We start from the raw sequence: 57,671 nt of genomic DNA on the forward strand, positions 1-57,671 counted from the left end.
CATATAAAAAGAGGCGCACGTTTATTTACGTGCCGCCTCTTTTTATATGTAATATTCAATTCTAGAACAGCGACGGGTATGTAACTGGGTCAGCTTCATTCATGATAGCATAAACCGTTTCAAACACATCCTCTGCATTAGGCTTAGAAAAATAGTCTCCGTCAGTAGAATAGGAAGGCCGGTGGTCATGCGCCGACAGCGTTGCTGGTTTTGAGTCCAAGAAGCGCCAAGCCTCCTGCTCGTCCACTACTTTCTGCATCATAAAGCCCGTGGCACCACCAGAAACATCTTCATCTGTAAACAAAACTCTATTTGTTTTTCTGATAGAATCTGTGATGGTATGCTCCACGTCAAATGGCAGCAGCGTCTGTACATCAATCACCTCAACAGAGATACCTACTTGATCTAGCTGCTCGGCGGCATCCATTACTATGCGGCACATAGAACCGTATGTAACCACAGTTATGTCCGTTCCTTTTCTTAGTACTTCTGGCTGCCCTAGTGGCACGGTGAACTCACCTATGTTGGCAGGTAATTTTTCTTTTAAGCGGTAGCCGTTCAAACACTCCACTACCAATGCCGGCTCATCAGCCTTTAACAGGGTATTGTAGAAGCCTGCCGCTTGGGTCATGTTGCGTGGTACTAACACATGCATGCCTCTAAGGCTATGCAAGATCATACCCATGGGTGAGCCAGAGTGCCAAACCCCTTCTAAACGGTGACCACGCGTTCTTACAATAACTGGCGCTTTCTGTCCGCCTTTGGTGCGGTACTGCAAGCTGGCCAAATCATCACTAAGAATCTGAATGGCATATAAGAGATAATCTAAGTATTGTATTTCAGCAATAGGGCGTAAGCCTCTTAACGCAGCTCCTATTCCCTGCCCAATGATGGTACACTCCCTTATGCCGGCATCAGTTACCCGTAGCTCTCCGTATTTATCTTGTAATCCGGCAAAAGCTTGGTTCACGTCACCTATTTTACCAACATCTTCCCCCACTGCGAACAGGCGGGGCTCGCGTGCCAGAGCGGCGTCAAAGCATGCCTGCAGCACCTCGCGGCCGTCAACCAGTGGGCTGTCTTCATTGAATTCGGCTTTCACCTCTTCCACCATCATCACCGACTCGTCTGACTGGCTGTACAGATAAGAGTTAAAGCGCTCGGTATTTTCTCCCTGCACAGTCTCTAACCACTCTATCAACTCCCGCTTAGCTCTGCTCTTTTCCTGGCGCACGTATCGCAACGCTTTACGGGCAGCCCTGATGGAGTCTGAGCGTAAGGGATTCAAGGTTTTGCTTAACTCTTCTCTGATAGAGGCAATTTCAGACGAATTGTTGTCTACAGACTGAGCCAAGTTCTCTAATAAGGCAAGGCACTGGTTATGGTCTGCTAAGATCCCTTCATTGAAGGCTTTCCAGGCATTGGCTCTTGAAACTTTTACGGCTTCCTTGGCTTCTGCCTCTATATGGTTTAGCTCTTCATGAGTGGCATACTCATTGTCCAGCAGCCATTTCCGCATTTGCTTAATGCAGTCATACTCTTCTTCCCAAGCCAGGCGCTCCTTTGATTTATAACGCTCATGCGACCCTGAGGTGGAATGACCTTGGGGTTGCGTCATTTCCTCTACGTGAATTAATACCGGCACATGCTGCTCACGGCAGACCTGCGTTGCTTTGTGGTATACTTCGCACAGCCCCGCATAATCCCAACCCTTTACTTTAAAGATCTCGTAGCCCTGTTCTCCTGGCGCATCACGCTGGAAACCCGCCAGTATTTCTGAGATACTGCTCTTGGTGGTCTGGTATTTGGCAGGAACCGAAATGCCGTACCCATCATCCCACACAGAAACCAGCATAGGAACCTGCAGTACTCCGCCGGCATTGATGGTTTCAAAAAATACTCCTTCAGAGGTGGAGGCGTTACCAATAGTACCAAAGGCTATTTCGTTGCCCTTGATCGAAAAATCTTTGAACTGATGCAGCTCTGGGTTTTGGCGGTAAAGTTTAGAGGCATAAGCCAAGCCTAACAGGCGGGGCATCTGAGCTCCGGTAGGTGAAATATCAGCTGATGAGTTTTTGGCAGTTGTCTGAGGTTTCCATTTCCCTTCTTCGTCCAGCAAGCGGGTACCGAAGTGGCCGGTCATGCTACGCCCGGCAGTTGAGGGCTCCTGCTCCACATCGGCGTGGGCATATAATTGAGCGAAGAACTGTTGTACGGTCAGCTCCCCTATGGCCATCATAAATGTTTGGTCACGGTAATATCCCGAACGAAAATCGCCGTTGCGGAAGAACTTAGCCATGGCCAACTGCGCCACTTCTTTCCCATCACCGAATATCCCGAACTTGGCTTTCCCCATGAATACCTCCTTTCGGCCAGTAAGGCTGGCCTGCCGGCTTTCACAGGCTATACGGTAATCCTGCAACATTTCTTCTTTGGTAAGGGAAAGCTTGTTTGTCCGTTCAAGGGTTTGCATGCGTTATAGGATATGGTAGGTTCAGATTAGGATTTTTAAAGTCAAAACTACGCAGATTTTAGCCCATTTTCAAATGAAAATGCCCCTGCCTCCATGTTGCTACATATTTTTATGGCAACTCGAACTATTTTTATCTATTTTTGTTTTGGCCTTAGAAGGGCCTTTTAAAAAGGATTAAACCTTAAAAAGAATTATGAAAAAAATCTCTTTACTCCTGGTTTTGGCATTGGTAATGCTGACGCAGGGATTTGTCTCAGCCCAAGGGGTGCTAACCTTTGAGAAAGAAGTACATGATTTTGGTACTATACCCCAAGGTGTGCCTGCTACCTATGATTTTGTAGTGAAGAATACGGGAAATGAACCTGTTTTGATTTCTAATGTGCAAGCTTCTTGCGGCTGTACCACCCCTGAATGGTCTAAAGAGCCTATTTTACCTGGTAAAACTGCTGTGATTAAGGCTGGTTACAACGCTGCAGCCATGGGTCAGTTCAACAAAGCCTTGACCGTTACCTCCAACGGAACCCCAGATACTCAAATGCTGTTCATCAAAGGAACAGTGGTAGAGAAATCTGCCACTCCTGCCCCAACCAAAGCCCAATTGGAGAACTCGCCAAAAATTAATTTGGCCAGCTCTACCTATGATTTTGGTAAGGTGGAAAAAGGACAGAAAGTAACGGCTAAATTTTCCGTTAAAAATACGGGTAAAGAAGATTTAACGGTTTCTAAATTACAGTCATCATGCAACTGTGTGGTTTATAAAATGTCCCCTTCTGTAGTAAAGCCAGGGCAATCAGCTAAATTGGAACTAACTTATAATCCGCAGGTGTTAAGCAATAGAATTGAAACTGTAAACTTAGTTTCTAATGATATCACTGGTTCTCCGGCCACCATCACGCTTAAAGCTAACGTTGTTGAGAGCCTGGCAAAACAGAGTGCTGTTAAGGTGAACAAGGCCTCAGTGCCTTTCAAATAGTTTTTTCATAGTTTTATTTTGTACTAATGGCAGTAACTAAGTTACTGCCTTTTTTTATTTCCGGCTATTTCTGTTTTTGACCAGTTTTTAAAAAATAGGGCTAAAAACAATCAACTTTGGCAATTATTTACATAAATCTTTTAAAGGGTAATACTTTGATGGCAGGTTCATGTATATTTGCGCACTTTTTCACCAACACCTAAAAAAATCAGAAAATGATTATTGGTCTTCCTAAGGAGATAAAAAACAACGAGAACCGCGTAGCCATCACCCCGGGTGGCGTGGCCGAGTTTGTAAAAAACGGGCATACCGTTTTTGTTCAAACTACCGCCGGTGAAGGTAGTGGCTTCTCAGACGAAGAGTATGTAGCCGCTGGCGCCACTATTCTTCCTTCCATTGAAGAAGTGTACAACATCGCGGAGATGATTGTAAAGGTAAAAGAGCCGATTGAGCAGGAGTATAACCTTATCAAGGAAGGCCAGTTATTGTTCACTTATTTCCACTTTGCCTCATATGAGCCGCTAACGCATGCTATGATTGAGCGCAAAGCTATCTGCCTTGCTTACGAGACAGTTGAGTTGAAAGACCGCTCACTTCCGTTGCTGGTGCCAATGAGCGAGGTTGCCGGACGTATGGCTCCTCAGGAAGGTGCTAAATACCTGGAGAAGCCTTTAAAAGGCCGTGGTATTTTACTAGGAGGTGTACCAGGCGTTTCCCCAGCCAATGTATTGGTGTTAGGTGGTGGTATAGTAGGAACCCAGGCTGCTAAAATTGCGGCTGGTTTCGGTGCCAACGTGACCATAATGGACATTAGCCTAAAGCGTCTGCGCGAACTGGACGACTTTATGCCTGCCAACGTGAGAACCGTTATGTCTAACCACTACAATATTAAAGAAGCTATTAAAACAGCTGATTTGATCATTGGAGCAGTGTTGATTCCGGGTGCCAAAGCCCCTCACCTCATCACCCGCGACATGCTGAAAGACATGCGCCCAGGTACGGTGTTGGTAGACGTTGCCGTAGATCAGGGAGGTTGCATTGAAACTTGCAAGCCTACTACCCACGAAAACCCTACTTACATCATTGACGATGTAGTTCACTACTGCGTTGCCAACATGCCAGGCGCGGTTCCTTATACTTCTACCCTAGCCCTTACAAACGCTACTTTACCTTACGCTTTGCTTTTGGCAAACAAAGGCTGGAAGCAAGCTTGCCAGGAGCGTGAAGAGCTGAAATTAGGATTGAACGTGGTTGACGGTAAAGTTGTGTACCCAGGCGTTGCCCAGGCTTTCAACCTTCCATATGTTAACGTAGCCGAAGTTTTGGCTTAAATCTAATAATTACATTAAAATTATCGGCCTTCTGATTCTTCAGAAGGCGATTTTGTTTGTGGGTGATTCTCCTAATAATATTGGAGTAACAGATTTTGTAAAGACTGAAAGCCTTTTATAAAGCTTAATCTTACCTTTTGGGTTTGAAGGAATTAACAAGAGCCGATCATACAGGTCAAAAGTGATAATATATAGCTTTCATTCATGAATACAGACAAGCTTTATCATAAAAAACTCAGTGCAGGTTGATCTGCTCAAAGGTAGGTAACTCTTGTAGTGGCTCAAGAGAAACACCGTCTGAGGCAACCCGCCAACAAAAATGATGAATGCCGTTGGTCACCAAAAGGTAAGAAGCTTTTATGGTTTGATTGTACACCGCTGCCTGCTGAACCGTATTGTTGGTGATGCGTACATCAGGTGCTTTACATTCTATCAGCAACAAAGGAGTACCAGCTGAGCTGTAAACACAGATATCGGTTCGTTTCTGTAACTTATTGTAGGTGGTGCCTCGTTCCACGTTCATGAGTGAGAGCGGAAACCCAAGGAAGTTGTGCAGAAAGTGCACCATGTGTTGGCGAACCCACTCCTCAGGAGTCAGCACAAGCCATTTCCGGCGGATAACATCATGTATAAGAGTTTTCCCTTCAGATTCCTTAAGTTTGTAGGAAAATGACGGCAAAGAAAGCTGCTCCATCCCCCAAAGATAAGAAGTAACAAATGGCAGAGCCGTTTTACGGCCGTTTTTCTAAAATCAGATCAAAAACAAACTATGAAAACAAAACAGGAGATTGTAGAGAACTGGCTTCCGCGGTATACCGGGCGCCCGTTGAATGAATTTGGTGAATACATCTTGCTAACCAACTTCCTCAATTATGTGGTTATGTTCGCAGACCAGTTTGAGGTAGAAATAAAAGGCACCGACAAGCCTATGCAGACAGCCACCGCCGAGAACATTACCATCATCAACTTCGGAATGGGAAGTGCCATGGCCGCCACGGTAATGGATTTACTTTCTGCCATTAAACCCAAAGCGGCCTTGTTCCTTGGTAAATGCGGAGGACTGAAAAAATCTAAGCTGGGAGACCTGATTTTACCTATAGCGGCAATACGGGGCGAGGGAACCTCTGATGATTATCTTCCACCAGAAATTCCGGCGTTGCCTTCTTTCCGCTTGCAGCGTGCCGTGTCTTCCATGATCAAGAAGCACGAGATGGACTATTGGACAGGCACCGTCTACACCACCAACCGCCGTGTATGGGAGCATGACGAAGATTTCAAAGAATACCTTCGCTCCATCAGAGCCTTAGGTGTAGATATGGAAACTGCCACTATCTTTGTAGTGGGCTTCATGAATGACATACCGCATGGAGCTCTGCTTTTGGTGTCTGACAATCCCATGACCCCAGACGGTGTGAAAACTGCCGAAAGTGATGTGCGGGTAACCGCTGACTATGTAACCAAACACCTTCAAATAGGCATTGACTCCCTCCTGGAACTTCGCGACTCAGGAGAATCAGTGAAGCACTTACGCTATGATTAAAAGTTGGAGACAACTGGGAGCGGCCGCCCTATTGGGCCTGGCCCTTCTCTCCTCTTGCCAGAAAACTGAGCAGGCAGACCTTTTGGTATATAATGCCACCGTGTATACCGTGAACACAGCATTTGATAAAGCCCAGGCTTTTGCTGTGAAAGACGGCAAAATCATTGCCGTAGGTAGCACCTCTGACATAAAAGGAAAATATTCCGCCACTGAGGAAATAGATGCACAAGGCAAACCGGTATATCCAGGTTTGATTGATGCCCATGCCCATTACTATGGGTATGCTCTGGGTTTAAGAGAGGCGGACCTTGTGGGTTCAACCTCTTTTTCTGAGGTGGTACAACGGCTGCAGAAGCACAGAAAAGAATATCCAGACGCGGAATGGCTGACCGGGCGAGGTTGGGATCAAAATGATTGGGAAGTAAAGCAATTCCCCACTAAAGACACGCTGGACCAGCTGTTCCCCAATGTACCCGTTATTATAGAACGGATAGATGGGCATGCTGCGTTAGCCAACCAAAAAGCATTAGACCTGGCTGGTATCACGCCACAGTCTAAAATGCAAGGGGGCTTGGTAGAGGTGAAAGACGGCAAGCTCACTGGCATCCTCATTGATCTGGCCTCTTCACCTGTTTACGCCCAAATACCCAATCCATCGGCTCAGGAAATGACAGATGCTCTGAAAGACGCGGAGCAGAATCTGTTTGCTGTTGGCTTAACTACCGTGGTAGACGCAGGTTTACCAAAAAGCGCCATTGATCTGATTGATTCGCTTCAGAAAACTGGTGAATTGAAGATGCGGGTTTATGCAATGTTAAGCCCTACCCCAGAAAATAAGGCCCATTATTTTAAAAATGGTCCTTACACAACAGAAAGACTAAATGTGCGGTCTTTTAAAGTGTACGGTGATGGAGCGCTAGGCTCAAGAGGCGCTAGCTTGCTTCAGCCATACTCTGACCGACCCAATGAATCTGGGTTTCTGCTGCAGGCGGTACAGGAGTACAAAGACCTGGCGAAGGAATTATACGAGCACAACTTCCAGATGAACACCCATGCCATTGGTGATTCATCTAACCGCCTGATGCTTCAGATCTATGGTGATTTATTAAAAGGCAAAAACGACCGTCGGTGGCGAATTGAGCACGCGCAGGTGGTAAACCCTGAAGACGTGGCTCTTTTCGGCAAATACCAGATTTTGCCTTCTGTGCAGCCTACACATGCCACTTCTGATATGTACTGGGCCGGAGATAGATTGGGAAAAGAGCGAATCAAACACGCCTATACCTTCAAAACCTTGCTGCAACAGAATGGTATGCTACCTCTAGGATCTGATTTTCCGGTAGAGGACATTAATCCGTTGTATGGATTCCATGCCGCCATAGCCAGGCAAGATGCCAAGAACTACCCAGACGGTGGCTTTCAGAAAGATGAAGCCCTTACAAGAGAACAAGCCTTAAGAGGTACTACCATTTGGGCTGCCTACGCAAATTTTGAGGAAAAGCAGAAAGGAAGTATAGAAGTTGGAAAAGTAGCCGATTTCGTGATTTTGGATAAGGACATCATGACCATTCAACCAGAAGAAATAAGAGCTTTGAAAGTATTTAGCACCTACATTAACGGCGAAAAACTGTACAGCCAAAAATAGCGTTTTAGGCCTACTTTTCTGAAAACAAAACTAAAAACGGCAACCAATAATGGTTGCCGTTTTTAGTTTTAGTTGAAGCTATAAAGCTCACGAACTTAATAGTAAGTCACTAGCAAAACCGTACACTATTATCAACTACATCTTTAACAAACATAGATTAATAACAAGGAAATAAACTAGTTACAATAACAAAACACTAATCAGTAGTTGGAGCTAAACGTTTAGTACGAATAGAATACAGCACCACTAAGCCAATCACAAAGAACACCAACAGAGTCAGAATACTGTTTCGCATAGACCCAAATATCTGCTCCGTAATTCCAAAGGCAAGAGTACCTAACGCCAAACCCACCTTATCACAAATATCATAAAAGCTGAAGAAGGATGCGTGATCAGTAGTTTCAGGAAGCAACTTGCTGTATGTTGAACGCGACAAGGACTGTACTCCTCCCATCACTGCTCCCACCACAAAGGCCAATATGTAATACTGTGTTCCGGTATAGACAAAATACGCCCCAATGGTTATTCCCACCCACACCAGAACTGCCCAGGCTAGTGCCTTCGTGTTACCTATGCGGCCAGATAACCAAGCAAAAAAGTATGCGCCGCCAATAGCTACTCCCTGTATAATAAGCAGTACAGTTATTAGCGCCTGGGTTTCCAGCCCCAGTTCTTTTGACCCAAACAAAGAAGCCACATACATAACGGTTTGGACGCCCATGTTGTAAAAGAAGAAAGACAGCAAGAACCGCTTCAGTAAAGGCAGGTGTTTAAGCATTACAAAAACCCTTGCCAACTCTTTGAAGCCATTGAGCAAGTAGTTACCCTCTGCCTTTTTATGATAGGGGTTACTGGGCAGGTAAGCAAAAGAGTACTGAGAAAAGCCAAACCACCAGAGCCCGGTCATTAAAAAAGAGATTCTGGCCGGTAGAGCGTCATTCTCAATGCCAAACACCTCCGGGAACAACACCAGCGCCAGAGAAAGTATCAATAGAATCATACTGCCAATATAACCCAAGGAGAAACCACGGGCACTGAGCTTGTCAAACTGATCTTCCGTAGCAATTTCTGGCAGGTAAGCGTTATAAAAAACGATACTGCCGCTAAATCCAATGGCTGCTATCATAAAAAGAAGTACAGACACCGCAAATGTTTGCATAGTGAAGAAGAAAAGCCCCATGCAGGCAAGAGAACCCATATAGCAGAAAAAGCGCATAAACGCTTTCTTGTTACCACCGTAATCAGCAATAGCTGTAAGCAACGGACTCAGAAAGGCAATGGTCAAAAAAGCACCTGTAAGGGCATAACTGTAAAGCACCGAAGCCGAAATCTCCCAGCCAAAGAAGTTAACCATGTCTCCTTGGTCTGTTTTGGTGATGGCTACATAATAAATAGGGAAAATAGCAGTAGTAATCACCAGAGAATACACTGAATTAGCCCAGTCATAGAAACACCAGGCACGCAGCACCTTAGGGTCGTTTTTCAAAATTTCTTGCCTCATAGCAGATGTAGCACTGTGAACGTATTCTAACAAAAGTCATAGTTAAGCAAAAAATCGAAATATAAAGCCATTATCCCCTGATTTTAAGAAGAGGAATTAGGATGGTGAGAAGCTTCTTTTATCTTTGCATAACACTTAATATCAGTACCTATGGCTGCACTTCTACCAGCCCTTGAGCAGGACCTGCACGAACTGCTCAAAATCAATGAGGCCAAATTTATGGAGGCGCTGTTTAAACAGTACTATGGACTTCTTTGCCGTACCGCCGTGCGCTTCACCAAAGATACCGAGGCCGCAGAAGATCTAGTGCAGGAAGTCTTCTGTAAAATATGGCAGAACCGAGAGGTGCTGGAGGTAAGCACCTCCTACAAAGCCTATTTAGTGCGTTCTGTCACCAACCAGGCCCTGAACTACATTGAAAAACAAAAAAGGCTGGTTTTAACAGAAGACTCTTCCTCATTCGAAAATACATTCACCGCCAACACCACCATGGAACTGCTGGAAGGCTCGGAAATGGAGGAAAGAGTGCACCAGGCATTAGAGCAACTGCCCCCGCAATGCCGCATCATATTTGAAATGAGCAGGTTTGAAGAATTGACCTACAAAGAAATAGCTGAAACCTTGAACTTGTCCCCGAAAACGGTAGAAAACCAGATGGGAAAAGCACTTCGTATTCTGCGCGAGCGACTTTTATTATTGATCATAGGTGTTTCAATATCAAGTACTTTAGCAGAACTCAGCCAAACCAGCACATTACTTTAAGAAATAGTTAAAATAAGCGTAGGGGTAACACCCGTTTTACCTGTCTTATCGAGGACATGACACAAACAACATTAAACTCCCGCGAAAATCCAGAGTGGGTACTGATGGCTAAAGCCCTTAAGGGTGAGATGTCAGCACAAGAGCAAGAGGAATTCAACCTTTGGCTCAATGCTGACAGTAATCACGCTGAACAATGGGCTGAGGCCTTAGAAACCTGGGATGAAGTTGGCAGCATTCATGACAATTCTTTTGAACCAGATGCCCAGCTTGCCTGGGAAAAAGTCTGCAGCAAAGCCAACATTGCCCCTATTCATTCTGCACCTGAATCAACTCAGCAAGAAGCAGTTGTACGCCCTCTCTTCAACTGGAACCATGTGTACCGTTACGCTGCTGTTTTCATACTAGCTGCCGGGTTAGCTTGGGTAGGATATTTCAATTTTAATCAGTCTGCAGACTGGGCTCAGGTTGCCACTCTTTCCGGAGAGCGTAAAACTTTCTATCTGCCGGACAGCAGCCAGGTAATCTTGAATAGCAACTCAACCCTGCGCTACCAAACAGCTTTTAACGGCACAGAGAGAAAAGTTGAGTTAACCGGGGAAGGTTTCTTTGATATAAAGAAAAACCCTGATCAACCATTCATCATTGAAAGTGGTGACGCCAGAACCCAAGTGTTAGGTACTTCCTTCAATGTAAAGGCTCTTGAAAACTCTGACGAAGTAACAGTAGCAGTTGTCACCGGAAAAGTATCGCTTTCATCAGAAAGAAATGGAGAGGAAGTCATTCTGACCCCAGGTTACACCGGCACACTTCACGCTGACGGTAAGCTGGATAAAACAGAATCCGCTCTCCAATCTGCTAATTCTTGGAAAACACTTTCTTTTCAAGCAGCTACTGTTGAGGAAGTAACGCAGCAATTGTCAGCATTTTTTGGGGTAGCTGTAGAAACTTCTTCACCAGAACTACTAAAATGCACCTTCACTGGTACATTTGAAAATCCGAAACTGAGTGAAATACTACAGGTGTTAGCTATCTCCACTGACATGACTGTAAAACAAAAAGCTCCAAATACTTATTTTTTATCTGGCCAAGGCTGCCAATAATGGTTGGCTAAAGGTTTTTTTAACGTACCATGAAAGCTAGTCGCATAATTCTTTTGTTTTGGATGCTGGCTTCTCTCAGCTTTTTCTCTGCCTGCGACATTCTTGGCTCTGGCCCCTGTTTAAGAGGCAAAGGAAATAACGCAACAGAAAGACGAGACCTTACTACTTTTACTGGAATAGATATTCGTTTGCCTGGGATGGTGTTTGTGACTACTGGGCCGCAACACGAAGTGAAAGTAAAAACGTTTGCTAACCTACACCCAGAAATCATTACTGAAGTGGTAGGTAATACATTAGTTATTCGTTCTGAGTCTTGTTTGGAGTATTTTAACGATGAAGCCACTTTCTATATTTCTATACCTGAACTTGAAAATGTAGAATTAAAAAGCTCAGCAGAAATAAGCCTGCAAAGTGTCTACTCCAGCAAAAAGTTGAGATTAATATTATCAGGCTCAGGCGCTATAAAGTATACAGGCAGTACGCCAGAAGTAAATATTCTACACTCAGGTTCAGGAGATATTGTATTGGTAGGCGAAGCTAAAACGTTAGAGACTACCTTGAGTGGCTCAGGAAGAGTACAAGGTTTTTCACTGGCTGCTGAATCGGCAAAAATCATTTTGGCAGGTTCAGGATACCAGCAGGTGTGGGCAAAAGACAATCTAGACGCCACTATTACCGGCAGCGGGAACATCTATTACCGTGGTACCCCTACCATTACTAAGTACACCCCCAGCTCTGGTAAACTGATTGACAGCAACTAGCTCTACAACATTCCTTCTATTTACTTTAGCATAAATGCCCGCCCTGATCAAAAGGCGGGCATTTATGCTTTATAAGCCTATATAAAGCTTTTTGTGTCCTTAATCTTAAATACTAAAATTATTAAGCTGTAATTTCAAAAGTTACTGCCGTACTTCTGTTTTTGATCCACTTTTTGAAAATTAAGCTGAAAACAGGCCTCTCGCTTCCGACCATTTTTCTCCATAATTTAAGGTAAATTCATAGTTCTATCTAAAGTGGCAGCTAATTCTCTATGCTGATACATCAGTAGCAAGGGGCTTAAAATAAAGGGTAATTCTTTTGCTTTGGGCTTTATGTATAAGTCATTCAAAAATTATAATGTGCTGATTATTATAAATTTTAGATACATTTTTGTAATTATTCCTAATTTTCTGATCTTAGCGTAGTTAACCTCTGAAAGTCTGCCGTCTGGCATTGTATCTAATTCACATGGCCTTGCCAAAGACAGTAAAAGTATTCTTTTTCGCTATTGTCTTTTCGTTTTGCGGCGTTGGCTCATTTGCGCAACAGGCTCCAAAAGAGCAAACTCAAATCACCTTCAGTTACCAACATAGGCCTATCTCATTTATTCTGAAAGATCTGGAGCGGCGGTATTCTCTAAATTTTTCATACAGCAATGACAACCTTCCTTTAGCTAATAGAATCTCTTGCCGGGTTACGTCCGTTAGTCTCAGTAAAGCGCTTGAAAAGCTTTGTGAATGCTCTAATCTCAGTTACCAAATCGTAGGAGATCAAATAGTACTAAAGTCTAAAGAGCAAACCATTGTAGTCACGGCACATAAACCATATACTCAAACATTAAGAGGTGTGGTTTTAGATGCAGCTCTACAAACCCCACTGGTAGGCGCCACCGTCATTCTGTCTACTCAAGACCCCATGCAGGTAGTAAGCACAGGCATTGACGGGGCCTTTTCTTTTCACCAGATACCAATCGGGCGTCACTCCTTAAAAGTGACCTACTTAGGCTACCAAGAAACAGAAATAACCAATGTCATGGTAGTGGCAGGAAAAGAAATGGTACTCTCCATACCCATGGAAGAAAGCTTTATTCAACAATCTGAAGTAGTGGTTGTATCTGAGAGCGATAAATCATTACCACAGAACATGTTAATCGCCTCATCTGTACATACTTTACGCACAGATGAAATCAACCGGTTTGCCGGTTCAAGGCAAGACCCTAGCCGAATGGCCGCTAACTATGCGGGCGTACTAAGTGCTTCTGATCAAAGAAATGACTTGATAGTTCGTGGCAATTCTCCCTTGGGAGTTCTCTGGCGTCTGGAAGGGGTTGAAATTCCAAACCCTAACCACTTTACGTTTACTCCTAACAGCGGTGGCGCTTTTAGTCTACTGAACAATAACTTACTCGCTAACTCTGATTTTCTTACAGGTGCTTTCCCGGCCGAATATGGGAACAGAATAGGCGCAGTAATGGATGTGAAGTTAAGAACAGGAAACAATAAGAAAGTTGAGAACACCTTTCAATTAGGCTTGAATGGTTTAGAAGTTGTCACGGAGGGCCCTTTGGTGAAAAAGTGGGGAGGGTCTTTTTTGGGCAGTATGCGGCTTTTCAATTTCAGACCACTTGAAAAACTAGGAGTTGATTTCGGGTACGAAGGGCTGCCTCAATTTCAAGATGCTGCTTTCAAACTGGAGTTACCTACACCAAAAGCCGGTAAATTTTCTCTGTGGGGCATTGGAGGCAGCAGCCATATTACGGTGCATGATATTGATCAAGACACAACCACCTGGGGCAAAGTCAGGTTCAGATTGGAACCTACGCTTGAAAACCAAATGTACGCGTTCGGGTTTCAGCATGTGCTCCCCATTACCCCAAAATTAAACTCCCAATTCATTCTTTCTACTTCTGGAAGCCAGGTGGAGGCTACCAGTATAGCTACTTACCGAAACCAGACATCCCGCCTCTCCTACTATTTACGTAATTATGAGCAGCAACTTATTGCTCGATATAACCTTACCTTCAAGCCTTATAGTAACCTATTGCTGAAAGGTGGTGCCACTTGGCAGAAGATGTACTATAACAATCAGGAGATCATGTACCAAGACCAGCGTGATGTATATGAAATCCCATTAGATGCCCAAGGATCAGCAGCTTTGATTCAAAGTTATGCCCTGGCAAAATTAGCGGTTAATGCAAGGCTTGATGTTCAGGCGGGGGTGTATACGCAGCAATTTTCTATAGGAGGCAAATCGGCCGTAGAACCAAGGGTATCTGTTAACTATTACCTAACTGATGCTCAACGAATTTATCTGGCTGCCGGCATGCACAGCCAGACCCAACCATTGGTTTATTATGAATACCGCTTCTTTTCACAGGAGCACGCAGAATTCAGTCAGCCTTACAACAAGCTTGATTTCACCAGAAGTAAACAAGCCGTGTTAGGGTATAACTTTAATGTAAATTCTACTTGGCGCATGAAAGCCGAGACATATTACCAGCACCACTACCATGTACCCGTCAGCAAAAGGTCAGGTGAAGAAGCTTTTTCAATGCTTAACTTAGGCACTGACTATTCATTCACTACGGTAGACAGTGTAGTGAGTGAAGGAACGGGCCGAAACTATGGAATAGAGTTGACCGCTGAAAGATTTTTAAAAAATGGATTTTACGCGCTTGGCAACTTAAGTTTAATGCAATCTATGTTTACTGGTGGCGACGGTGTTGAACGGCCAACAGCATTCAGTGTGGGGTTTGTTTCAAACTTACTTCTGGGGAAAGAAATAGAACTGGACAATGAACGCCGTCATTTACTTTCGCTTGATTTAAGGATTAATTACTCAGGCGGCCGCAGAATTATTCCAATAGACGTGGAGAGAACGATTAACGAACCCACTGACAAAATTTATTACGACACGCGTAATGCTTACATTCCGCAACTTAAGAATTACTTCAGATCAGATATTCGCTTTTCATACCAGTTGAATACCCGCAAAACCACTCACTGGATATTTGCAGCCGCAGACAACTTCATCAACACCCGTAATGAGCTGTACTATGGGTGGGATCTGGAGGAAAACAAAGCAAAAACCTACTATCAATTAGGAATTTATCCTTACCTGGGCTACCGTATTCAGTTCTAAGAAATATAGAGTTTAAGAATAAATATGCTGAGGCGTTTTGGGTCTAATTTTTCGAAAACAGCACCACGCCTCAGCATATTTTAAACGCATCTATTATCTACCAGCTTTCTCGTTAGCTACACATTAAGCTTTTTCTCCTTTAGCCTTTGGATAATCAATTCCCAAAGATGCTCATAGGGTATGATTTCAATTTCAGCATAGGCATCACCGGGCGGTGAAATACGCTGTAACTTTTGAAATAGGTATTGCCCTTTCCTTTGCATGACCATAGGCTGAAAGTCATTTTGCACCATAAGCGCCAAAAGCTTGAAAAATGTGCGGCTACGCTCACTAAAGCTATCTTTGAAATGCTTGTGCGCATATTTCTTAAGAGCCTCCATCCGGTAAATCAAAGACTCCGTGTCTCCGCTGTACAGGTAGTACATTACCTGTAAAATTAATATTGCTACGTTGTACCCTTCTTTGTCATTGCTATAGCTTGGAAGGTTTCTAAGCAGGTAATTGAATTTAAAGGTCTGTCCTTCCTGAGGAGAGACAAAATGTAAATAAGCGTAAAACAGATGCCACCTTTCCTGCGCCAGCTTATTGATCTTATTGAAAAAGGTGTTTCCAAAAATCTTCTGAAGCACCGTGTGCGCCACAAGATATTCTTTGGCATGCATAGCCAGCAGATAGTAGTTCTCCATATAGGCAAACCAGTTATTGCTGGTAGGGTTGAATGCTGTTTCGTTTATACTCGCCAGCTTAAGACCCTCTTCTAATTTTTTGGCTCTTAAATGGGCATAAACTTGTATGTACTTATTGTATCTATGGTCAAAGAACTCAGAGTTGATGCTGTATTCTTTTAACAGTCTCTCAGAGTTTTCAGTTAGTTCTATTATTTGTTCAAAGTTCCCTTTAAGCTCCTGAGCCCAAATTGAGAGCTGATAATAATACCTAAAAGAGTTGAATGACTGCGCTTTACGCCACAGCTGTTCCATTCTTTCTAGAACATCGTCAACATTTGCCAAATATTGTTTTCTGGCTTTCACGCTTTGCCCCAACTGCACTTTAGACTCTAAATACAACTGCTCCACTTCATGGTCAGCGGCAAATAACTCTTGAAACTCCTGTATCTTCTGCTGGGTTTTATAGAAAAGGTTCTTTTCTCCCAAGTTCGTGTATACAAGCAACAAGGTTTTTAAAGAGAAGAGCACCACATCATAGAAGCTAATCTGTTTGCCAAGGCTGATTACTTCTTTCAATACAGGTTCAGCTAAATCATAAGCCCCTAAATTCAGCAACACCCTTGCCTGATAAATTTTAGCAATACAAGCATGCTCCACTGAATGTGAAAGATTGTTGCCCGGACTAGAAAAGTCTAGAAAATACAGTTGATTTAACAGCTTCTTTCTCAACCGTGACTTCACCATTTTAAAGCCCCCGGAGGAAGATCCGCTGTACAATATCTCCAAAGCATCTTTTTCGGAAGTAATACTGCCTTGCGCTAAACCATTATAGAGCAGCCATTCCTTGCTTTGACTTTTTTTGCTCAAATCCAACAAAGGAGATTCAGCAGTTCCTTTCTTATTTATAATCTGTACTAGCTTTTTTAACTCTTCCACTTTGAATTTAGCTTCTTATTCTTAAACTTCTATAACAGAAAGTAGTATGACGAGAGAGAGACAACTTGGTTCAAGCAATAAAGTAAACATTCATTATATTATCAAACTTTCTGTTACTAATTAGCTGGCACGCAACCTTTTTTTGTTAAGTATTAATACATAAGACATCATGAATAGCTTTATAGTATTTAAATATTTATAGAATTCATTACTATAATCATAGTGATGAATGGCTATTATATTTCCTTTCCACGCTTTTAAATTTAATTCATTTTTGTATAAACAATAAAAAAACAAAGTCATGGTAGAAATCATCATAGCCCTATTATTGCAGTTAGGTATAGTTAACAGCAACTCTACTAATACTAACACGAGCAATGCCACCCTTAGCTCTACAACAACTTCTACTGACACCACCACTGGAGGAACAGCCACTGGCGACGGAACAACAGGAGACGGTACAGGAACTGGATCAGGAGACGCTGGTTATGGTGGAACAGGCAACTGGGATACCAGAGACTAGAGTCTAAAGTATAAGGTAGCACATTCTACTACTGGTTTCAAGAAATACAGTGGTACGCTAAGGAGCCCCCACCTTGGCTTCACTACTTTTATCTTTGCAATCCAAGGCTTATACAAGCAAGTTTTGTAATATTGGGCAGTGCAATTGCTTGTACCCGCTTAATTCTATGAAAAAACTTTCTTTGTTGAGCCTTGGATTGCTTTTGCTTTTTCAGGTTTCTTGTAATAGGCTTTCCCCTGATTCAACCGTTAGAATAAGACTGGCTCAAGATCCTGAATCTTTACACCCGCTTACCTACGGCAACGCTCCGGCTCTTCAAATCTTAAATCTGGTTTACCAAAGCCTGCTCACTGTAAATCTGGAAGATCGTGCCATACAGCCCTTGCTTGCGGCTGAGTTACCATCTGTTAGAATCACAGATTCCCTCTCCTACTTTACTTATGCCATCAGGCCACAGGCTCGTTGGGACAATGGTACCCCCATTACCGCCCATGATGTTGCTTTTTCTTTGAAGATTTTACACAGTCCATTATTAGAAAACGAGAGATGGCGGGCACAGTATGACTTCATACAGGACATTGTTTACTCCAAAGACTCACTTCTAAACTTTACATTGGTCTGCTCTGGTTACACACCTGAGATGAAACTGTTGACCGGCGACTTTTTTGTACTGCCAGCTCATCAGTTTGATCCAAATTCATTAATTAGCGATATTTCTTACAAAACCATCAGGGGCAAGTATGATTCTCTTTCACAAAGCCCCTCTTTTAAAAATTTAGCCCAAAACGTTAACCAAAGCTTTTTTGCGCGTGATACCGCTGGCGTGAAAGGAAGCGGACCTTATAGACTTGCGTCTTGGAAGACCGGTCAGCATGTGGTTTTAGAGAAAAAAAAGGGCTGGTGGGGATCTAACATCTCCCCTACTCCTGAGCAGTTACGTTTTGCACCTGAACGTATTTCCTACCAAATTATACCTGACAATGCCGCCGCTGTTTTAGCTTTAAAAGCACAGCAACTAGACCTAATGGATAATATACCATTAGTTTCATTTAAGGAAATGCGGCAAGACCCAAAGTTTCAGGAGAAGTTCAACTTTTTCTCTCCAGCCACTTATGACATTGTTTTTTTAGGAATGAACGGGGCCAGCCCACTGCTGCAAGATAGACTTACGCGGCAAGCCATCACTCATCTAATTAATATTCCTCAAGTAATTGCAACATTGCAGGGCGGGTTCGCCACTCCTACAGTGGGTCTGGTGCATCCTCTTGAAAAAGATTATTATAATAAAGGCTTACAACCTGTAACTTTTGATACTACAGCTGCCAAGAATTTGCTGAGGCAAGCGGGCTGGAAAAAAGCAGATAACAGCGGCTGGACCAGAAACCAGAATGGCCAACAGCAGAAGCTCGTGCTGAACTTAATGCATAGAGCCGGCAATTCAGAATTTGAAAACATGAGCTTACTTCTTCAGCAAAATGCCATGCTTCTGGGTATACCCATTGAAGTAACTAGTTTAGAAAGTAGCCAGATCAGCGAAAAACTGCAAAACCGTAATTACCATCTTTATTTCAGAACATTAACCGGTAATCCTTTTTCATATAACCTACTATCCATACTGCATAGCTCCAGTGCACAGGGAACTGGAGGAAATGTAACTAACTTCGGTACACCTGAGACCGATAAAATATTGGAGCAAATTGCAACGGTAGAAAAAGAGGAGCAAAAAGCAATTTTGCTAAAGGACCTTCAGGCTCAAATGCAGAAAGAAAGCAATCTGGTTTTCCTGTATTTCCTTCAAAATAAAATGGCCATAGCCAAACGCGTGAAATCTCCTGTAGTTTCAAGCCTGAAACCAAATTATGACATTTCAACTTTTGAAATAACTGAGTAAGAAATGCTTTGGCGAAAACTTTGCTTTAAGCTGGTCCAGCTTGTATTTACCCTTTGGGCAATGGCCTCCATAGTTTTTCTTTTAAGCAGATTTTTACCAGGCTTGTCCTCACCAAAAGGAATGAATGACCCTGATGTCAACATTTTAAGTCATACTTCTCCAGAAGCAGTTTTAAGAATAAAAGAGGCGTACCTGCAAAAACATGGTCTCCATCTGCCAAAGTTTTACCTGAGCTTTTCGTTAAAAGGAGAAAAAAATGCCGGACAAATTAGCTCAGCATCAGTTGACGAAGCCTGGGTCCGCAAATCGGTTTTATGGCATGGACTTGAAACAACTTCAAGTTTTTATAGGCAATGGCAACAAGCATATTCTAATGCTGATCTAGCTGACCAATCAACGGCTTTAAAGAGCCTAATCAAATGGTCTAACAGTAACTCTCCAACTGAAAGACAGTTAAATGTCGCGCAGTTTGAAGCCGTTTTAAAAAAAATAGATCGAAAACAACGTTTACAGCTTACAAAGGAGTGGCAACACCTGACTTTGTCTTCTTCACCCTGGTATTTCTTTTTACCTAGCCTAGAATGGCACGGCACCAACTCTCAGTATCACCTTTGGCTTCAAAACATTCTTTCTGGCAATCTAGGAGTTTCTAACTCTGATTATGAACCTGTTTTAGATAAGCTAAGTGAAGCATTGAAGAATTCAGCCATTTTAGGTGCTATTGCTTTACTTATAGCCTCTGCCATAGCTTACTCATTAGGCCTTTGGCTGGCGGAGTCACAAAATAAGCCCTTCTGCATTGCTGTCAGGCAAACCTTGTACCTCTTAGACAGTATTCCCGTTTTCCTGCTGGTGTTGGGTCTGTTGTTTCTTTACTTACTTTTTGGGGGCACCCTTTCAGGTAACGATATTCCATCAGAAGGTACCTTTTCTATATTATTCCAAAGCTCCTTTCTGCTATCTACTATTAGTGTTGTTCTCCTGCTGCTGCCTTATCTATGTTTGCAGTTTTATCAAGGTCTTAACCATGAAGCTGATAGCATGTATATGCGCACTGCAAGAGCTAAGGGGCTAAGCATTAACAATAGCCTTAGGAAGCACGCACTCCCTAATTCTTTTGGCCCATCTTTAACTATTCTTAGTGAAGCGGTAATAGGGTTGATAGCTGGAGTGCTGGTAGTAGAAGTCACATTTTCGTTGCCTGGAGTAGGCTCTCTTCTGACTCGTTCTATTTTATCTTCAGATTATCCGGTACTTATTGCTTCCACTTTATTTTTATTGTTGTTCAGAATTGTGGTAGTATGGATCACTGATCTTCTTCTCGCTTTTGTAGACCCTAGAATCAGGCTTTCATGAAAGTGATGAGCTATAAAAAATCTGCTAAAAGGAGAAGGCGTTTAGGTATTATAGATTCCCTTGCCGTGGCATGGCTACTACTTTTCACAAGTGTAGCATTATTTTATCCACTGTTGCCACAGGCTGACTTGCACTTAGTGCTAAACCCATCGGATGCCTACATGCCACCCTTTCAGGCACAAAATCATTTTTTGGGTACTGATCATCTAGGCAGAGACCTGTTCTATTATTTGTTGCATTCTTGTCATACCGCGTGGTTTCTCACCTTTCCTCCGCTATTCTTTGCCACTTCAATTGGGTGTATTTTAGGGGCTATGGCAGCTTACTGGGGAGACAATGGGCTTAAAGTAAAAGTTTATTCATTTCTTTCATTGGTGATAGTATTAGCCCTTGCTGTACTTTTTGCTCCTTATATCAAATGGGTAGTAATACCAAATTCTCAACTGCCATCTTTAGTATCAATCACTGTATTGAGCATCTTAGTTGCATTTTATTTTACACTAACTTGGACTTTGAAACGGTTCTTTGGTCGGTTCAGAAAAAGAACCGTCTCTGTTCCAATTGATTTTTTTGTTAAAAAATCAATAGAATTATGGTCTACATTGCCTAAGCTCTTGCTCTTGTTGTTACTTAGTACACTGGCACCAAATTCCATTGCTATCATGATGGTTTGGATTTCTCTTTCGTACTGGGTTTTACCTTGTAGAATTACTAGATCAAAAGTCTTGACAACGAAAGGCTTTCTATATGTTGACTCTGCTCATGTTCTAGGGGTTCCGACAAAAAAAGTTATATGGTCCTATATCTTCCCCTCAATTAAAGGGCCAGTACTCATTAACTTTTGCTTTAGCGCCTCAGGCCTTTTAGGAATTGGTTCAACATTGGCTTTTTTAGGAGTGGGACTTCCTGCCGAGACACCCTCATGGGGTAAATTATTGGCAACCTCCAGATTTTCTTTTGATGCTTGGTGGTTATTTCTTTTTCCAGCCGTGTTTCTTGTGTTCAGTATATTAAGTATGCAAGCCATCGGAAATAAAATTACCTCCAACAAAAGGATATAAATGTTACATAAGCTTACTTAATCACGTATTATTATAATAAAGGCAAACCTCATCCTTTAAAAGTGAGCTATATTGCAAAGTTTATATAATAATATTTAAATTATATATTTTAAAAGTTTTAGTTACGTTTAATATCGATGTTTCCTGGCTCACCCTCTGCTGTTATTGTAAATTTGTTCCATTGTAGTTGTTAAGAAATAAACCTACTGGAGTGTATTGTGAGTTCTGACCTACATTTTGTTTACAACAGGATGGAGAAAGTGAAAAGATCAAGCTTACAAGGAGGATAAGTTGTCTTCAAAATTCAACTTCCAGTAGTGAAGCTATTATTCAGCTATACAAATTCACCTATTGTGTTTTAATCGGGATTTATACCTAAAGGTATTTACGTAGATATTCCCTTATTCGCAGTGATAAGTGGAATTTTTAAACTGCTTATTCAAGTATAAAATATTAGAATTTAAAATCTTCCGTGCTTCCTAACACGGTCTAATTAAATATTTTAGTTTTTTTGTTGTTTGTCTGTTGCCTGCCGGCTTGTCACCGGCAGGCTTTTTTTGTTCCCAGTTAATGTTATATCTAAAATAAATCTTAAATTAGCTTCAAATAAGACAATAACAAAGTAGATATGCCCCTCCCCCGTTCACTCAATGTTCAGTCAATAGATTGAGTGCTTTTCCTCTGACTCCACCTGAAAATCCTGTACCCACCATTCAATTACAATGAAAAAACTTTTTACTTTTCTATTACTACTGCCCTTATTTACCTTGGCAGCAGGCAACTCCCCCATCAATAAAGACAACATCATTACAGTTACTTCTAATGTGCCAGCTTCTATAGCTCTATCGCACATCAAAAGTCTTCTTGAAAAACAAGGTTACACAATAAAAGAGCTAAATGAAGAGGCAGGCACGCTATCTACAGAGCCGAAGCAAAATAACTTTGGTGCCACAGCAATTTTGGTATCCATCAAAAAAATGGACTGGACCCAAATCAATATATCCGGTTCTTTTGCGAAAGAAAATGACACTACCCCTGCTAGCCCTGTAGAATTCGGCAACAAAGACTGTGAAGGAGCTTGGACCGAGTTTGAAGACATAGCCAAAGCTCTGAAAGGAATCAAAGTCAGCTACAGCAGAAAGTAACAGTTAATAATATCTACTTTCTTAGTTAATTATTCAAATTTACACTAGCTATCCGCCAAATAGAGACTACCACCCATGTCAGTTTTAGTCTCTATAGACATAAAAAGCATAAAGCCCTGCAAATAAATATTTGCAGGGCTTTATTAAGTTGCGGAGAGGGAGGGATTCGAACCCTCGATACCGTTTCCAGTATACACACTTTCCAGGCGTGCTCGTTCGACCACTCTGACACCTCTCCGGAGGTTATTTTGGGAATGCAAAGTAAACCAGATCCTTTTGCTTTTGCAAGTATCTTTCCCCTATTACCCGTATTTATGCCCGCTTATTTCTCCTCTCAGGTTTTCCTGCAAAAGCTGTCGGGTTTCTTCTATCGGTAAACCCTGAGCTAGAATAAACATGAGTTTAGTCACCGCTGCCTCAGTACTGATATCAGTCCCACCAATCACCCCCATTTCCTTTAGGTACTTACTTGTTTCATACTCGCCTTGTCTTACCTCCCCTTCTTCACATTGAGATACATTTAGAATAGTAATACCCCTGTCAATGGCGTCACGCAGCAGGTCCAGAAACCAAGGATAAGTAGGTGCGTTACCAGCCCCAAATGTTTCCATTACCAACCCTTTCAACCCTGGGGCATTAAGGATGGATTGTACTAATACAGGGCTGATACCTGGGAAGATTTTAAGGATGGCAACCTGACTTTCCAGTTCCTGGTGCACTCTCAGAGGGCCAGATGGAGGCGGCAACACTACACCTTCATTGAATTCTATGTCTATACCCGCCTTGGCCAATGGAGCATACTTTCCAGAGTGGAAGGCGTTAAAGTGACGGCTCTCTACTTTAGTGGAACGGTTACCTCTTAAAAGTACGGTGTTAAAGTAAATGCAAACTTCCGGAACCAGCGGTTTACCCATTCGGTGGGCAGAAGCAATCTCAAGGGCAGTAATTAAATTACGGCGGGCGTCGGTTCGCAAACGGCCAATAGGCACCTGAGCACCGGTGAATATGACAGGCTTGCCTAAGTTCTCTAATAAAAAGCTTAATGCTGAAGCACTATAGGCCATCGTATCGGTACCGTGCAAAATCACAAATCCATCGTATTGATGGTAGTTTACCTGAATCACCTGAGCCAGCTTTATCCAGTGCTCTACCCCTATGTTAGAAGAGTCAATTGGCGGATCAAGACTTAAGACCGTCATCAACACCTTAAACTGGCGCATTTCCGGCACTCGGTGAATTACTTCGCTAAAGTCAAAGGGCACAAGGCTTTCGTCTTGCTTATCAGATACCATCCCGATGGTACCACCTGTATAAATAATCAATATGGAGGCCTCGGTGTCACGGGGTGCCGCCGTATTGATATCTACCTTAAAAAATTTCATAGCGTGGTTAAGCGAATACTCTTAAAGCGTTGGCGGAAGTTTTTGCCGCTACCTCTTCTAAAGGTAACGATTTTATATCGGCTATTCGTTGGGCAACCAAGGGCAAGTAGGCCGGCTCATTGCGCTTACCGCGTTTAGGCACTGGGGCTAAGTAGGGGCTATCTGTTTCCAGCACCAAATGTTCAAGTGAGACATTCTGTATCACTGGCTCAAGACCTCCATTCTTAAAGGTACTGACCCCGCCAATTCCAAGAAGGAAATTTGCTTCTATTACCTCTTCTGCCTCCTCTAAGGTTCCAGAAAAGCAATGGAAGATACCGCGAAGAGTACCGTCCTGCTGCTCTTTAATGATTTCCAGTGTTTCCTTGAATGCGTCCCGGGTATGAAGCACAATAGGAATTTTATACTTCTTTGCCCAACCACACTGCACCCGCAGCGTCTCTTGCTGTTCTTTAAAAAAGGTTTTATCCCAATACAAGTCAATGCCAGACTCTCCAATTCCCCTGAACTTCCGATTCTCTAACCACTCTTCCATTTGGTGCAGTACCTCCAGGTAATTTTCTTTCACATAGCTGGGGTGCAAGCCCATAAGGGAATGGCACCATGGGTTCTGCTCTTCCAATTGTAACATAGCCTCAATAGAAGTGTGGTCTATGTTCGGCATGAAGATCTCAGTGACTCCTGCTTCCTGGGCACGAGCCAACATATCAGAGCGGTCTTGGTCAAACTCTGGTGAGAAAATGTGGGCGTGGGTATCTATGTACGTCATGAAAAATCAATGCCATTCTGTTTTAAGCGTGTTTTCAGAAAAACAAGCCTGAAACGGCAAAGATAAGGTTTTATTAGCGCGTATTAATATTGACGGCCCTTCCAGCGGATGCGAAGGGGTATAAAAAAGTAAACGATCAAAATAAGGGAGGTACTCAGCAGGTACAATTCAAAGAAAATTAAATCCCGCACATTCGTTTTCCAATTCACTCTCTTGGCACATACCCACACAAATACGCTTTGCAATGTCAGCTTTACCAAGAACACCAGCAAAGCAGCTACCCAAGTAGTGTGCAAGAAGAAAGGCAACCAAATGGGATAGTAAGATGAATGGATGACAAAAAGCAACAGCATGTACCAAGGCAAAGACACAGAGCCCCTCATCCAGCGACGGCGTTGTTGCAAAAAGGTAGAAAAATCAGGTGCGGGCATAGACAGAGCCAACACCTCTGCTTCATACACATTAGCTGTGGTGAAGCCTTTTTTTATAACCTCCTTAAATATCTGAACATCTTCAGTTATAGAAAAAGGAATGCCGGCAAAACCACCTACCGCCTCATAAGCTTCACGGGTAATAAGCATATTATTACCCATGGTAGATACCGGTACTCCTCTGTCCGCCACCACCTGCATTAGCCCAAGTGAGAAAAGCCAATCCAGGGCCTGCATACGGTCAAACAGCTTACTGCCTTTGGTGGTGGTGATGCCTGTGACAATGCCTGTACCTTGCTTCACTTGCCCCATCAGGCTGGTTAGCCATTGAGGTGGCACTTCTATATCAGCATCAGTGATAAAAAAAAAGTCTGAAGTGGCTTTTTGCGCCAGTTGCGCCAGCACATTGGCTTTCCCTTTGGTGCCTGGCAAATTATCCGTAATAGAAACACATGTTAAATAAGGCCGCTGAGGAAGTAATGATTGTACCAAAGTGAAAGTAGCATCAGAAGAACGATCATCTCCTACCAACACTTCCAGCCTATCTTTGGGATAATTCAGTCTTTCAATGGCTGCCAGGCAGGCTAGGATATTAGCTTCTTCATTACGGGCAGCAATTAGAATGCTAACTTTAGGAAAGCTGGAAAGGGAGTAAGCCGGCTTCTTTTTCCTGAAAACCCAAAGCCCCAGCAGCACTCCGAACAAAATAAAGTAGAAGCAGAAAAAGCCGACGGAGAAGAGCATGCGCTATAGCGTTTTAAAAGAATAGCCCAGCGCAGAGAAATACTCCAAAAAACGGGGTAAAACGTATTTAAGAGTTTTTTCTGCTTTCAAGCTGTCGTGCATTACTACTATGGAACCTGGGCCCGATACTGCTATGGTTTTTTGCAGGCTTTCTTCTGGAGCCAGCGAAGCGTCAAAATCATAGCTGAGACTGCTCCACATTACTACCTGGTACTTGTGTTTCAGCTTACGCAGATGCCCCCAGGTCAGTTGGCCGTGTGGTGGACGGAATAATTTTTTATCTGGTGCTGACCCGACTATACTTTCCAGAGCGGCCTGGCATTGCTCCACTTCTGCAAAGTATTTCTGCGGCGAATGTTGCCACGCTTTTACATGATGAAAGGTATGGTTTGCCAGCAAATGGCCTTGCTCCAGCACTTGTTGCGCTATGGCTGGGTGGCGCTGCACATTGTCTCCCACGCAGAAAAAGGTGGCCTTGGCGTTGTACTGCTGTAGTTGGTCAAGTACAAAAGGGGTCACCTCCGGAATAGGCCCATCATCAAAGGTCAGGAACAAGGTTTTCTCCCGCATCTTCTTTTTCCAAACCACCCCCGGAAATGCCCAGGTAAGTACAGATGGTGTTTTGAAGAATCGAGGCACAGGATCTGATTTAATGAAGGTGGTTTCTGTTTTGAGCCTGTTTTACGAAAAGCAGGCCTAAAACGTGACGAGGCAGCTTATTTAAACCGGCAGGAAAGCAGCGTGATATCATCGCTGAAGGTGTTGCCGCTGTTAAAGGCGTCTATCTCCTGCAGCAGTTGCGCATGTATGTTTCGGGAACTCACGTAACGGCAGCATTTCAGGAAGTTGATGGTATTTTCTACGCCGTATTCGTCTTCGTCCTTGTTGAATACTTCGGTGAGGCCATCGGTGTAGCAAAGCACAAACGAACGCGGCGGTACCACTACTTTTGTCACCGACAGGAAAGGAAGCTCATCGAATATTCCCAACATGGTGCAGCCTTCCTCCAACAAACGGTAGGTGTTGTTCTCGTACAGCAGAATGGAAGCGTTATGTCCAGCGTTTACGTAGCTAAGCTCTTTGGTCTGCCGGTTGTAAATTCCCAGAAAGCAGGTGATGAACTTCTCAGCTATCGCATTACGGTAGATCAGGTCGTTCAGCTCGGTGACAATAGTGTTCAGGTTAGTAGTTTGACGCAAAATGGTACGCAGGCCCGCCTGAAAGTTAGACATCAGCAAAGAGGCAGGTACACCTTTTCCAGACACATCTGCCACGCAAAACAGGAATTGGTCTTTGTCTATCTGAATAAAATCGTAGTAGTCACCCCCGATAGATGAATGCGGAATATAGGTGGCGTGAATGGATACATCTTGGTTGTTGGGCAAAGACTTAGGAAACAGCATGTTTTGCACCTCACGCGCAATTTCTATCTCCTTCCGCATGGCCTCTTGGGTTAACCGGTGCCGCTCTAACCTTCGGTTTTCCATGGCCACCAGAATAATATTGCTCAAGGTTTGCACAAAACTTAGCGCTCCCAGCGTAGTATAGTACGCATGCACATTCCCGATCATGACGAAGGCCAGAATACGGTTGTTGTGCATGATGGGAATCACCGTCTCGAAATCTTGCCAACGGCGGTCTATGTTCAGTTTGGCAAGAGAAGTAATCTCCCGGAGTTCAGTGATTGCCTCCGGCAGCTCAATTTCTCTAAAGTTATGTTCTGTCCCGAAACAGACTTTGCACTCCCATTGCTCATCTATGAGAAAGAGCGAAAGGCGCCTGATGTTCAACTGGGCGAGGAGTGTGAAGTGATAGATTTTATATAGTGCCTCCTCTGGCAGGTTGTTGTTAATGGCTTTCGTAATTTCCAGCAGAGCAGCTAATTCCAGCTTCTTCAGGTTCAGTTCTTGCTCAATGGTAGGAAATTTCAGTTCTGACATTTGCTGTTAATGTTTAGGATAGTCTTTTTACAAGCCATTCCTAATTGTGAGACTTTAGTTTTTGACCGCTGCAGACAAAAGGCAAATTAACAAAAAAAATCCACTGGCGCTTCTTATAGCGGGCATAGTAAAGATAATTTTATACTATAAGAGTTGAATGCTCTAACGAAGCCACAGCTCTCACCTGTACTGTATCCTTAGCAAGCACTACTTTGAATTGTGGTTCAACAATCCTGCTTTAGTGGCCAGAAAATAATATTTTTCAGCTTCTTTGGTAAAATGCTCCGGATCAAAAGGCACTTCTGTGTCTTGGTCGGGGTATAAGCATTTTATATAGTTCATGCTAATGAGCCCCCTTAGCGCTTCCTGCAGCTCGTGGTCGGGCAGGTCAAGTTTCTCTTTTAGCTCCAGGTAAGGAGTTACAAAATAAAGCTCATCTAAGATGTCGAATTCCTGATCTGTCATGGGGTAGAATGGTTGCGGCCTTTCCAATTGTAACTTCCTTTAAGACCTAATACTGCTGTCAGCAATACATACGGGAAGTAGACGAATTGGAGTAGCACTATATATGAAAGTAGCCTCTTTTTCCGAAAAAAGCCTAATACGGCTCCTAATAGAATTAAATCTGGCAAAAGCTTTAGTAACAAAACCGCTAGAAAGTAACCCCAACAAAGCCACTGAAATACGGCTCCCAAAAAAGAGCAGAACACAATAGCGTTAGCCCCTACCACCAGCACTGCCAATAGCCTTGACAGTTTTGAGTCATAATGAGACCATTTACTTGCCCATCGTACCCTTTGTTGTAGCAGCTTACTTAAACTTGCCGTAGGTCTTGTAGAAACCACTGCTTCTTCAGATTTAGCAAAAGCAATTTGACCAGGAAACACCCGGTGTATTTTGTGGAGGAGGAATTCGTCATCACCGGAGGCAATCTGCTCATTGCCTGCAAAACCGTTTACGGCATAGAACGCTGCTCTCTCATACGCTATATTCGCCCCGTTGCACATGGTGGCCTGCCCAAGCTGGATAGTCGCCGCCCCTACTCCAATCAATGCCGAGAACTCCAGCACTTGTAATCGTTCAAACGTATTTTTAGCAGGTGACAATATCACGGGTCCGCTGATCAGTTTAGGGTTCAGTTGATGCCGAACCTGATTTAAAGTCAGGAGCCAGTCAGGGTTTACTCGGCAGTCTCCATCGGTACAGGCAATCCATTCGCCTTGGGCGGCAGCTACTCCTGTTTCTATGGCTGCCTTTTTCTGCCTCTTTTCCGGAAAAGAGGCCAAAAACAGAAGCCTGATGTTCAACTCACTCCTTTGCTGGTACTGTTCTACTAGTTGAGGGGTGTTGTCTTCTGAATGATCATCAACGACCAATACTTCAAAGCCAGATTTAGGGTAACGCTGCTTTTCTAAATCAGACAATAATTCAACAATGGTAGATGCTTCGTTACGGACTGGAACAATGACAGTAAAAAATGCTTGATCAGCCTCAGAGGAATTGATAATACAAGGAATGTTGTTCCAGGCCAGCCAATACCGCAGAATGTAAAAAGCGTAAACCAGCAGCGGCAGAAAAAGCAAAGACTGCAGTATCAACGGGTATTGGAAAGTTTTAGCGGTAGCACAAATACCAGCCCCAGTACACTGGGTAGCGCAATGTTAATGGCCCACAATGACAAACTAGCCCCCAACACTAGAAGTGTGTCTTGCCCCATCAGCCCGAAAAAGAACATAGCCGAAAGCTCACGCATGCCTATATCAGCCAAAGCGTTGATTGACGGCACCACCGATTTCAGCAGAAAAGTACCTGCCACGCCCCACACGTAAAGGTCAAGTGAAAGATTTACGCCAAAAGCCCAAAGCAGCAAAATAAACTGGAACATAAACACCGCATACCTCAACCCCGACAGCATTAACACATACATTAATTCAGCAGCACTGAACTGCCCCACCACCGCAAAATAATGCACCCATCGCCTCAGGTACGGCACTTTCTCCAGCAAAGCAACGGCCCACTGAAAACTGAACAACAAGGCAAGGGCCCAGCCGTTTAGCATCAGCAGGCCAACGGCTACTGAGAAACCCACTGGCGTGGCTAGCGGCATGTAATAACTGTAAAAGAAAAAGGCCAGCGCACCGGAGCCTACCAGTAAGGTAGCGTACAGTTGGCAGAGCCTACCCAATAAAATGGCTCCAATAGCGTCGGCTCTGTTTTTTTTATGCAAAGTCAGAATTCTGCCGGCATAATCACCTACACGGTTTGGGGTTATAAAGCCCAATGACAAACCAACCAATACCGCTTTGTAAGCGCTCCAAAACGAGAGTTTCTCTATTTTCCCGGAAAGGTATTGCCACTTAAAAGCTTCAACCCCCCAATTAAGCGGGAGCAGCAATAAAGCCATTATCACTGCAACTTTTTCCTGGGCCCATACCTTTAGAAGAGTCTGGCTAGAAAATGCGGAATGGGTGCTGGCGTCTAAAACTGCTTCGCGGAGGTAGTACAACGTTAAACCCAGCACCGCCAGCTTCCCCACCCACACCAAAAGGCGCAGAGGTAGCCGCACATTGCCAGATTGTTCGTATTTTTGTACTTTATGATTCATTCCACCGCTGTTCTTCCTAACAATAAGTTAATTCTTGGAGTTGACCCAGGCACCAACGTAATGGGCTACGGCCTTATTGAGGTGAATGGCTCCAAAATCACCGTGCTCCAGTATGGGGTTCTGCAACTGAAGAGTTACGCGAACCACGCCGTAAAACTGAAGAAAATTTTTGACAGTACCTTACGTTTAATTACTGAATACCTTCCGGACGAGATGGCCATTGAGGCCCCGTTCTATGGCACTAACGTACAGTCAATGTTAAAGTTGGGTCGAGCACAGGGTGTAGCCATAGCCGCTGCTTTGTCAAGAGACATTCCGTACGTGGAATATGCTCCTAAAAAAATTAAGCAGTCAGTAACGGGAAACGGAAACGCTTCTAAGGAACAGGTGGCCGCCATGTTGTTGCAAATCCTTAAAATAAAAGAAGCCCCTAAGTTTTTAGATGCTACCGACGCTCTGGCAGTTGCCCTATGCCACCACTACGCCCAAGGAGGAAACCAGAAAGCCGGCGGTAAATCTTGGAAAGCCTTTCTTACTGAAAATCCTGATAGGGTGAGATAGTTTTCGTTGCTCGTTATTTGTTGATCGATTCAATTGGGTGGTATAAATTAAGAGAGGTGTTTTCGGCCTGTTTTTCAGGAAACAGACCAAAAACACCTCATTTTTTTGAACTCGAATAACGAGCAACGAATAACGAACAACGATCTAAAGCTCTCTTCTGATCTGCTCCGCTATCTGCTCCATTTCAGCTGACTCTAACTTTTGCTTGGGGTTGCTAAAGTTCATATCAGAGATTGAATTGATAGGCACCAAATGTATATGAGCGTGTGGTACTTCAAGCCCCACAACCGCCACACCAACTCTCGCACAGGGTACTGCTTTTTCTATAGCTTTGGCTACTTTCTGAGAGAACTTATGCAAATCCGCCAGCGTATCCGGTTCTAAGTCAAATATATAATCTACTGGTTCTTTAGGTATCACTAATGTGTGGCCCTTTACCAGAGGGATCACATCTAAAAAAGCGAGGAAACGGTCATCCTCTAAAACCTTATAGGCAGGTATTTCGCCTTTTACAATCTTTGAGAAGATAGTTTCCATACGCTTACCGTGAAATATCCAGAATTTCGAAGCGTAGTTTTCCGGCCGGTACGGTGATCTCAGCGATATCTCCCACTGATTTACCCAATAATCCTTTACCGATTGGCGACTTCACTGATATCTTGCCGGCAGCCAGATTGGCTTCTTCCTCGGCTACCAGCGTGTACACCATCTCCATGTTATTGTTCAGGTTCTTCAGCTTTACTTTAGAGAGAATCAGAGCCTTTGAAAGGTCAAGGTTTGACTCATCAATCAAGCGTGCGTTACCTACCGCCTCCTCCAGTTTAGAAATTTTCAATTCTAAGTGTCCTTGAGCGTCTTTGGCGGCGTCATACTCAGCGTTCTCGCTTAAGTCTCCTTTATCACGGGCCTCGGCTAATTGCCGAGCCACCTCTGCACGTCCTTTTGTCTTCAGCTCATGCAACTCATCTTTGAGTTTCTGTAATCCTTCTGGGGTGTAATAAGATACTGAGGCCATATTTTAATGGGTTAGTATAATGAGTAAAAAAGAAGAACGGCCTTCCGTCTGGAGACCGTTCTTTTGCTAAGGTAGTACTTATTTTCAAAAAGACCATTCCACCAGCTCTTTTTTTAACCTTACCCAACAGGCAACATACGTACAACAGCAACAGGTAAACCAGCAGCCATCATTATCTAATTTTCTGTTTTGGGGCTCTTTTCTCAAAACTGAATTAAAAACAGAAGGCTTTCTTTACCCCTTTTTGAATTAAGGACTATATTTGTTTTACATGATATTATCAGATTCCACTAAACCCCTGCTGAAGCTTGCCGCCGTTGATATTGGGTCTAACGCTGTGCGCTGCCAGATTTCCAATGTGTTCAGGTTCGCTGACCATACCCTCTTCAAAAGAGTAGAGTACATACGGTACCCCATGCGCCTGGGCGAAGACGTATTTGCTTCCGGTATTATCTCCAGACCTAAGGCTGAGAAATTCATTAAGTTCCTGCACGCCTTACAGTTACTTATGCAGGTGCACGAAGTCAATGATTATATGATTTGTGCCACCTCTGCCATGCGCTCCGCCCACAACGCCCCAGAGATACTGGCCGAGGTACATAAAAAACTGGGCTTGCAAATTCAGGTGATCGACGGAACTACCGAAGCTGATCTTATCAACATGGTGATAAGGCAGCAGCTGGATGACCGAAATTACCTGCACATAGACGTTGGTGGCGGTAGCACTGAATTTAACATATATGTAAACCGTCTTAAAGTAGCCTCGCGTTCCTTTGAACAGGGTTCTATCAGGCATATGCAAGGCGATGAATCTCTGGAAATCTGGCAAGGCATGCAAACCTGGGTAACGGAAAATGCACGTTTACACCACGTTACCCGCGCCATTGGCACCGGAGGTAACATAAATAAGATATATGACCTTGCCCGTAAAACAGCAGGTAAGCCAATATTTAGAAAACAGATAGAGGAAGTGGTGGAACATATTTCCAGCCTTACCATGGAAGAGCGGGTGAAGGTACTGCTCCTGAACGCCGACCGTGCCGACGTGATAGTGCCCGCTGCTGAGATCTATCTTTCTGCCATGAAGTGGGCACATATTGAAAGCATGTTGGTTCCGCAGGTAGGTCTAAAAGATGGGATGCTGCAAATGCTTTTTGAACGGCACCAAGGCGCTACCCAACACCATTTTAAGATGGAGTAGAAAAAGGTCAGGCTTCTGTTTTAGGCTTAGTTTCCTTAAAAGAAGCCTAAAACAGAAGCCTGACCTTGAAGTAGCTTGCGTACAGTTGCAAGAGGTAGGCACAAAAGGTAGGTGCTTTACATTTACCTGACATCTAATCAGAAGCAGCACCTTCCTGTTTCTAATGGCTACGGCTACTGGCGCAGACACTAGCAGGTCTGAAAGACACTGCTAGGTCTTTAGAGCAGGTAATTTAAAACCCTTGATTACCTTCACTCCTTCTCTCACTAAAAAAGACACACCTCTTCGGTCACGTTCATGTCGTAAAACTCGCGGTGCATGTTAAAAGGCTCTTCACCTTCGGAAGGCTGGCGTTTTATGTAGGAACCGTCTTCACGCATGATATATGAGTTCTGGTTATCTAATAAGTTATAGCGCAGAATGTTGATGGCTTGCTTTTTTAGGTCCTCGTGCACAATGTAAAACAAAGCTTCTATTCTTCGCTCAAAGCTACGAACCATTATATCGGCACTGCCGCCCAAAACGACAGGATCTCCGTTGTTATGGAAATAGAAAAGGCGAGCATGCTCCAGGTAATCACCCACTATAGAACTTACCTGTATATTTTCACTCAACCCTTCTCTGCCCGGCCGCAGGCAGCATATTCCTCTTACAATCAGTCTAATTCTCACCCCAGCTTGTGAGGCTTGGTAGAACTCATCAATCACCTCCTTATCTTCCAGAGAATTGATTTTTATAACAATTCCAGCTGGAAGGCCTTGCTCTGCGTTTTCGGTTTCTTTCCGGATGAGCGCGATCAACTGCTGCCGCATATCTTTGGGCGCTGTAATCAGATATTCATAATTCTCCGGATAAGAATGACCGGTAATTACATTAAAGAACTCTGAAACATCATGTGCATATACCTCATCAGTAGTCAAAAGACTTATATCAGTGTACATGCGGCTAGTTTGCTCATTGTAGTTGCCGCTGCCAATATGAATGTACCGCGTCACCTTCTCCCCTTCTTTGCGGATGATCATCATCATTTTGGTGTGCGTCTTGTACTTGCTGATACCGTAAATGACAAAGCAACCGGCTTTCTCCAGTTTCTCCCCTTCCCGTATGTTCTTTTCCTCGTCGAAACGGGCTTTCACCTCAAACAAAGCCGAAACGTGTTTCCCGTTCTCGGCGGCTTTGAGCAGAGCGGCAGTTACTCTGGAATTATCAGCTAACCGGTAAATAGTTTGCTTTATACCCAACACATACGGGTCTTCAGCGGCTTTTTCCAATAAACTGACTACCGGTTCAATGCTGTTGTACGGGTGGTGCAGCAACACATCGTGCTCTTTCAGGTACTCAAATAAATTATCACTAGCCCCCATAGGTAGGCTTGGTGACGGCACCGGAGCTGGTGCCCGCTGAATTTTATTACTGAATTGCGGATGTTTGATCACCTGCCACAATGACTTTAGGTCAAGCAAATTATCTACTTGAAAAACATTGGAGTTATCAATTGTCCAGCGCTCTTTCAAAACCTTCATCATGTAATGGGAAGGCGTTCGCTCTACCTCAATACGCACGACACGTCCTTTTTTGCGGGTCTTCAGTTTCTGCTTGACCTCTTGAACGAAATCCTGGTCCATATCATCGCTTTCCTCAAGCGTAAAGTCGCCGTTCCGGGTAATCCGGAAAAGGTTTACCGACTCTATGTCTACATTCTTGAAAAGCTTGTCAATAAAGAACCTTATGATTTCTTCAATAGGAACAAAGATGATTTTGTTTTTGCGCTGAATTTCCAGAAACCGGTTTAAATTGTTTGGTATCTGTACAAAAGTGATACGGTTCTGGTGCTTTTCTTCCTCTGAGGTACGCGTTACCACCCCGAATATAAGCAGCTGATTCATCATGAGCGGAAAGCCATGGTAGCTGTCATACACCATTGGGGTCAGCAACGGATAAATGGTGTTTCTGAAATACTTCTCAGCCTTCTGCTTCTCAGACTCAGATAGATTTTCAACCTTACATATTTGCAGGCCCTGCTTATCAAACTCAAGCCGAAGCTCGTCATACGCCTGGTACTGTTCGGCTACAAACTTATGGGCCAGATCTAACAGCTTTTTTTTAAAGGGCAGCTCACGCAAACCTGAGTAATCTATTCGTTCTTTGCCATAGTCTATGTAGTTGTACAAGCTTCCCACCCTAATCATGAAAAACTCATCTAAATTAGAAGCGGTAATGGCCAAAAACTTCAACCGGTCAAACAAAGGGGTCTCTTTGTTGCGCACTAAGTCAAGTACGCGGTAATTAAACCTAAGCCAGCTAAGGTCTCGGCTTATATAATTACTTCTCCGAATTTGTTCTGAAGCTTTTATCGTGTTCATAGAATCTATGGTTCTTTCTGCCTTTCTCCGGGTTTAAACTCCCTAAGAAACTCCATCCTCTCAATGCTGTCAATACAGCTGAAAGAATGCACTAATTAACATTTTTTGCTTGGCTGCACAAAAAGAAAAGCCTGCTTTAGGCAGGCTTTTCCAATATAAAATCATGCAGGTGCCTGCCGCACCCGATTATACGTCTACTTTCGCGTATTTGGCGTTACGTTCAATGAAATCGCGGCGTGGTGCCACCTCATCGCCCATCAGCATAGAGAACAAATGATCAGCCTCAGCCGCCGACTCAACAGAAACCTGTTTTAAGCTACGGGTATCTGGGCGCATGGTAGTTTCCCAAAGCTGCTCAGGGTTCATCTCACCCAAACCTTTGTACCGCTGCACGCCCACACTTTCCTCTTTGCCTTTTCCTAACTCGGCAATGGCATCAATACGGTCTTGCTCAGTCCAGCAATAGCGCTCCTCCTTGCCTTTTTTCACCAGGTACAACGGTGGAAGAGCAATGTAGATATATCCGTTGTCGATCAGGTCGCGCATGTACCGGAAGAAGAACGTCAGAATCAAGGTTCTGATGTGTGATCCGTCCACGTCAGCATCGGTCATGATGATGATTTTGTGGTAGCGCAGCTTGGTCATGTTCAGCGCTTTCTCATCTTCCGGAGTACCGAAGCTTACCCCAAGAGCAGTAATCATGTTCTTGATCTCCTCGTTCTCGTAAATGCGGTGCTCCTGAGCTTTCTCCACATTCAGGATCTTACCCCTCAACGGCAGAATAGCCTGGAATTTACGGTCACGCCCTTGTTTGGCAGAACCACCCGCCGAGTCACCCTCTACCAGGTAGAGTTCACAAAGTGAAGGGTCAGATTCAGAGCAGTCAGCCAGTTTACCTGGAAGACCTGAGCCACCCATCACGTTTTTACGCTGCACCATGTCACGGGCTTTGCGGGCCGCTAGACGCGCCTGAGCCGCTAATATCACCTTCTGAATGATAATGCGGGCTTCCTTCGGGTTTTCTTCCAAGAACTGATTCAGTATCTCTCCCACTACCTGGTCCACGGCACCCATTACATCTGAGTTACCCAGCTTTGTTTTCGTCTGGCCCTCAAACTGCGGCTCCTGCACTTTAACCGAGATCACAGCGGTCAATCCCTCACGGAAGTCATCTCCCTGAATCTCTACCTTCGCTTTCTCCAGCATACCAGATTTTTCGGCATACGATTTAAGCGTACGGGTAAGTGCCCGACGGAAACCAGCCACGTGGGTACCACCTTCGTGGGTGTTGATGTTGTTTACATACGAGAAGATGTTCTCAGTATAGGAAGTATTGTAGTTGAGGGCTATTTCTACCGGAATACCGCCTTTTTCGCTTTCCACGTAAATAGGGGTAGGAATCAGATTAACTCTGGTTTCCTCTAAATAGGCCACAAACTCCTGAAGACCACCTTCTGAATAGAAAGACTCGTTCAAGAATTCGCCCGGAGTTACTTCTTCCCGCTCATCTGTCAGGTTGATACGTATGCCCTTGTTCAGGAACGAAAGCTCACGCAGGCGGCTGGCTACCGTATCGTATTTGAATTCAGTAATGGTGAAAATACTGGCATCCGGAATAAAATGCACTCTGGTACCGGTGCGGTCAGTAGTACCAATTTCACGCACAGGGTATTTAGGAGCACCTATGCTGTACTCCTGCTCATAAACTTTACCATTGCGGTGTACCGTAACGTGCAAGTAGGTTGAAAGCGCGTTCACGCAGGAAACACCCACACCGTGCAAACCACCGGAAACCTTGTAAGAATCCTTGTCAAATTTACCACCCGCGTGCAAAACGGTCAAAACTACCTCAAGGGCAGAACGACCTTCTTTCTGGTGGAAATCAACTGGAATACCACGACCGTTATCTGAAACAGAAATTGAATTGTCTTTGTGTATGGTAACGTTGATTTCGTCACAATGGCCCGCCAAGGCCTCATCTATTGAATTGTCTACAACCTCCCAGATCAGGTGGTGCAACCCTTTGATACCAATGTCTCCGATGTACATGGCTGGGCGCTTACGCACCGCCTCCAAGCCCTCTAGCACTTGTATGCTGTCTGCGGAGTAGGCGTTCATGTGGTTTTGTTCTATATCACTCATTGAGTTTTGATAGGTTATTAACATACAAAAATACCGAAAATTATCGGTTTTTACCAGCAAAAAGAGGTGAAATATAGAGGAAACTTAATTATTTCGGCCTTGCTTTTCACATGGTCCTGCAGCTGGTTTTGAAGTCTATGTTTCCCCTGAGCAAGTATTGGCTAAGTTATGCCATTCAGTACAACTTATATTGTCACTTCTAATCCGCCTCTACTGTAGCACGTTTTCACAAACGCCAGTTTTTATTTTTTTTACCGTACTCTAGGCAGAAGAAAGGCTTTTAAAATAATATTTCCATTCCCTCTTGAAATACTCTCAAGAGAAGAGAAATGCAGATTTACTTTATGATAACTTAAGTACCCCGGGAGAAACAAGGTTAGTTTTGGGAAAATGAGGGTTTATTGTTAAGTTTCGGCTTAAATACACAAATGGTAGGCAATAGCGCCCTTCGCCTTTTTGCCTCCCGTACCAATCTATACAAGCAAAATGAAGGATGTAATTTTAGGAATTGACATTGGGGGCACCAATACCAAGTATGGTTTCCTGGACCGCGATGGAATAAGTTTAGCTCACGGAGAAATCTCCACCACCAGTGGAGATACCGTACATGATTTTTTGAGAGATTTCTATCAAGAGGTACACGCTAAGTTTAGAAAAATTGAAGACGAGGCCCGCCTGATAGGGATTGGCGTTGGCGCCCCTAACGGCAACTTCTATACCGGCACCATTGAGAATGCCCCTAACCTTAAATGGCACGGCTCTGTTCCGCTGGCCGAACTGCTACAGACTTACTTCAAGGTGCCTGTGTATCTAACTAATGACGCGAACGCCGCTGCTATTGGTGAAATGATTTACGGTGGTGCCAAAAACATGAAAAACTTTGTGGTGGTTACCTTGGGCACCGGGTTGGGGAGCGGTATTGTGGTGAATGGAGATTTGGTTTACGGTGATGACGGCAACGCCGGAGAGCTTGGACACACCCTGACTAACGTGAAGGGCACCGGACGTGTGTGTGGCTGCGGCCGCAGAGGTTGCTTAGAAACCTACGTGTCTGCCACCGGTATCAAAAGAACCATCTACAAACTGTTAGCCGACTCAATAGACTACAGCGAGCTGCGTGGGGTAAGCTTCAACGACCTGACCGCCGAAATGGTGACTCAAGCCGCCAAACGTGGTGACAAAATAGCTATTGACGCCTTTGAATACACCGGTAAAGTACTGGGCGTTAAACTAGCCGACACAGTGGCTCACCTAAGCCCAGAGGCTATTTTCTTGTTTGGCGGATTGGTGCGGGCCGAGGAGTTTTTGTTTGACCCTGTGCGTTACCACCTTGAAAAGAACTTGCTCCCAATCTTCAAGGGCAAAGTGAAAGTTTTACCTTCTGGCTTAGGCCTGAACAACACTGCTGTTATGGGCGCTGCCGCTCTTGCCTGGAAAGAACTGGAACGCTAATTTCAGTCTATTCATAAAAACAGAAAGCCAGCAGATTCTCTGCTGGCTTTCTGTTTTCAGGCAGTTTTTAAAAAAAAACAGCCTGAAAACACACAGTTTCAAGTACGGCTGCATCATTTTGCTGGCACCCATTCAATAAAATAACTGGCAGTGGCTGCCATTGAAAGCAGTTATTTACCAAACAGCCAGCTGATTACTTGCCCAAACTCGCGTTGCCAGAACCACCCCTTGTGCTCTCCGTCTTGATGCACCCGGTAAGTCAGATTTATTGTTTTCACTCCGCGTTTTAGAAGCAGGTCACGCATTTTCTACATATCCGGCACCATCTGCTCTCCTTCTCTGGCACCGGCCATGAGGTACAGCTTTGTAGACGGAAGCAAATCACATTGTTCTACATATTGATATAGTTCAGGTGACAACCAAAATGCCGGTGAAAAGACACCTACTCTCCCATAAACCTCAGGGTATTTCACAGCAGCATATAAAGAAATAAGGCCTCCCATAGAACTGCCAGCCACTCCTGTGGTAGTTTTCCCCGGCAGGGTACGGTAGTGACTGTCAATGTACGGCTTCAGTGTTTGCACCAGAAAGTCCACATACGCATCTCCTTTTCCGCCGCCGTATTGTTTGTTGTGCCAAGGAGTGTACTCATTTATACGCTCCTCGCCGCCGTTTTCAATGCCCACTACCACTATTTCCAGCTTCTTTCTTCGGGCGAGCTGATCCAGTGTTTCATCTACCTCCCACTCGCCACTATAACTGTAAAAAGAATCAAACAGGTTTTGCCCGTCGTGCATGTACAGCACAGGGTATCTTTTCTTTGACAAATGGTAACCGGATGGCAGGTAAAGCCATATTCTTCTAGACTTGTTTAACTGGGGCATCCAAAACGTGTGGCTTAAGAACTGAACATTGGCGCTGGCCGTATGCGGTTTAGTGGATGCAGAGAAATTGTCTTGCCAGTTTTCAACTTCAATATAAAGGGAATCAGCAGCAGTTGCGGTTGAGAAACCGCGGTTGCCACGGGCGGCTCCGTTAGCCAGTATTTCACCCTTAGCCCAGCTGCCGCGGGTAATTTTGAACTCAAGTACCTCGGTTAGCTCTGGCACTGTCAGGTAATACTGCTGATTAGCAGCCCTGACAAACATATGCGCCGAGCTTCTGTGGTTCCAGTTGTTAATGTTGCCCGCCAGGAATAGAGTGTCAGACGCCGGCGTGCCTATAGGTACTTTTTTCAATACCAGTGTTACCTGCCCTAAAGCTGTTTGCCATGCCAGAACCAGCAAAACAACCATGCATACCACTCCGGCAGAAAATGATTTCATATTTTAGCAGCAAAAAATTAGGGAAATCGATTTCGTAATCAAAAAAAGTCGTATTTTCGACTTTGATTTTACAAAAATAACAATCTCCCGAACACCGTCAACCATAAGAGAGACAGGTAATGAATAGAAGCTCGGTGTACTTTGCGCTTATCTGCTGGATGTTTTTCACTTGCTGTAAATCTTCCACTTCAAATAAAAATGAAGCTATGTACACTTCTGATGCTTTTCAACTTTTTCATAACCGTGTAGTGCAGGGCAATTTTGTAGCCGAGGCACTTTCACCTACCCACCTGCGCTCTTCTTACCAAAGCCCAGCTAATCAAACTTTTAGCCGACTTTTAGAGTACAAATTCAGCCTGAACGGCAAAGACAATGAGTTGCCCATGGGTGTAAATCACCGCTTGGTGCTACAACCTGAACAAGGAAAGATAGAAACGCCTGTGGTAGTTTTTGGCAAAGCAACCGGACAGAACATCACCAAGGCACCAGATGATTTTTTGGAGCCCAATGTAGAGGTTACCTTTCGGGTAGACCTCAGGCCCGTATTGCAAGCATTTGAGAAAGAAGGTTACTACACCGCTTTCAATGGGGAGAAACTTTACGAAACCGATTTCAAGGGTGTATTTATTGCCGGAGGTTCTGAGCCACTCACCTGGGATTTTGAGAACCTGCCCAACCGGCAACACCTACAGCTCACTGACTCTGACAAAGACGGTATTTACACCGTCACGCTCACTTTCAACGCCTACAACCCAGAGAATTTCACCGCTTCTGAATGGAAACTGGAACGTGATCTGAGCAAACTGCCGCAGTATAGCTCAGATCAGGTGCTGCTAGATGCTTTATATAATATGTCACTGGAGGAAATGCTGCTCGACATCAGGCCGGACAGCACCTTTATGGCCGGTGAAAAATGGGACGGCGTCTGGACCCGCGATATTTCCTATAGTATCCTGCTTTCCCTGGCAGCAATTGAGCCTCAGCTCTGCCTGAACAGTTTAAGGCGAAAAGTAAAAGACGGGAGAATTGTACAAGATACCGGTACTGGTGGCTCCTGGCCAATCTCATCAGACCGTACTACCTGGGCACTGGCCGCCTGGGAAGTATACAAAGTTACCGGTGATAAGGAGTGGCTTCGGGAAGCGTACTCTATAATTAAAAAAACAGCTGAGGAAGATTTAGCCACTGTGGTAGACCACGGCACTGGTTTGTTTAGAGGAGAATCATCTTTTCTGGATTGGCGCAAGCAAACCTACCCTGCCTGGATGGAACCAGTGGATATCTACTTGTCGCTGAATTTGGGCACCAATGTCGTTCACTACCAGACGTACCAGATACTAGCGCAAATGGCAGAACTGCTGGAAGAGCCTGCAAATGTGTACCGTCAAACAGCAGAGCACATTAACAAGGGGATCAATCAGCTCCTGTGGGTGCCAGAGAAGAAGTATTACGGGCAGTTTTTATACGGAAGGCAGAACCTTACCCTCTCCCCACGTTCTGAAGCGTTAGGTGAAGCTTTAGCTATTCTATTTAATGTGGCGAATAAGGAGCGAAAAGAGGAGGTGTTGGCAAACTCTCCGCAGACACCGTTTGGCACTCCTTCCATTTACCCGTACATCCCCGAGATTCCGCCCTACCACAACAACAGCATGTGGCCCTTTGTGCAGGCGTATTGGACCTGGGCCGCCGCTCAGGAAGGACATACCCAGGTAGTGAGCCAGAGCATGGCGGCCCTGTACAGAGCTGCTGCACTCTTTCTCACAAACAAAGAGAATCTGGTAGCCGAAACCGGTGACTATAAAGGAACCGAGATAAACTCTGACCGCCAGCTCTGGAGCGTGGCAGGCAACTTAGCCATGGTGTACCGGGTGTTCTTCGGGATGCAGTATGAACAAAACAAGCTGGTTTTCAACCCAGTGGTGCCGGAGTCATACGCCGGTAACAAAAAACTTCAGAATTTCCCTTACCGGAATGCCACCCTTACATTGGAGCTTGAAGGCTACGGTACCAAGCTGGAAAAAATCTATTTAGACGGTAAATCACTGGCTAAAGCTGAAATTCCGGCTAACCTGACCGGACATCATACTCTCAAAATGGTACTGGCCAATGACAAAGGAGTTACCACTGCCCCTAATTTGGTACAGAACGCCTTCAGCCCTATTACGCCTGTGGTTACTTACACCAACGGCACGCTCAATTGGTCGCCTGTGAAAGGAGCTGCTAGTTACAACGTGTATCGTAACGGAAAGGCAGTTTCTAAAGTGACAACTAACTCATTCAAAGTAGCTGTTCCAGCCAAAGGGACGGAGGAATACCAGATAAGCACCATCGGCTCAGAAAATTCAGAATCGTTCCTGAGTGAGCCTGTTTTAGTAACAGCTCCTACCTCAGTACAACTAATAGAATCAGAAGTTGCAGGTAACAGCAAAGCGCACAATGCCGCTGGCTTTACTGGCTCGGGTTATATCCAGATTGCGAAAGGCAGCCCTACTCCTATCTCTTGGAAAGTGTCAGCACCGCAAGATGGTCTGTATTCCGTTGACTTCCGGTACGCAAACGGCAATGGCCCTATCAATACAGATAACAAGGCGGCTATCAGAACTCTTACCTTAGACAAACAACGGGTAGGTGCCGTGGTATTTCCGCAAAGAGGCTTTGAGGAATGGTCTAACTGGGGCTATAGCAACCATTGGCAAGTATACCTGACGAAAGGGGAACATACGTTTTCGCTCAGTTTTGAACCATCAGACGAAAACATGAACGGTGAAATAAACGAGGCTCTACTGGATCACTTAAGATTGATTTATATAAAAGAGAAATAGCTGAATGACGTTTTGGGCCTGTTTTTGAAAAATGAGGCCCAAAACAGCCTGTACAGAGCTGAAACAAAAAGCATTGGCACAGGAATCAAAAAGAGGAACCAATTTTAACTTCCTCTACCAGACCAGATAAAAGGAAAATGATGAGACAACAGACAATAAACAAACTTTTCCTGTTTCTATGCTTTTGGGCGATTGCCTTTCAGGGGTCGGCGCAAAAGGTAAAAGATGCGGTAACCAGAGTAAACCCTACATTCTGGTGGGTGGGCATGAAAGACCAGAACCTGCAGTTGTTGGTGTATGGCCCTAACGCGGGAGCTTATTCTTACTCGGTAGATTACCCTGGCGTGTCCATGGTGAAAGAACACAAGGTAGAGAACCTTAATTATGCTTTTCTGGACCTGAGCATTGCCCCCGACACCAAACCCGGTTCCTTCACCATCAGGGGGAAAAATGGCCGAAAGAAGCTGGATTATAAATACGAACTGAAGGCGCGTACCCAGGAAACCAAAGCCCAAGGCGTAGATGCCTCAGACTTCATTTATTTGGTACTGCCCGACCGTTTCGCCAATGCTGATCCGAAGAACGACAAGTTCAAAGACATGGCCGATCCAAATGCTGACCGTAGCAATCCGTTTTACCGGCACGGCGGAGATATTCAGGGCATTCAGAACCAACTAGATTACTTTCAGGAGTTAGGGGTAACGGCGCTTTGGCTCAACCCAGTCATTGAAAACAACCAGCCCCTCACCGACGAAGGCGGAGCCATGCGCAGCGCCTACCACGGCTATGCCTTCACTGATCATTACAACGTTGACCGTCGGTTAGGCGGAAACGAGGCTTACAAGAAACTGATTGAGGCGGCTCACGCCCGAGGCTTGAAAATAGTGCAGGATGCCGTGTACAATCATGTGGGAATCAACCATTGGTTTATTAAAGACATGCCTTCCAAAGATTGGGTGCACCAGTGGCCGTCCTACACCAACACCTCGCATAAGTTCCAGGCAATAATGGACCCGCATGCCGCACAGAAAGACATTTATGTCATGATGAACGGCTGGTTCGTGCCCCACATGCCCGACCTGAACCATGACAATCCGTTTGTGGCAAAATTCCTGATTCAGCACGCCCTGTGGACGGTAGAGTACTTCGGCATTGACGCCTGGCGCATTGACACCTACATGTACAATGAACTGGAGTTCATCAACCGCTGCAACCAGGCGCTACTGAACGAATACCCTAACATCCACATTTTCGGGGAATCATGGGTGAACAACGTTCCCTCGCAGGCCTATTTCGTGCGCAACAATCTGAATGTACCTTACAAGAGCAACCAGCCCGGCACTTTGGATTTTGTGCTTTGGACGGCCATGAACGATGCCCTGAACCAGAAGTTTGGTTGGGATGAAGGCGTAAGCAAAGTGCATCAGGTGCTGGCTCAGGATTTCGTGTATGAAGACCCCATGAAACTGGTGAACTTCCTGGACAACCACGACATGAACCGTTACTTCTCCGTCATCGGCGAAGACTTTGACAAGTATAAGATTGGCCTCACCTGGCTCCTGACCACCCGCGGGATTCCCTCCCTCTACTACGGCACTGAGATTCTCATGAAGAATTTCAAAGACCCGTCAGACGCCGAGGTGCGCAAAGATTTCCCGGGCGGCTTCCCGGGAGACAAGGATAATAAATTCACCGCCGCAGGTCGTACAGAGCGTGAAAACGAGGCCTTTGATTTTGTCAAGAAACTGGCGAACTACCGCAAGAACACGCCTGCGCTGCATTCAGGAAAACTAACGCAGTTTGTGCCGCAGGAAGGTATATACGTGTACTTCCGGCACGACCAAACCAAGACCATTATGGTGGCCACCAACAGCAACGAGAAAGAAACAGACCTGAAAACGGAACGGTATGCGGAGCGTCTACAAGACTTCACCAAAGCACGAAATGTCTTAACAGATCAAATCATTAACAGCCTAAACAGCATAAAAATACCGGCTAAAACTGCGCTGGTATTGGAGCTGCAGAAGTAACCTATTTTGAACCTGATTTCGCAAAAACAGCGGAAAAACACAACCATATGAGCACAATCAAAGCATGCCTTTTCGATTTAGACGGAGTACTGGTAGACACGGCGGTTTACCATTTTAAAGCGTGGCATCAACTGGCCCAAACGATGGGGATTGAATTTACCGAGCACGATAACGAACGCTTGAAGGGCGTCAGCCGGGTAAGATCACTGGAGATCATACTGGAGATTGGCGGCAAAACCATGGCGCAAGAGCAGATGCTGGCCCTTTGTGAGCAAAAGAACAAAGAGTATCTGGAGGATGTGGCTAAAATGACCCCAGAGGAGATACTTCCCGGCGTAGTTGATTTCCTGAAAGCTTTGAAAGCAGAAGGATATAAAATAGCCTTAGGATCTGCCAGCAAAAACGCCCAACTCATTCTGGAACGCACAGAGCTTCTGCCCTACTTTGATGCCATTATTGACGGCAGGCACGTGGTAAACGGGAAACCAGACCCAGAAGTATTCTTAAAAGGCGCTGAAGCATTGGGTGTGCAGCCGCAGGAATGTTTGGTTTTTGAAGATGCCGTGGCCGGTGTAGAAGCTGCCAAAAACGGTGGCATGCGTTGCGTAGGGGTAGGTCAGCCAGACGTGCTTTCTCAGGCGGATGTGGTGGTAAAGGACCTGACGGAGATGAGCATCTCGCGCCTGAAAGAATTGGAACAAATCTAGTCAGGCGTTTTTCACCTCTTTTTCAGAAAACAGCCCAAAACCAGAGAGTGTATTAATTGAAAAAATCTAGATACTAATATCTAGCTTCTAATAGCTAAAAAATGAAACAATACCTGACCGTAGATGAGTGGTCTATCATTGAAGAAGGCTTCCATCCGAAATACAACCAAATATCAGAAAGTGTGTTCAGCTTGGGCAACGGCCGCATGGGCCAGCGTGCCAACTTTGAAGAGGCATTTTCAGGCGAAACCCTGCAAGGAAATTACGTGGCCGGAGTTTATTACCCAGACAAAACCCGCGTGGGCTGGTGGAAAAACGGCTATCCAGAATATTTCGCCAAAGTACTCAACGCCGCCAACTGGATCGGGATTGACGTGAAAGTTGAAGGCGAAACACTAGACTTGCACAAGTGCCAGGTCCTGGACTTCCGCCGGGAATTGAACATGCGCGAAGGGTGGCTGGAACGAACTTATACCGCCTTACTGCCAACCGGACAGCAGGTGCGCGTGAAGTCTAAAAGGTTTACCAGCATTGTAGATGATGAAGTGGGTGTTATCCAATACAGCATCACCCCTATCAACTTCAGCGGTACCCTTACCCTCACTCCTTACATTGACGCCGATATCAAAAACGCCGACTCTAACTATAATGAGAAGTTCTGGAATGAAGTGCATCAGGAGGCGTTAGCTACAGAGGGGTATGTAGTGGCCGAAACCAAAAAGACATTTTTCCATGTCTGCACGGGGCAAAAAATTGTAGTCACGCAAAATGGTCAGCCAGTAGAGGTAAAAGCAAAACCTACTCAAAAGGCTAAGTACATTGCCTCTACATTTGATTTGGCAGTAGAGCAAGATCAGGAAACGGTGCTATACAAGTACGCCGCCAACCTGTCTTCACAGAACCATGCAAAAGAAGATTTGTTGGCCAATACAAAAAAAGTAGTAGCCGCCGCCGCCCAAAAAGGTTTTGAGCAGATGCTGCAGCAACAAGCACAAGCCTGGGCAGCCAAGTGGGAAGAAAGTGATATTGTCATTGAAGGCGATGCCGCCGCGCAGCAAGGTATCCGTTTCAACATCTTCCAACTAAACCAAACCTACACCGGCGAAGACGAGCGCCTGAACATTGGCCCTAAAGGCTTTACCGGTGAGAAATACGGCGGAACTACGTACTGGGACACGGAAGCTTATTGTTTGCCGTTCTACTTGGCGACCGCAGATCCGCAAATACCCCGCAACCTGCTCATTTACCGCTACAAGCACCTGCAAAAGGCCATTGAGAATGCTGAAAAGCTGGGCTTTACCGGCGGCGCGGCCTTGTACCCAATGGTGACCATGAACGGTGAAGAGTGCCACAACGAGTGGGAAATAACCTTTGAGGAAATTCACCGCAACGGCGCTATCGCCCACGCCATTCATGACTACATCCGCTATACCGGTGACGATAGCTATCTGCAGGAATATGGCATAGAAGTGCTGGTGGGCATTTCCCGTTTCTGGGCGCAACGAGTGAATTGGTCAGCGGCTAAAAATCAGTACGTGATGCTGGGCGTTACCGGTCCTAATGAGTACGAGAACAACGTAAATAACAACTGGTACACCAGCACCATTGCCACTTGGACGCTGGAATACACGATCAAAGCCCTGCAGCACGTGCAGGCTAATTGGCCGGAGCGGTACCAGGAACTGGTGCAAAAGCTAAACCTTCAGGTTGAAAAGGAAACAGGTCAGTGGCAGCACGTGATTGACCATATGTACTACCCTGAGGATAAAGAACTGGGTATTTTCCTGCAACAAGATGGCTTCTTAGACAAAGAGCAAACACTGGTAAAAGACCTGCCGGAGAGTGAGCGGCCGTTAAACCAGAAATGGTCATGGGACCGAATTCTTCGTTCGGTGTTCATCAAGCAGGCGGATGTGCTGCAAGGCATTTACCTGTTTGAGGACCGCTATGACCTAGACACCATCCGGAGAAACTATGATTTCTATGAGCCGAGAACGGTACATGAGTCCTCTCTCTCGCCGTGTGTGCACTCTATTCTGGCAGCAAAATTAGGGGATGAGGAACGGGCGTATGAGTTCTATCTCCGCACCGCCCGCTTGGACCTGGACGACTACAATAACGACACCGAAGACGGTTGCCACATCACCAGTATGGCCGGCACCTGGATGAGCGTGGTTCAAGGGTTTGGAGGAATGCGGGTGCGTGATAACCAGCTGCACTTCAATCCGTTCATCCCCGCCGGCTGGAGTTCTTATTCATTTAAAATCCGCTTCAGAGGCCACTTGCTCAACATCAAGGTGACGAAAGAAAACGTTCAAATCGAGAACCAACATACCAACGCCATTACCTTGAATGTGTTCGGGCAACCGCAAACCATTGAGGCCAATGCCAAAGGAGAATTTGCGCACCAGTTGGTGTAGAGCCACTCCCACGGTAAGACATTCTGCCTCCGTGTTTTAGGGCTGTTTTTCAGAAAGCAAGTCCAAAACACCAATTTTTCTGGCGTAAGTGTCCGCTTGTGTCCTCAAGTGTTTCAGATTCACAAGGCGTGCGGACACAAGCGGACGCTTGCGCCAGAAATTTATATATACAGCACATAACTCTACCATAGATAGGTGCTACTTGATACGAAAGACACAAATCATGCTACAAACAAAGTCTTCCAGCCTCTCGTTTTCCTTTGCGTTGCTTGCTGTCTTGGCCAGTGCCTGTACCTCCACTGCGCCTAGCCAAACCGACAGCCAGCCCACCTCTAATTCGGCTACCGTTATGACCACTACTGCGCCAGACCCCAACACCACCGAGGAAGAACCACAGGACAACAAGTTCGTCATTTACCAGATGATGACCCGCCTGTTCGGGAACAAGAAAACGCAGAACAAAACCTACGGCACCCTAGAGGAAAACGGTGTGGGCAAGTTCAATGACATCACGGACAAGGCGCTGCAGGAAATCAAAAAGCTAGGGGTAACGCACGTGTGGTACACTGGTATCATTGAACACGCCACCATGACGGACTACTCAAAATTCGGAATTCACTTAGACGATGCCGACGTGGTGAAAGGACGGGCTGGTTCACCGTATGCCATCAAAGATTACTATGACGTGAACCCAGACCTGGCCGTAGACGTGCGAAAAAGAATGGCAGAGTTTGAGGCTTTGGTTCAGCGCACACACACTAATGACTTAAAGGTTCTTATTGACTTTGTGCCTAATCATGTAGCCCGTTACTATCAATCAGATGCCAAACCTTCGAGTATAGAAGACTTTGGCAATCAAGACGATAAAACGGTTTCATTCAAGCCTAACAATAACTTTTATTACATACCCGGCCAAACCTTACAAGTTCCGGTCACTTACAATCCGTTGAGCGATAAGCACCGAGGTCCCAATGAGAACAGCAAGTTTGATGAAACACCGGCCAAGGTAACTGGTAATGATGTCTTCAGCGCTACGCCAAGTGAGAACGACTGGTTTGAGACGGTAAAGCTGAATTACGGAGTAGACATCCAGAACAACCGTACCAAGCACTTCTCACCTACTCCAGATACCTGGTTGAAGATGCGCGACATTCTGTTATACTGGGCAGGCAAAGGCGTGGATGGCTTCCGGTGCGACATGGCTGAAATGGTACCGGTGGAGTTCTGGGCTTGGGTTATACCGCAGGTAAAGGAAAAGTACCCAAACCTGGTGTTCATTGCCGAAATATACAACCCCGCCGAGTACAACAATTACATCCACACTGGCCGCTTTGATTACCTCTATGACAAAGTAGGTTTGTATGATGCCCTGCGCCGCCTAATGGAAAACAGAGGACAGGGCAATACCGCTGAAATCACCAAAGTTTGGCACCAGGAAAGCCGCGGCATCTCCAACCACATGCTCCGGTTTCTGGAGAATCATGATGAACAGCGCGTTGCTTCACAGGAATTTGCCGGCACTCCTTGGGCCGCTGTGCCAGCCATGACCGTGAGCGCCACCCTTGGTACCGGTCCAATTCTCATTTACTTTAGTCAGGAAGTAGGCGAACCCGGCAAAGGCCACGAAGGTTTCCAAGGAGAAGACGGGCGAACCACCATCTTTGACTACTGGGGTGTTCCGGCGCACCAAGCCTGGATGAACGACGGCAAATTTGATGGCGGAAAGCTGAATGAAGACCAGCAGCGGTTACGTGAATTTTACAGCAAATTGCTTAATATCAGCCTGAGCCGTAATTCCATTCGGAAAGGAAAATTCTATGCCCTCACCGCACAGGAAGGCTCTGCTCCGGCGGGCGTGTATGCCTACCTAAGGTATACGGAGAACGAGCGGGCATTGGTGCTGGTGAACTTTAACCGTGAAACCGCCAACTATGGCCTTACCTTACCACCGGCTGCCCTGGCAGCTATGGGTCTTGACGGCAAAGGCACGTTTATTCTTCAGGATTTGCTGACGGATATGCCGCCACTGTTCTTCCAGCCTGCTGTAAAAACCAGCATCACACTTGCTCCCATGAGCGCGCATGTGTTCCTGCTTCAGAATAAGTAGCATACTTAGCAGGCTCTGAACATTGTGCTTTTCAAGCTCTGTTTTCGGCCTGTTTTCTTAAAACTAGCTCCAAAACAAACTATCACCTCAAACCAAACTGCCCATGGCACAAACAATACAGACGCCCGTTAAACCGCGTCTATCTTTCTGGCAAATCTGGAACATGAGTTTCGGGTTTCTAGGAATACAGTTCGGATTTGCGTTGCAGAACGCCAACGTGAGCCGGATTTTCGAAACTTTAGGCGGTACTGAAATAGCGCTGTACTGGCTGGCCGCCCCCGTAACCGGACTGGTGGTGCAGCCTATCGTCGGGTACCTGAGCGACCGTACCTGGAGCCCGAAGTACGGACGGCGCAAACCGTTCTTCATGATTGGGGCCATTTTGGCTTCCATCTCACTGTTCATCATGCCTAATTCATCAGTGCTCTGGATGGCGGTGGGTATGCTCTGGATTTTAGATACTTCTATCAACGTATCCATGGAGCCGTTCCGAGCTTTGGTAGGGGACTTATTGCCGTCGGAACAGCGTACTACTGGTTTTGCCGCTCAAACTTTTTTTATTGGTGTGGGTGCGGTAGTTGCCTCTTCCCTTCCCTGGATTTTCAATAACTGGATTGGAGTTCCAAACACCGCACCGGCCGGTGAAATACCTCCTTCGGTGAAATGGGCTTTTTACTCTGGGGGCATTGTGTTCTTTCTAGCCGTGCTTTGGACGGTGCTTAAAACGAAAGAATATCCACCCGAGGATTTAGAGGAATTTGAGCGGGAAAAGAAAGAAACCACTTTCTGGCAAGGAGTGCTGGAAACCTTCTTCGGTATTTTCAAAATGCCGAAAACCATGCTGCAGCTGGCGTTGGTGCAGTTTTTCACCTGGTTTGCCCTGTTTGCCATGTGGATCTTTACTACTCCCGCCATTACAAGCCATGTGTACGGTACTTCAGACACTACCTCTAAACTGTACAACGAAGGCGCTGACTGGGTAGGAATTTGCTTTGCTGTTTACAATGGCGTATCTGCCGTTTTCGCGTTTGTGTTACCAGTACTGGCTAAGAAAACCAGCCGAAAGGTTACGCACCTCATTTGCCTTACCATTGGCGGTCTGGGCCTTATCTCTATATACTTTATCTCAGATCCTAACATGCTGGTGTTGTCTATGGTGGGCGTTGGTATTGCCTGGGCCAGTATTCTGACCATGCCTTACGCTATTCTGGCTGGTTCATTGCCCGCCAAACGGATGGGCTATTACATGGGTGTTTTCAACTTTTTCATTGTTATACCACAGATTGTAGCTGGCTCCCTGCTGGACTTCTTCAACAAGAACCTATTTGACGGCCAATCTATTTATGTACTGGTGTTAGGCGGCTGCTCCATGATTTTTGCAGGCTTGCTGACCTTAATGGTGCGTGATGTAGACGAGCATGTAGCTTAAATACCATGTACCTTTAAAACAGAAGAGCCCAAGGAAACTCCTTGGGCTCTTCTGTTTTTGACCTGTTTTTCTAAAAGTAGCTCTAAAACTACAGGCGCTTAAGTCCTTTGGTTTGGGCTTTGCTGGCTTCTTCAAAACTGATGGCATAACCGCCGCCCGGAGCCACAAATTGTGACAGCTTTGACTTGTTGTTCACCACTACCTTACGGATGGTGTAAGCCTGCGGGTTCGTATTATAGTGTGCATCTTTGGCATCGGCGTAAATGGTGGCGATATAGGTCTTGCCTTTGTCAAGGAAATCGAATCTGATGGAAGATGTTCTTGCGTTATTACCGCCTACGCTGCCTAGAAACCACTGGCCGGTCTTCTTCGCCTTGCGTGCCACAGTTACATATTCACCTGGTTCAGCCTCAAGGTACTTGCTATCGTCCCAATCAACGGCTACGTCTTTAATGAACTGGAATGCGTCAGGGAACCTTTCATAATGCTCTGGCAGGTCAGCCGCCATTTGCAGAGGGCTGTACATGGTCAGGTACAGTGCCAGTTGATTAGCCAGGGTGCTGTTCACATGAGAGGTGTTCTCCGGGTTCAGCTTACTGATGTCCATTTCAAAGATACCAGGCGTGTAGTCCATTGGTCCGCCTATGAGGCGTGTGAAAGGTATTACAGTCACGTGGTTTGGTTTTGAGCCTCCGAAAGCCTGGTATTCTGTACCCCTGGCTGATTCATTTCCAATCAAATTTGGCCAGGTACGGGCAAGTCCGGTTGGCCTAACAGCCTCATGCGCATTAACCATGATCTTATAATCGGCGGCTTTCTCTAAGGCATATTGGTAGTGGTTTACAATCCATTGGCTGTAATGGTTCTCTCCCCTTGGCAGTATATCGCCTACATACCCGCTTTTCACGGCGTCATAGCCGTTTGCTTTCATAAATTGGTAGGCGGTGTCCAAGTGGCGTTCATAGTTCCGAACCGAGGAAGAAGTCTCATGGTGCATCATCATTTTCACACCTTTAGATTCTGCATATTTCCCTATTTCCTTTACATCGAAATCTGGATAAGGCGTCACAAAATCAAACACATAGTCTTTGTGGTGGCCAAACCAGTCTTCCCAGCCCACGTTCCAACCTTCAACCAGCACTGCATCAAAGCCATGCTTGGCCGCAAAATCAATGTACTTTTTCACGTGCGCCGTGTTGGCGGCATGTTTGCCATTGGGCTTAGCTTTGGTATAGTCAGTTACTCCTAGCTGCACGCTTGGGAAATCATCTGTATAAGCCCAAGAGCTTTTACCGGTAATCATCTCCCACCAAACCCCAATGTATTTAGTTGGCGTGATCCAGGAGGTATTTTCAATTTTGCTCGGCTCGTTCAGGTTGTATGTCATCTTAGACGCCAGAATTTCACGGGCATCATCACTTACTATAACGGTGCGCCACGGTGTAGGGCGTGGAGCCTGCATATAGCCTTTGTCCCCCAGAGCATCGGGCGTGAGCCAAGACTCAAACACCATGTTTTGGTCATCCAGGTTCAGGTGCATGACCGGGTAGTTCACCAAAGCGGCCTCGTGCAGGTTAATGTACAGACCATCGGTTGATTTCATTATTAAAGATGTTTGCACGCCGGTTGGTGAGAAGGATGTCTGCGATACATTGGCCGTAATGGCTTTGGGCATCAGGCTTCTTATCTCTGATAGTTTAGAGGTGGTGAAGTCATACTCTTGGGTATCATAGTCGCCCGGTATCCAGAAGGCCTTGTGGTCACCGGCCATGGCAAACTGCGTTTTCTCCTCTTTTATGACAAAGTAGGTGAGGTTCTTCTGTTCTGGGAACTCATACCGGAAACCCAGACCATCATTGAACAGCCGAAACCGGAGCACCATTTGCCGGTCGGTTTCTTTTTGGTTCAGGGTCACCGCCAGTTCATTGTAGTGGTTACGAATGGTTTTCACTTCGCCCCAAACCGGAGTCCAAGTTTCATCAAAAGACGAAGTCTTGGTGTCTGTGACGGAGAAATCATTCAGCAGGGACTTTTTATCGTTTTTCAGTTCCAGCCCCAGCTTACTTGGTTTCACCACGCTTTTGCCTTTGTAGGAAAGGGCATAGGTCGGAACGCCTCCGTTCTGTAGCGTAAAGCGCAAGACCAGATTGCCGTTAGGTGACTTCAGCTCCTGCGCGGCAACAATACCACTGCAGGTCATTAGAAAGCTTATTATAAAAAAGAGTCTACTCATGTTTTTAGAATTTGAGGTTTGTGATTTGATTTAACAAATGCGTTTTGGAGCTGTTTTCTGAATAACAGCTCCAAAACAGATAACATTCTAATTCTTCTCCAGAATCAAGCTACTTGAGCCGGGTATTGTTACAGTGCCTTTGTTCACTTTGCCGCCTTTGGTTTTAAAATGAACACGGTTAAACTGTGTTGCTTCCTGTGGCAGATCTAGGGTTACTTCCTCTTTAGAAAGGTTGTGCAGTACCAGCAGGGTTTGGTCTTGGTGCTGCCGCAGAAAAGCGCTCACGTTTTTGGGTGCTACATTCAGGGGCACCAATTCACCATAGGTTAGGGCGGGGCTGTTGTTTCGCAACTTTACCAGCGTTTTGTAATGGTTGAACAACGAATTCTTGTCTTTTTGCTGGGCAGCAAGCGGAACAACTGTACTTTCTGTACTGTAGTTGGGTTGTACCCACGTTGTACGGCTTTTGTCTTTGGTTTTCATGTCCCACAAGAACGGCTCCCGAATGTACTCATCAGGCTTTTTACCGTTCATTCCAATTTCTTCGCCATAGTACAGGTAAGGTGAGCCCGGCAAAGTGAGCAAAAGAGCCGCCGCCATTTTGGCTTTTTTCATGTCACCATTGACAGCGCTCATGATCCGGTTCTGGTCATGGTTTGTCAAAAAGGTGGCATCAATGTAATCTGGGTTAACGCTTGCGTAGAAGTCTCTGATTTTCTTGTGGTTCTTTACCAGGTCTCCCGCCTGCTCTTCGTTTACCGCTTTGGTAATAGCATACCCCATGTCAAAGTTGAAAAGTGCGGGTAAGCCTTTCAGATAAGGCCCCACAATGTCGGCAGGCGCCCAAACCTCCCCTACCAGGTATACATCTTTCTTTGCTTTCTGCATCTCGTTCCGGAAATACACCCACCATTGGTGGTTATCTTGGGGTCGCTCATCGGGGAATATATGACGGGCTGCGTCCAGCCTAAACCCGTCTACGTCCATTTCTGTAAGCCAGTAACGGCCAATTTTAAATACCTCCTGCCGCAGCTTGGGACTGTCATAATTCAGATCGGGCATACCCCCGTAGAAATAGCCGTAGTAGAGGTAATCGCTATCCTTCACTTTGTGCCAATGCGTGGTGTTGTCAGAGTCGGCACCGGTAGGTTTCCCATCTTTCTGGGTCTGCGGATCGTCTTTATGGGTCCAGACGTAATATTCACGGTAGGGGCTATTCTCGTTTCTAACGGCTTCCTGAAACCACGGGTGACTGCTGGAGGAGTGGTTGATCACCAGGTCTATCACCACTTTAATATTGCGCTTATGTGCCTCACGGGTAAATTCTTTAAAATCTTCTATGGTGCCGTAGTCGGGGTGAATGCCGTAATAATCCGTAACATCATATTTATGGTAAGACGGCGAGGGGTTGATGGGCATCAGCCAAACGGCTTCCACGCCTAAATTCTTCAGGTAATCTAATTTAGAGGTCATGCCTTTGATATCCCCTATTCCGTCTCCGTTAGAATCGGCGAAGGATTGCACAAAGATTTCATAGGTAATACCGCGTGGCCATTGGCTTACATTGTTTTTCTGGTTTTGCGCAAATACTGCTGTTGCAGAGAAAATGCAAAGGGAGGCCAGGATTAGGAATGTATGTTTATTCATGTAGTTCAAATTGTGATGGTAAAAAGGCTTTCGTATCTAGCTTAGTGGACTAAATAACTGTACTTTCTGAACATAATAATTAATGTCAAGCTGTTTCAGATTAATGGTTCACCACTAACCTTTTCATGAATTGTTTTCCATGGTTTTGCACCTGAATAAAATATGTACCGTTCGCTAAATCACTAGTGTCTAGTAGAAAAGAGGAATCTGTAAACTCTGCCGTGTACAATACTTTACCAGTCAAGTCATAAACTTTTAGGCTATTCTTCTTTTTCCCTAAGGCTTCACCTGAAACAGTAACCATACCGGCAGCAGGATTAGGATAAACGTTGACTTCCAGAGCGTTTGCTTCTGGGTTGATGCCGGTAGTTGTAGCACTAGACAATTTCAAAATCCAGGTATGATCAGAACCCAGCGAAGCTCCGGCAAAGGAATGATGACTGAATCCGCCTTGTTCATTTATCGTGACAGTTCCCATGGGTTGGTTCGTGTAAAGTTCAGTGACAGCATAGTTTCCGGCTGGCAAAGAGGAAACAGCCACCGAGAAGGAAGGCGATGATAAAGCATCCGCGCCAAAGTTTGAAACCACCAGAACCGCCTCTTTCTCAAACACCCGCGCAAAGCTTAACACTGAAGCGTTACCAGCCGACACTTCCAGATGATACCCCTTTCTTAAAGCTGGCTGGGCATTACGTAGGGTAATTAGCTTTTTATAGTGACTTAAGAGAGATGCCGGATCTGCAGACATTACCTGCACATTATACTGAGTAGAGTTACTGTTTACGCTTCGCCAGGGAGTACCCGTTGTAAAGCCCGCCTTAACCTCAGGGTTCCACTGCATCGGTTTCCGCTTATCTTCATCTGCTCCAGAACCTAGCATGCCCACTTCCTCACCATAGTACAGGAAAGGAACACCAGGCATGGCGAGGTAAAGAGCCGCAGCTTGCTTCATGTGCTCCATGTTTCCGTATAACTCTCCCATTACCCTGTTCTGGTCATGGTTTGTCAGGAAAGTGGCGTACTGTAGTTTAGGGTAAAGGCGGTTTACAAGGTTCAACTGATTATTTAGGGCAGAAGGATTGTTGTTGCGCACCGAATTTATGATAGCCGAAGAAAGGTCAAATTCAAAAGCTAAATCCAAGCGGTCATTTTGCACATAAGGCACCACTGATGGTGTACTAGACCAGGCCTCGCCGACTGTAACAGCATTAGGGTTAGCCATTTTCACCACTTGGTTAAACTCTTCCAGTATTCGGAAATTCTCTTCGGTATTCTCTAACTGTGAGCCTGTTTCATCCAGATATTTTACAGCGTCTATGCGATAACCATCTACTCCTTTATTCAACCAGAAGCGGGTAATGTCCCACATAGAAGCTTTTAGTTCTGCATTTTCCCAGTTCAGGTCGGGCATGCCGCCCCAGAAAAGACCGTAGTAATATTTCCCGTTCCGGAGATGCCACACGTTCTGCCCCCAAGGCCCATTGTAACCAGGGTGGGTATCAGACCACCGGTACCAGTTGCGCTTTGGGTTGGTGAGG

At 45.2% G+C, this 57,671-nt stretch carries 42 protein-coding genes and 1 tRNA gene (1 of these 43 running past the window's edge); 22 read left to right on the plus strand and 21 right to left on the minus strand.

What is annotated here, in order from left to right; genetic code table 11:
- Positions 1–61: 61 nt before the first annotated feature.
- Complete coding sequence (locus tag A8O23_RS01915) at positions 62–2,473, minus strand: alpha-ketoacid dehydrogenase subunit alpha/beta (protein WP_066615916.1); 2,412 nt, start codon at positions 2,471–2,473, stop codon at positions 62–64.
- A gap of 193 nt (positions 2,474–2,666) precedes the next feature.
- Between A8O23_RS01915 and A8O23_RS21530 the strand changes: the two genes are divergently transcribed.
- Together A8O23_RS21530 and ald are read left to right on the plus strand one after the other, a co-directional pair.
- Positions 2,667–3,446 (plus strand): DUF1573 domain-containing protein, encoded by a 780-nt coding sequence (locus tag A8O23_RS21530; RefSeq protein WP_161486680.1) that lies wholly within the window; start codon positions 2,667–2,669, stop codon positions 3,444–3,446.
- Between the two features lie 215 nt (positions 3,447–3,661).
- Positions 3,662–4,777, plus strand: a complete 1,116-nt coding sequence (gene ald, locus A8O23_RS01925) for an alanine dehydrogenase (RefSeq protein WP_066615921.1) — start codon at positions 3,662–3,664, stop codon at positions 4,775–4,777.
- 235 nt (positions 4,778–5,012) lie between these two features.
- Here the strand turns inward: ald and A8O23_RS01930 are convergent, their stop codons facing one another.
- Complete coding sequence (locus tag A8O23_RS01930) at positions 5,013–5,456, minus strand: type I restriction enzyme HsdR N-terminal domain-containing protein (RefSeq protein ID WP_239693309.1); 444 nt, start codon at positions 5,454–5,456, stop codon at positions 5,013–5,015.
- Positions 5,457–5,546: 90 nt separating this feature from the next.
- On the opposite strand from A8O23_RS01930, the gene A8O23_RS01935 reads away from it, so the two are divergent.
- Positions 5,547–6,317, plus strand: a complete 771-nt coding sequence (locus tag A8O23_RS01935) for an AMP nucleosidase (protein WP_066615926.1) — start codon at positions 5,547–5,549, stop codon at positions 6,315–6,317.
- Complete coding sequence (locus tag A8O23_RS01940; protein ID WP_066615928.1) at positions 6,310–7,962, plus strand: amidohydrolase; 1,653 nt, start codon at positions 6,310–6,312, stop codon at positions 7,960–7,962. Before A8O23_RS01935 ends, A8O23_RS01940 begins: the two co-directional genes overlap by 8 nt.
- 196 nt (positions 7,963–8,158) lie before the next feature.
- Here A8O23_RS01940 and A8O23_RS01945 read toward each other — a convergent pair whose 3' ends face one another.
- Positions 8,159–9,463 (minus strand): MFS transporter, encoded by a 1,305-nt coding sequence (locus A8O23_RS01945; RefSeq protein ID WP_192849028.1) that lies wholly within the window; start codon positions 9,461–9,463, stop codon positions 8,159–8,161.
- 150 nt (positions 9,464–9,613) lie between these two features.
- On the opposite strand from A8O23_RS01945, the gene A8O23_RS01950 reads away from it, so the two are divergent.
- The 4 genes from A8O23_RS01950 to A8O23_RS01965 all read left to right on the plus strand — a co-directional run bounded on the left by A8O23_RS01950 (position 9,614) and on the right by A8O23_RS01965 (position 15,228).
- Positions 9,614–10,225 (plus strand): RNA polymerase sigma-70 factor, encoded by a 612-nt coding sequence (locus A8O23_RS01950; protein WP_066615930.1) that lies wholly within the window; start codon positions 9,614–9,616, stop codon positions 10,223–10,225.
- Positions 10,226–10,281: 56 nt separating this feature from the next.
- The gene (locus tag A8O23_RS01955; protein ID WP_066615932.1) at positions 10,282–11,325 is read left to right on the plus strand and encodes a FecR family protein; all 1,044 of its coding nucleotides are present in this window, start codon (positions 10,282–10,284) and stop codon (positions 11,323–11,325) included.
- A 29-nt stretch (positions 11,326–11,354) separates the two neighbouring features.
- Positions 11,355–12,086, plus strand: a complete 732-nt coding sequence (locus A8O23_RS01960; RefSeq protein ID WP_082882854.1) for a head GIN domain-containing protein — start codon at positions 11,355–11,357, stop codon at positions 12,084–12,086.
- Positions 12,087–12,555: 469 nt separating this feature from the next.
- Positions 12,556–15,228 (plus strand): carboxypeptidase regulatory-like domain-containing protein, encoded by a 2,673-nt coding sequence (locus A8O23_RS01965; RefSeq protein ID WP_066615936.1) that lies wholly within the window; start codon positions 12,556–12,558, stop codon positions 15,226–15,228.
- A 116-nt stretch (positions 15,229–15,344) separates the two neighbouring features.
- Here the strand turns inward: A8O23_RS01965 and A8O23_RS01970 are convergent, their stop codons facing one another.
- The gene (locus tag A8O23_RS01970) at positions 15,345–16,832 is read right to left on the minus strand and encodes a hypothetical protein (RefSeq protein WP_066615945.1); all 1,488 of its coding nucleotides are present in this window, start codon (positions 16,830–16,832) and stop codon (positions 15,345–15,347) included.
- A gap of 301 nt (positions 16,833–17,133) precedes the next feature.
- On the opposite strand from A8O23_RS01970, the gene A8O23_RS01980 reads away from it, so the two are divergent.
- The 5 genes from A8O23_RS01980 (at position 17,134) to A8O23_RS02000 (ending at position 22,808) form a co-directional block, all read left to right on the plus strand.
- The gene (locus tag A8O23_RS01980) at positions 17,134–17,355 is read left to right on the plus strand and encodes a hypothetical protein (protein WP_066615949.1); all 222 of its coding nucleotides are present in this window, start codon (positions 17,134–17,136) and stop codon (positions 17,353–17,355) included.
- 166 nt (positions 17,356–17,521) lie between these two features.
- Entirely contained in the window at positions 17,522–19,246 is a 1,725-nt protein-coding gene (locus A8O23_RS01985) for an ABC transporter substrate-binding protein (RefSeq protein ID WP_153042044.1), read from the plus strand.
- Between the two features lie 3 nt (positions 19,247–19,249).
- A complete protein-coding gene (locus tag A8O23_RS01990; protein WP_082882856.1) occupies positions 19,250–20,602 on the plus strand; it encodes an ABC transporter permease in 1,353 nt (450 codons plus the stop codon).
- Positions 20,599–21,663 (plus strand): ABC transporter permease, encoded by a 1,065-nt coding sequence (locus A8O23_RS01995; protein WP_066615956.1) that lies wholly within the window; start codon positions 20,599–20,601, stop codon positions 21,661–21,663. Before A8O23_RS01990 ends, A8O23_RS01995 begins: the two co-directional genes overlap by 4 nt.
- A gap of 722 nt (positions 21,664–22,385) precedes the next feature.
- The gene (locus tag A8O23_RS02000; protein WP_066615958.1) at positions 22,386–22,808 is read left to right on the plus strand and encodes a hypothetical protein; all 423 of its coding nucleotides are present in this window, start codon (positions 22,386–22,388) and stop codon (positions 22,806–22,808) included.
- A 151-nt stretch (positions 22,809–22,959) separates the two neighbouring features.
- Here A8O23_RS02000 and A8O23_RS02005 read toward each other — a convergent pair.
- The 9 genes from A8O23_RS02005 to A8O23_RS02045 form a co-directional block, all read right to left on the minus strand.
- A tRNA-Ser gene (locus A8O23_RS02005) sits at positions 22,960–23,046 on the minus strand.
- Between the two features lie 64 nt (positions 23,047–23,110).
- Positions 23,111–24,190, minus strand: a complete 1,080-nt coding sequence (locus A8O23_RS02010; RefSeq protein ID WP_066615959.1) for an asparaginase — start codon at positions 24,188–24,190, stop codon at positions 23,111–23,113.
- 7 nt (positions 24,191–24,197) lie between these two features.
- Positions 24,198–24,959: a TatD family hydrolase gene (locus A8O23_RS02015; RefSeq protein WP_066615960.1), complete on the minus strand. Its 762-nt coding sequence runs from the start codon at positions 24,957–24,959 to the stop codon at positions 24,198–24,200.
- A gap of 83 nt (positions 24,960–25,042) precedes the next feature.
- Complete coding sequence (locus tag A8O23_RS02020) at positions 25,043–26,134, minus strand: glycosyltransferase (RefSeq protein ID WP_066615961.1); 1,092 nt, start codon at positions 26,132–26,134, stop codon at positions 25,043–25,045.
- A 3-nt stretch (positions 26,135–26,137) separates the two neighbouring features.
- Positions 26,138–26,773 (minus strand): polysaccharide deacetylase family protein, encoded by a 636-nt coding sequence (locus A8O23_RS02025; protein ID WP_153042045.1) that lies wholly within the window; start codon positions 26,771–26,773, stop codon positions 26,138–26,140.
- Positions 26,774–26,850: 77 nt separating this feature from the next.
- A complete protein-coding gene (locus tag A8O23_RS02030; RefSeq protein ID WP_066615963.1) occupies positions 26,851–28,074 on the minus strand; it encodes a PP2C family protein-serine/threonine phosphatase in 1,224 nt (407 codons plus the stop codon).
- Between the two features lie 207 nt (positions 28,075–28,281).
- Complete coding sequence (locus A8O23_RS02035; RefSeq protein ID WP_066615965.1) at positions 28,282–28,539, minus strand: hypothetical protein; 258 nt, start codon at positions 28,537–28,539, stop codon at positions 28,282–28,284.
- Positions 28,536–29,672: a glycosyltransferase gene (locus tag A8O23_RS02040; protein WP_161486681.1), complete on the minus strand. Its 1,137-nt coding sequence runs from the start codon at positions 29,670–29,672 to the stop codon at positions 28,536–28,538. Before A8O23_RS02040 ends, A8O23_RS02035 begins: the two co-directional genes overlap by 4 nt.
- Complete coding sequence (locus A8O23_RS02045; protein WP_066615966.1) at positions 29,669–30,679, minus strand: lysylphosphatidylglycerol synthase domain-containing protein; 1,011 nt, start codon at positions 30,677–30,679, stop codon at positions 29,669–29,671. Before A8O23_RS02045 ends, A8O23_RS02040 begins: the two co-directional genes overlap by 4 nt.
- Between A8O23_RS02045 and ruvC the strand changes: the two genes are divergently transcribed.
- Positions 30,671–31,240 (plus strand): crossover junction endodeoxyribonuclease RuvC, encoded by a 570-nt coding sequence (gene ruvC / locus A8O23_RS02050; protein ID WP_066616897.1) that lies wholly within the window; start codon positions 30,671–30,673, stop codon positions 31,238–31,240. The two genes, A8O23_RS02045 and ruvC, sit on opposite strands and share 9 nt — an antisense overlap.
- Positions 31,241–31,384: 144 nt before the next feature.
- On the opposite strand, the gene A8O23_RS02055 is transcribed toward ruvC, so the two are convergent.
- Positions 31,385–31,777, minus strand: a complete 393-nt coding sequence (locus tag A8O23_RS02055; protein WP_066615967.1) for an HIT family protein — start codon at positions 31,775–31,777, stop codon at positions 31,385–31,387.
- A 4-nt stretch (positions 31,778–31,781) separates the two neighbouring features.
- Complete coding sequence (gene greA, locus A8O23_RS02060) at positions 31,782–32,255, minus strand: transcription elongation factor GreA (RefSeq protein ID WP_066615971.1); 474 nt, start codon at positions 32,253–32,255, stop codon at positions 31,782–31,784.
- 271 nt (positions 32,256–32,526) lie between these two features.
- Between greA and A8O23_RS02065 the strand changes: the two genes are divergently transcribed.
- Entirely contained in the window at positions 32,527–33,456 is a 930-nt protein-coding gene (locus A8O23_RS02065; RefSeq protein ID WP_239693310.1) for a Ppx/GppA phosphatase family protein, read from the plus strand.
- Between the two features lie 266 nt (positions 33,457–33,722).
- On the opposite strand, the gene ppk1 is transcribed toward A8O23_RS02065, so the two are convergent.
- Positions 33,723–35,819: a polyphosphate kinase 1 gene (ppk1, locus tag A8O23_RS02070; protein ID WP_066615972.1), complete on the minus strand. Its 2,097-nt coding sequence runs from the start codon at positions 35,817–35,819 to the stop codon at positions 33,723–33,725.
- Positions 35,820–36,005: 186 nt separating this feature from the next.
- On the minus strand, positions 36,006–37,961 hold the full coding sequence (gene gyrB, locus A8O23_RS02075; protein ID WP_066616901.1) for a DNA topoisomerase (ATP-hydrolyzing) subunit B: 1,956 nt from the start codon (positions 37,959–37,961) through the stop codon (positions 36,006–36,008).
- 486 nt (positions 37,962–38,447) lie between these two features.
- Here gyrB and A8O23_RS02080 point away from each other — a divergent pair, with 486 nt between their 5' ends.
- Positions 38,448–39,413 carry an ROK family protein gene (locus A8O23_RS02080; RefSeq protein WP_066615973.1) on the plus strand — a complete coding sequence of 322 codons (966 nt, stop codon included), beginning with the start codon at positions 38,448–38,450 and terminating at the stop codon, positions 39,411–39,413.
- Positions 39,414–39,721: 308 nt separating this feature from the next.
- Here A8O23_RS02080 and A8O23_RS02085 read toward each other — a convergent pair whose 3' ends face one another.
- Positions 39,722–40,738 (minus strand): alpha/beta hydrolase, encoded by a 1,017-nt coding sequence (locus tag A8O23_RS02085; protein WP_082882858.1) that lies wholly within the window; start codon positions 40,736–40,738, stop codon positions 39,722–39,724.
- Between the two features lie 206 nt (positions 40,739–40,944).
- Here A8O23_RS02085 and A8O23_RS02090 point away from each other — a divergent pair, with 206 nt between their 5' ends.
- The 6 genes from A8O23_RS02090 (at position 40,945) to A8O23_RS02115 (ending at position 52,253) form a co-directional block, all read left to right on the plus strand.
- Entirely contained in the window at positions 40,945–43,560 is a 2,616-nt protein-coding gene (locus tag A8O23_RS02090) for an alpha-L-rhamnosidase-related protein (RefSeq protein WP_239693311.1), read from the plus strand.
- Positions 43,561–43,697: 137 nt separating this feature from the next.
- Positions 43,698–45,590, plus strand: coding sequence for a glycoside hydrolase family 13 protein (locus A8O23_RS02095; RefSeq protein WP_153042046.1), 1,893 nt, complete (start codon positions 43,698–43,700; stop codon positions 45,588–45,590).
- Between the two features lie 47 nt (positions 45,591–45,637).
- Complete coding sequence (pgmB, locus tag A8O23_RS02100) at positions 45,638–46,297, plus strand: beta-phosphoglucomutase (RefSeq protein ID WP_066615976.1); 660 nt, start codon at positions 45,638–45,640, stop codon at positions 46,295–46,297.
- A gap of 101 nt (positions 46,298–46,398) precedes the next feature.
- A complete protein-coding gene (locus A8O23_RS02105) occupies positions 46,399–48,717 on the plus strand; it encodes a glycoside hydrolase family 65 protein (RefSeq protein ID WP_066615978.1) in 2,319 nt (772 codons plus the stop codon).
- Between the two features lie 349 nt (positions 48,718–49,066).
- On the plus strand, positions 49,067–50,824 hold the full coding sequence (locus A8O23_RS02110) for an alpha-amylase family glycosyl hydrolase (RefSeq protein WP_066616904.1): 1,758 nt from the start codon (positions 49,067–49,069) through the stop codon (positions 50,822–50,824).
- Between the two features lie 103 nt (positions 50,825–50,927).
- Positions 50,928–52,253 (plus strand): MFS transporter, encoded by a 1,326-nt coding sequence (locus A8O23_RS02115; protein ID WP_066615979.1) that lies wholly within the window; start codon positions 50,928–50,930, stop codon positions 52,251–52,253.
- Positions 52,254–52,341: 88 nt separating this feature from the next.
- Here the strand turns inward: A8O23_RS02115 and A8O23_RS02120 are convergent, their stop codons facing one another.
- The 3 genes from A8O23_RS02120 to A8O23_RS02130 all read right to left on the minus strand — a co-directional run.
- Positions 52,342–54,486 (minus strand): glycoside hydrolase family 97 protein, encoded by a 2,145-nt coding sequence (locus A8O23_RS02120; protein WP_066615980.1) that lies wholly within the window; start codon positions 54,484–54,486, stop codon positions 52,342–52,344.
- Between the two features lie 87 nt (positions 54,487–54,573).
- Positions 54,574–56,133, minus strand: a complete 1,560-nt coding sequence (locus tag A8O23_RS02125; RefSeq protein ID WP_066615981.1) for an alpha-amylase family glycosyl hydrolase — start codon at positions 56,131–56,133, stop codon at positions 54,574–54,576.
- 100 nt (positions 56,134–56,233) lie between these two features.
- Positions 56,234–57,671 carry the 3' portion of an alpha-amylase family glycosyl hydrolase gene (locus tag A8O23_RS02130; RefSeq protein ID WP_066615982.1) on the minus strand. The gene runs 809 nt beyond the window's last position, so 1,438 of the gene's 2,247 nt are visible here — the last part of the coding sequence; the start codon falls outside the window, past its right edge; its stop codon occupies positions 56,234–56,236.

The sequence above is a fragment of the Rufibacter roseus genome, from assembly GCF_001647285.1.
In the GTDB taxonomy this organism is placed as follows: Bacteria; Bacteroidota; Bacteroidia; order Cytophagales; family Hymenobacteraceae; genus Nibribacter; species Nibribacter roseus.

What these genes read in the sequence shown, in the direction of transcription:
- A8O23_RS01915 (WP_066615916.1), bottom strand. Translation starts at nt 2,473, where the DNA reads ATGCAAACCCTTGAACGGACAAACAAGCTTTCCCTTACCAAAGAAGAA.
- A8O23_RS21530 (WP_161486680.1), top strand. Translation starts at nt 2,667, where the DNA reads ATGAAAAAAATCTCTTTACTCCTGGTTTTGGCATTGGTAATGCTGACG.
- ald (WP_066615921.1), top strand. Translation starts at nt 3,662, where the DNA reads ATGATTATTGGTCTTCCTAAGGAGATAAAAAACAACGAGAACCGCGTA.
- A8O23_RS01935 (WP_066615926.1), top strand. Translation starts at nt 5,547, where the DNA reads ATGAAAACAAAACAGGAGATTGTAGAGAACTGGCTTCCGCGGTATACC.
- A8O23_RS01940 (WP_066615928.1), top strand. Translation starts at nt 6,310, where the DNA reads ATGATTAAAAGTTGGAGACAACTGGGAGCGGCCGCCCTATTGGGCCTG.
- A8O23_RS01945 (WP_192849028.1), bottom strand. Translation starts at nt 9,463, where the DNA reads ATGAGGCAAGAAATTTTGAAAAACGACCCTAAGGTGCTGCGTGCCTGG.
- A8O23_RS01950 (WP_066615930.1), top strand. Translation starts at nt 9,614, where the DNA reads ATGGCTGCACTTCTACCAGCCCTTGAGCAGGACCTGCACGAACTGCTC.
- A8O23_RS01955 (WP_066615932.1), top strand. Translation starts at nt 10,282, where the DNA reads ATGACACAAACAACATTAAACTCCCGCGAAAATCCAGAGTGGGTACTG.
- A8O23_RS01960 (WP_082882854.1), top strand. Translation starts at nt 11,355, where the DNA reads ATGAAAGCTAGTCGCATAATTCTTTTGTTTTGGATGCTGGCTTCTCTC.
- A8O23_RS01965 (WP_066615936.1), top strand. Translation starts at nt 12,556, where the DNA reads ATGGCCTTGCCAAAGACAGTAAAAGTATTCTTTTTCGCTATTGTCTTT.
- A8O23_RS01980 (WP_066615949.1), top strand. Translation starts at nt 17,134, where the DNA reads ATGGTAGAAATCATCATAGCCCTATTATTGCAGTTAGGTATAGTTAAC.
- A8O23_RS01985 (WP_153042044.1), top strand. Translation starts at nt 17,522, where the DNA reads ATGAAAAAACTTTCTTTGTTGAGCCTTGGATTGCTTTTGCTTTTTCAG.
- A8O23_RS01990 (WP_082882856.1), top strand. Translation starts at nt 19,250, where the DNA reads ATGCTTTGGCGAAAACTTTGCTTTAAGCTGGTCCAGCTTGTATTTACC.
- A8O23_RS01995 (WP_066615956.1), top strand. Translation starts at nt 20,599, where the DNA reads ATGAAAGTGATGAGCTATAAAAAATCTGCTAAAAGGAGAAGGCGTTTA.
- A8O23_RS02000 (WP_066615958.1), top strand. Translation starts at nt 22,386, where the DNA reads ATGAAAAAACTTTTTACTTTTCTATTACTACTGCCCTTATTTACCTTG.
- A8O23_RS02010 (WP_066615959.1), bottom strand. Translation starts at nt 24,190, where the DNA reads ATGAAATTTTTTAAGGTAGATATCAATACGGCGGCACCCCGTGACACC.
- A8O23_RS02015 (WP_066615960.1), bottom strand. Translation starts at nt 24,959, where the DNA reads ATGACGTACATAGATACCCACGCCCACATTTTCTCACCAGAGTTTGAC.
- A8O23_RS02020 (WP_066615961.1), bottom strand. Translation starts at nt 26,134, where the DNA reads ATGCTCTTCTCCGTCGGCTTTTTCTGCTTCTACTTTATTTTGTTCGGA.
- A8O23_RS02030 (WP_066615963.1), bottom strand. Translation starts at nt 28,074, where the DNA reads ATGTCAGAACTGAAATTTCCTACCATTGAGCAAGAACTGAACCTGAAG.
- A8O23_RS02035 (WP_066615965.1), bottom strand. Translation starts at nt 28,539, where the DNA reads ATGACAGATCAGGAATTCGACATCTTAGATGAGCTTTATTTTGTAACT.
- ruvC (WP_066616897.1), top strand. Translation starts at nt 30,671, where the DNA reads ATGATTCATTCCACCGCTGTTCTTCCTAACAATAAGTTAATTCTTGGA.
- A8O23_RS02045 (WP_066615966.1), bottom strand. Translation starts at nt 30,679, where the DNA reads ATGAATCATAAAGTACAAAAATACGAACAATCTGGCAATGTGCGGCTA.
- A8O23_RS02055 (WP_066615967.1), bottom strand. Translation starts at nt 31,777, where the DNA reads ATGGAAACTATCTTCTCAAAGATTGTAAAAGGCGAAATACCTGCCTAT.
- greA (WP_066615971.1), bottom strand. Translation starts at nt 32,255, where the DNA reads ATGGCCTCAGTATCTTATTACACCCCAGAAGGATTACAGAAACTCAAA.
- A8O23_RS02065 (WP_239693310.1), top strand. Translation starts at nt 32,527, where the DNA reads ATGATATTATCAGATTCCACTAAACCCCTGCTGAAGCTTGCCGCCGTT.
- ppk1 (WP_066615972.1), bottom strand. Translation starts at nt 35,819, where the DNA reads ATGAACACGATAAAAGCTTCAGAACAAATTCGGAGAAGTAATTATATA.
- gyrB (WP_066616901.1), bottom strand. Translation starts at nt 37,961, where the DNA reads ATGAGTGATATAGAACAAAACCACATGAACGCCTACTCCGCAGACAGC.
- A8O23_RS02080 (WP_066615973.1), top strand. Translation starts at nt 38,448, where the DNA reads ATGAAGGATGTAATTTTAGGAATTGACATTGGGGGCACCAATACCAAG.
- A8O23_RS02085 (WP_082882858.1), bottom strand. Translation starts at nt 40,738, where the DNA reads ATGAAATCATTTTCTGCCGGAGTGGTATGCATGGTTGTTTTGCTGGTT.
- A8O23_RS02090 (WP_239693311.1), top strand. Translation starts at nt 40,945, where the DNA reads ATGTACACTTCTGATGCTTTTCAACTTTTTCATAACCGTGTAGTGCAG.
- A8O23_RS02095 (WP_153042046.1), top strand. Translation starts at nt 43,698, where the DNA reads ATGATGAGACAACAGACAATAAACAAACTTTTCCTGTTTCTATGCTTT.
- pgmB (WP_066615976.1), top strand. Translation starts at nt 45,638, where the DNA reads ATGAGCACAATCAAAGCATGCCTTTTCGATTTAGACGGAGTACTGGTA.
- A8O23_RS02105 (WP_066615978.1), top strand. Translation starts at nt 46,399, where the DNA reads ATGAAACAATACCTGACCGTAGATGAGTGGTCTATCATTGAAGAAGGC.
- A8O23_RS02110 (WP_066616904.1), top strand. Translation starts at nt 49,067, where the DNA reads ATGACCACTACTGCGCCAGACCCCAACACCACCGAGGAAGAACCACAG.
- A8O23_RS02115 (WP_066615979.1), top strand. Translation starts at nt 50,928, where the DNA reads ATGGCACAAACAATACAGACGCCCGTTAAACCGCGTCTATCTTTCTGG.
- A8O23_RS02120 (WP_066615980.1), bottom strand. Translation starts at nt 54,486, where the DNA reads ATGAGTAGACTCTTTTTTATAATAAGCTTTCTAATGACCTGCAGTGGT.
- A8O23_RS02125 (WP_066615981.1), bottom strand. Translation starts at nt 56,133, where the DNA reads ATGAATAAACATACATTCCTAATCCTGGCCTCCCTTTGCATTTTCTCT.